This is a genomic window from Sphingomonas sp. (genome assembly GCF_003248515.1).
Lineage (GTDB): Bacteria > Pseudomonadota > Alphaproteobacteria > Sphingomonadales > Sphingomonadaceae > Sphingomonas_I.
In genome coordinates this window covers 284467-340818 of sequence record NZ_QFOB01000004.1, presented here as the reverse complement: position 1 = coordinate 340818, position 56352 = coordinate 284467, and the positions used below count along the sequence as shown (strand labels likewise).

Sequence of the window (56352 nt, the reverse complement as noted above, 5' to 3'; positions counted from 1 at the left end):
CGATCCGGGCCAGCGCCTTCGAGGATCAGATTGTGGAACTCGTAAAGCTCGATGCCCAGGAAGCAGGCGCCGAACACGCCGGTGATGGCGAGCCAGCCGAGCGTGGCGCTCTTCTTGTTCTCGTCCATCGCGATCACGGCGAAGCCGTAGGTGATGGAGGAGAAGAGCAGCATCGCGGTGTTGACCGCGACGAGCGGCAGTTCGAACAGCTCGGATGGCTTCGGGCCGCCCGCATAGCTGGATCCGAACACGCCGAACGCCGCGAACAGCATCGCGAAGATCAGGCAGTCGCTCATCAGATAGATCCAGAAGCCGAGGGCGGTGGAGCCGCCGGCCTCGTGATCATGTTCGTCGAGCTGGAAGAAGACGGGCTGACCGCTTGCGTCGGTCATCGTCGTGGTGCCGTGCTGGGCCATGGATCAGGCTCCCTGCGCCGCGAGGAGGCGGGTGCGCGCGGCCTCTGTGGTGGCCACCTCCTCGGCCGGGATGTGATATTCCCGGTCATAGTTGAAGGTGTGGAAGATCGCGGTGCCGATGAGCGCGACGAAGCTCAGCGCCGCCAGCCACCAGACATACCAGATCATCGCCACGCCGAAGACCATCGCCAGGCCCGCCAGGATGATGCCCGCGCCGGTATTGCGCGGCATCAGGATCGGGCGGAACGTGTCGAGCGGACGCTTGTAGTTGCGCGCCTTCATGTCGGCATAGGCATCCAGATCGTGGATGATCGGCGTGTAGGCGAAATTATAGGCCGGCGGCGGCGACGAGGTCGCCCACTCCAGCGTACGGCCACCCCACGGATCGCCCGTGAAATCCCGCAGGCGCGGATCGTTCCGGTCGCGGATGCTGACATAATATTGCATCAGCATGGCGCCGATGCCGGCCGCGATGATGACGGCGCCGATGGCGGCGATCACGAACCAGATCTGCAGGCTCGGATCGTCGAAGTGGCGCAGGCGGCGAGTGACGCCCATCAGGCCCAGCACATAGAGAGGCGTGAAGGCGACCCAGAAGCCCACGACCCACAGCCAGAAACTGATCTTGCCCCAGAAGGGATCGAGCTTGAAGCCGAAGGCCTTGGGCCACCAGTAGTTGATACCCGCGAACATGCCGAACAGCACGCCGCCGATGATCACATTGTGGAAATGCGCGACCAGGAACAGCGAGTTGTGGAGCACGAAATCGGCCGGGGGAACGGCGAGCATCACGCCGGTCATGCCGCCGATCACGAACGTCAGCATGAAGGCGACCGTCCACATCATCGGCAGCTCGAACCGGATGCGGCCATGATACATGGTGAACAGCCAGTTGAAGATCTTCGCGCCCGTTGGGATCGAGATGATCATCGTCGTGATGCCGAAGAAGCTGTTCACGCTCGCGCCGGAGCCCATCGTGAAGAAGTGATGGAGCCAGACGAGGTAGGACAGGATCGTGATGACGAGCGTCGCATAGACCATCGACGTGTAGCCGAAGAGCCGCTTGCCGCAGAAGGTGGAGGTGACTTCCGAGAAGATGCCGAAGGCCGGCAGGATCAGGATGTACACTTCCGGATGGCCCCAGATCCAGATCATGTTGGTGTACAGCATGTAATTGCCGCCCAACGTGTTCGTGAAGAAGTGGGTGCCGACGTAGCGATCGAGGCTGAGCAGCACGAGCACGGCCGTCAGCACCGGGAAGGCGGCGACGATCAGGATGTTCGTGCAGAGCGACGTCCAGGTGAAGACGGGCATCTTCATCAGCGTCATGCCGGGCGCGCGCATCTTCACGATGGTGCAGAGCAGGTTGATGCCGGACAGCAATGTGCCGACGCCCGCTATCTGCAGCGCCCATATGTAATAATCGACACCGACATCGGGCGAGTAATCAAGCTCCGAAAGCGGGGCCATGGCGAGCCAGCCGGTGCGGGCGAATTCACCCACGAACAGGCTCATCATCACCAGCACCGCGCCGGCCGTCGTCATCCAGAAGCTGAAATTGTTCAGGAACGGGAAGGAGACGTCGCGCGCGCCGATCTGCAGCGGCACCACGAAGTTCATGAGGCCGGTGACGAAGGGCATCGCCACGAAGAAGATCATGATCACGCCATGGGCGGTGAACACCTGATCGTAATGGTGGGCGGGCAGGAAGCCCTCGCTCGCCCCGAAGGACATGGATTGCTGCGCGCGCATCATGATCGCGTCGGCGAAGCCGCGCAGGAACATGATGAGGCCCAGCACCATGTACATCACGCCGATCTTCTTGTGATCGACGCTGGTGAACCACTCCTTCCAGAGATAGCCCCAGACACGGAAATAGGTGAGCGCAGCGAGCACCACCGCGCCGCCGACGGCGACGCCGGCGAAGGTGCCGATCAGGATCGGCTCATGGTACGGGATCGCGTCAAGCGTGAAGCGCCCGAAAATGGCTTTGGGAAGTTCGATGGACATGGCGCGGCTCAATTATGCGAATGGGGCATGGCGGGGGCGTCGGCGGCCTGCGATTCCGCATGCTCGCCGTGTGCGGGAAGGTGGCTCATGTCCATCTTCATCGTTTCGCTCATGCAGGTCTTGCCCGGCGCGACGCACATCTCGACGGCGCGGCGGAAGAGATCGGGATCGACGCTGCCGAAGCGCATGACCGGAACCTTTTCCGAAGGCTTTTCCAGCTCGAGATATTTGGAGCGATCCAGCGGCATGCCGGCCGATTTCTGCGCGGCGACCCAGCTGTCGAAGCCGGCCTGATCCATGCCGATCGTCTGGAAGTGCATGCCGGAGAAGCCGGCGCCGCTATAGTTGGCGGAAATGCCCTTGTAGGTGCCGGGCTTGTTCAGCACGGCGTGGAGCTTCGTCTCCATGGCCGGCATCGCATAGACCTGCCCGGCCAGCGCCGGCACGTAGAAGCTGTTCATCACCGAGCTGGCCGTCAGGCGGAAGCGCACCTCGCGATCCACCGGGAGCGCGAGCTCGTTGATCGTGGCGACACCCTGTTCAGGGTAGATGAACAGCCACTTCCAATCGAGCGCGACGACATCGATCTCCAGCGGCTTGGTCTCCGCCGCGATCGGCTTGCCCGGCGCGATCCGGTCCAGCCGGCGATAGGGATCCAGCGTGTGGGTGGTGATCCAGGTGATCGCGCCCAGCGCGATGATGATCAGCAGCGGCGCCGACCAGATCACCAGCTCCAGCGCGGTGGAATGATCCCAGTCGGGCGAATATTTCGCCTCCTTGTTCGACTGGCGATATCGCCAGGCGAACAGCACCGTCAGCGCCATCACCGGGATGATGATGAGCAGCATCAGCACCGTGGAGATGGCGAGGAGATGCGCCTCCTGCCGGGCGACATCGCCCGCCGGAAACAGCACCTCGAAATTGCAGGCGCCCAGCAGGAGCGGGGCGGGCAGGATGGCGGCGGCACGCAGGCGCCGCAGTTTGGGCAAGAAAGAAGCCATGCGCGGGCCCCTAGGCCATAAAATAGCAGTGGCGCGATAGGACATTTTGTCCCATTTTCCAACTCAGGTGGACCGGGCTACAGAGGCCGAATCGCTGCTCCTTGGGGAACTACGCGCATCCCGCGCGTTTGATCTCCGGAAAATGGTTCGAATCTCGGCTGTGAGATCCGCCTTGAAGGAGAGCGAGCTATGGCACTTTCGGCTACGGCCCCGGGGGGATCCCCGCCATATGAAACCGATCGGCGCACGGACAGTCATCACGATCTTCATCCCTCGGAGATCGCCATCGGCGTAATCATCGGCCGGACATCCGAATTCTTCGATTTCTTCGTCTATGCGATCGCATCGGTGATCGTGTTTCCGCAGGTGGTGTTCAGCCATCTCGATCGGCTGGAAGCGACGCTGTGGTCCTTCGCGATCTTCGCGCTGGCCTTCGTCGCGCGGCCGATCGGCTCCATGATCTTCCTGACGGTCGACAGGCTCTACGGGCGTGGCACGAAGCTCACGATCGCGCTGTTCCTGCTCGGCACGTCGACCTGCGCCATCGCCTTCCTGCCCGGCTATGCCAGCATCGGCGCGCTTTCCGCCATTCTGCTCGCGACGTTCCGGATCGGGCAGGGCGTGGCGCTGGGCGGCGCGTGGGATGGGCTCGCCTCGCTGCTCGCGCTCAACACGCCGCAGGAAAAGCGCGGCTGGTATGCGATGATCCCGCAGCTGGGCGCCCCGCTCGGCCTCATCATCGCCAGCGCGACCTTCGCCTATCTGCTGATGTCGATTTCGACGGCGGATTTCCTCGAATGGGGCTGGCGCTATCCGTTCTTCGTCGCCTTCGCGCTGAACGTGGTGGCGCTGTTCGCCCGGCTGCGCATCGTCGTCACGCCGGAATATGAAAAGCTGTTCGAGAGCCGCGATCTCCAGCCCTCGCGGGTGCGCGATACGGTGCGCTCGTCGGGCGTGCAGATCGTGATCGGCGCCTTCGCGCCGCTCGCCAGCTTCGCGTTGTTCCACATGGTCACGGTCTTCCCGCTCTCGTGGGTCGTGCTCTACACGCATCAGGATATCGCTCGCTTCCTGCTGGTGGAGATGGGCGGCGCCGCGATCTGCGTGCTGGCGCTGGTCGTCTCCGGCGTGCTTGCCGATCGCTATGGCCGGCGTTCGGTGCTGGGCGGATCGGCTGCGGCCATCGCCGTCTATAGCGGCTTCGCACCCCAGCTGCTGGATACCGGACCGGTCGGCGCTGCCGCCTTCATGGTCGCCGGCTTCGTCCTGCTCGGCATCGCCTTCGGCCAGTCGTCCGGCGCGGTGGCGTCGAGCTTCCCGACCAGCTCGCGCTATACCGGCTCTGCGCTCACGTCCGATCTGGCGTGGCTGTTCGGGGCGGGTTTCGCGCCGCTCGCGGCGCTGCTGCTCGCCACCCATTTCGGGCTGATCGCCGCCGGCCTCTATCTGCTGTCGGGTGCGATCGGCACGCTCGTGGCGCTGGGCGTGAACAAGAATCTCGCCCGCAAGACGGACTGACCGATAACCGGAGGGTCTCGCCGATCAGAAGCGCAACGAGCGCGATGACGGCGAGGCCCGCTGGATCAAGAGGGCCACGATCCCGACTCCCAGCAGCGAGGCCACGCCGCCGAACAGGAACGGGGCGGTAAAGCCCGCGCTTCCCGCGAGGATCCCGGCGGCCGGCCCCGTGATGCACAAAGCGATATCGGTGAACATCGAATAGGCGCCGATCGCGGCGCCCCGGTTCTGCGGCGGCACCAGATCCACCACGACCATGCCGAGGGCGGGAAAGATCAGCGCGAAGCCGAAGCCGGCGATCGCCGAACCCAGCGCCGCCACCGCCGGGATCCCGGCCAGCCAGATCATCATCAGCCCCATCGTTTCCACCGCGAGGAAGGCCAGGGCGACGGCCAGCCCGCCATGCCGGGCGATGCTGCCGACGAAGAGCAGGCGGGCAAGGACGAAGGCGACGCCGAAGCTGCTGATCGCGATCCAGGCGGCAGGCCAGCCATGATCCGAATAGTAAAGCGAGATGAAGGATCCGATCACGCCGAAGCCGATTCCACCGAGGCCCAGCGCCGCGCCATAAGGCAGCACCCGTGCGAAGACGGCGGCATAGGGCATGCGCTCCGCCTGGATCGTCCGCGTCGCGGGCTGCGGCCACACGAAGGCGACACCGGCGATCCCCGTTGCGGCCAGCGCGAGGCCAACCGCCGTCATGCCACCGAGATGGAACAGCAGCACGCCGGCAGGCGCGCCGGCGGCGATCGCGCCATAGGTGGCGATGCCGTTCCACGAGATGATTCTCGCCGTATGCTCCGATCCCGTCCGGCCGATGCCCCAGGCGATCGCGCCCGTACCCACCAGGCTTTCCCCGAAGCCCAGCGCGATCCGGCTCGCGAACAGGATCGTCAGCGCGAGTGAGGGAGTGGCTGCGAACCGGGATGCCGCCAGCAATATGGCGCCGCTTGCGGCCCCGCAGAGCAGGCCGATCAGGATCGCGCGTCGCGGCCCCGATGTATCGACCATCGGACCCACCATGCCGCGGCTCACGATCGTGGCGACATATTGCACCGATATGGCGAGGCCGGCCGTCGCCGCGCTGAAGCCCATGTCGGAACTCACCCATTGGGGAAGCACCGCCAGAGGCAGGCCGATCATGAAATAGGTGAGCGCCGTGCACAGCACGCTCAGCAGGATCTGCAGGCTGGGTCTGGACGGATTCATGTCGATCTCGGTGCCGCGTACGCAATCACTATTGTGCAGTGCACATAAGGGCGCGGGCGGCGAGCGGCAAATATCGGAAGATGCGAATTTTTCGCCTTGCGTTGCACCAGGTGCATCGCACGGACCGCCGGCCGCGCTCCTGAGCGGATCAGGAATTTGTGTTCTGAGCATCGCAAGGCCGCACGGCCGGATCCGCCATTCCGCGCCACGGCTCGATCCGGAGCATCGCCTTTTCGAACAGCGCCGCCGAGAGCTGCGTGTCGAGCCAGCGCCGAAGCGACGGCCAGGGCTGTCGATCGAACCAGTCCCGATCGGTTGCCGCATATTGGCGGACGAACGGCATCAGCGCCGCATCGGTGAGCGATCGCGCCGGCCCACACAGATAAGCGTGCCGCGACAGCCGATCGTCCAATGGAGCGAGCAGGGCCGCCGCCGCGGCGCGATGCTCCTCCGGATCGCTGCCGCGGCGGTGCGGATATTTGTAGCGATCGAGGTGATGTTTGAACGGGCCGTCATTGGCTTCGATCAGCGCTGGATCGTCGCCATCGAGCCAGGATTCGGGATCGTTGCGGCCCAGCGCCCAGCGCATGATATCCAGGCTTTGATCGATCACGCGCCCGTCCGGAAGCACCAGCACCGGCACGGTGCCCTTGGGCGAAAGCGCGATCATCTCCGGCGGCTTGGCCGAAAGCTTCACTTCGCGCAGTTCGAAGGCCGTTTCGCTCACCAGCAATGCCAGGCGCGCCCGCATCGCATAGGGGCAGCGTCGGAAGCTGTAGAGGATCGGATCAGCCACCGCGCTTCGGCGGGTGCGTCGCGCCGACATGCGCCGTGCCGCGGGCTTCCGCCAGGCGCGTCTGGCGATGGCGCTCCGCATAGCCGGCGCGCTGCTCCTCGCTGCGATCGCCATGGCAGGCGGGGCAACTGACGCCTTCGGCATAGAGGGGAGAGGCACGATCCTCCGCGCGGATGGGCGCCATGCAGGCGTGGCAGAGTTCGTGCGTGCCCAACGCCATGCCATGGCCCACGGCCACGCGCTGATCGAAGACGAAACACTCGCCCTGCCAGCGGCTTTCCTCCGGCCGGATGGTTTCCAGATAGGCCAGGATGCCGCCCTTGAGGTGATAGACCTCCTCCAGCCCCTCCGCCTTCACGAAGGCGGTGGCCTTTTCGCAGCGTATGCCGCCGGTGCAGAACATCGCGATCTTCGGTGCCTTGCCCTGTGCGATCATCTCCGCCTTGCGCGCGCGGAACCAGTCCGGAAAATCGCGGAAGGTACGCGTCTTGGGATCGATCGCGCCCTCGAACGTGCCGATCGCCACCTCATAATCGTTGCGCGTGTCGATCAGGATCGTGTCCGGCTGATCGATCAGCGCGTTCCAGTCGGCGGGCTGCACATAATGGCCGACATCCGCCAGTGGATCGATGTCAGGCTCGCCCATCGTCACGATCTCGCGCTTGATGCGCACCTTCATCCGATGGAAGGGCATGGCGCGGGCGCGGCTTTCCCGCACGTCGAGCGCGGCGCAGCCGGGCAGCGCGCGAATATGGGCAAGCACGCGATCGATCGCCTCGTCCGCTCCCGCAATCGTGCCGTTAATGCCTTCGTGGGCCAGCAGCAGCGTGCCCTTCACCCCTTCCGCGCAGCAGGCGAGGGCGAGCGGGCCGCGCAGCGCCTCGCAATCGGCGAAAGGCGTGAAGCGATAAAGCGCCACCACCCGGATCGGCAGATCCGTATCGGCGGCCGGATCGGGGTTCGCGGCGGGCAGGCTGGACATGGGGCGCCTCATAGTCCCGACGGGCCGTGAGGCGAAGCCCCAACGCCGCGCCGTCATTCCGGGCGGATTTTTGGCCTATCCCGGATCGATTTACACGATTTCGCGGAAGAGCGCGCTGATTTCATCGATCTGACACAGTAACGATCGGTGAACGATACAAGCATCTTGTTACGCCGCCAAATGCGATCATACTCGCAACATGGGCCGGGCGCCCGAAAGACTGGGGGAGCATCGGGATGACGAAGGCTTCGGATCTGTTCATCCAGTGCCTCGAGGAAGAAGGCTGCGAATATATCTTCGGCGTGCCGGGCGAGGAAAATCTCGACATGCTGGACAGCCTTTCCCGCTCCACGAAGATCCGGCTGATTCTCACCCGGCATGAGCAGGGCGCGGGATTCATGGCGGCCACCTATGGACGGCATACCGGGCGCACCGGCGTCTGCATGGCTACGCTGGGGCCGGGCGCCACCAATCTGGTGACGGCCGCGGCCTATGCGCAGCTCGGCGGCATGCCGATCCTGATGGTGACGGGCCAGAAGCCGATCAAGAAGAGCAAGCAGGGTCGCTTCCAGATCCTCGACGTGGTCGACATGATGCGGCCGATCACCAAATTCACGCACCAGCTGGCGTCGGCCGACAATATTCCCAGCCGCGTGCGTGAGGCCTATCGCCTTGCCGAGGAGGAGAAGCCCGGCGCGACCCATCTGGAATTCCCCGAGGACGTGGCGGACGAGCAGACCGACAGCACGCCGCTGAAGCCCAGCAGCGCGCGCCGCCCTTCCGCCGAGGCGAAGGCGGTGCGCGCCGCCGTGACGATGCTGGAACAGGCGAATTCCCCCATCCTCGTGATCGGGGCCGGCGCCAATCGCAAGATGACGGGGCGGATGCTGCTCCAGTTCGTCGAGAAGACCGGCATTCCCTTCCTGACGACGCAGCTGGGCAAGGGCGTGATCGACGAGACGCATCCGAAGTTCGTCGGCTGCGCCGCGCTTTCGGCGGGCGATTTCGTGCACCGGGCGATCGAGGCGGCGGACCTGATCGTGAATATCGGGCATGACGTGATCGAAAAGCCGCCTTTCTTCATGCGGAATGGCGGCTGCCCGGTGATCCACGTTTCCACCCGCACGGCCGAAGTGGATCCGGTCTATTTCCCCAATCTGGAAGTGATCGGGGACATCGCCAACGCCATCTGGCAGATCAAGGAGGATATCGTCCCCTCGGCCGGCTGGACGTTCGATCGGATGCTGGCCGCGCGCCGGGCGGAACTGGCCCATGCCGCCACGCTGGATGGCGATGCGCGTTTCCCGATCTTTCCGCCCTATCTCGTCCGCCAGGTGCGCGAGGCGATGCCGTCGGACGGGATCATCTGCCTCGACAATGGCGTCTACAAGATCTGGTTCGCGCGCAATTATCCGGCGCGCCGGCAGAATACGGTGCTGCTGGACAATGCGCTGGCCACGATGGGCGCGGGCCTGCCCTCCGCCATGGCCTCCGCGATGGTCTATCCGGATCGGAAGGTGATGGCGATCTGCGGCGATGGCGGCTTCATGATGAACAGCCAGGAGATGGAGACGGCGGTCCGCCTCGGCCTGAACATCACCGTGCTGATCCTGAACGACAGCAGCTATGGCATGATCCGCTGGAAGCAGGCGAATATGGGCTTCGCGGATTGGGGGCTCACCTACGGCAACCCCGATTTCGTGAAATATGCCGAAAGCTACGGTGCGATCGGGCATCGCGTGGACAGTGCCGAGCATCTGCCGGATGTGCTGCGACATACGCTGGCGACGCCGGGCGTTCATCTGGTGGATTGCCCCGTCGATTACAGCGAAAACGATCAGATCCTGAACAAGGAGATCAAGGCGCTTTCGGCGAAAATTTAGCCCGTGAGGCGTACCCGACCCTGCCCTGGCGTGCGTCTTTCCCGCGCCGGGCGGGGCGCCCGGATGCGTCGACGTGGCGGCACGGGCAGTGTGATATGCGGAGCGTGTTCAGGCGAGGGAGCCAGCCGGGATGAAACTCAAGGATATCTATCCGCTCTACCTCGCCAACGAGGCGCGGCAGCCGAACACCGATCTGGCGGTGACCGATAAATATACGGGCGAGGTGGCGACGCGCGTGGCGCTGGCCGATGCCGCCACGATTGATGCCGGCATCGCCGCCGCCGTCGAGGCGGCCGAGCCGATGCGCAAGATGGCCGCCTATGAAAGGCAGGCCGTGCTCCAGCATTGCGTCGATCGCTTCACCGAGCGGAAGGACGAACTGGCCTTCGCGCTCTGCGTGGAGGCGGGCAAGCCGATCAACGATTCGCGCGGCGAGGTGGGGCGCCTGATCGATACGTTCCGCATCGCCGCCGAGGAGAGCGTGCGGATGACGGGCGAGGTCCAGCCGCTGGACATATCTCCCCGCGCGAAGGGCTATCAGGGCATCTGGAAGCGCGTGCCGATCGGGCCATGCAGCTTCATCTCGCCCTTCAATTTTCCGCTGAACCTCGCCGCGCACAAGGTGGCGCCCGCCATCGCCGTGGGCTGCCCGTTCGTGATGAAGCCGGCCAGCCGCACCCCGCTGGGCGCGATCATCATGGGCGAGGTGCTGGCCGAGACGAATCTGCCCAGGGGCGCCTTCTCGATCCTGCCCGCCAGCCGCGACGGGGCGGATCTCTTCACGGAGGATGATCGGCTGAAGCTCCTTTCCTTTACCGGATCGCCCGGCGTCGGCTGGGATCTGAAGGCGAAGGCCGGCAAGAAGAAGGTGGTGCTGGAGCTGGGCGGCAATGCCGCCGTGGTGATCGATCGCGATGCCGATCTGGAAGATGCGGTGGCGCGCACCGTTTTCGGCGCCTTTTACCAATCCGGCCAGTCCTGCATCGGCGTGCAACGGATCGTGGTGCATGATGACGTCTATGATCGGTTCCGCGACATGCTCGTCGAAAAGACGAAGGCGCTCGTCGCCGGCAATCCGCATGACGAGAAAACGTTCGTCGGCCCGATGATCGACGTGAAGGAGGCCGAGCGGCTGGATCGCTGGATCCAGGAAGCGGTGGCGAAGGGCGCGCGCCTGCTGTGCGGCGGCCGGCGCGAAGGCGCGATGCTGGAGGCGACCCTGCTGGAAGAGGTGAATCCCGACACGAGCCTCAATCGCGAGGAGGCATTCGGCCCCGTCGCCTTCTTCCAGCGTTTCTCCACCTGGGAACAGGCGCTGGCGATCGTCAATGACAGCAGGTTCGGCCTGCAGGCCGGCATTTTCACGCGCGATATCTTCAAGATGCTCGATGCGTGGGACGAGCTGGACGTGGGCGGCGTGGTTGTGAACGACGTGCCCAGCTACCGGGTCGACAACATGCCTTATGGCGGCGTGAAGGATTCGGGGCTCGGCCGCGAGGGGGTGCGCTTCGCGATGGAGGATATGACGGAGATCCGCAATCTCGTGATCCGCCGCCGCCCGGCCTGAGCCGCGCGCCGCCGCCCGGCCAGCCCGCCGCGCCGATCTCTGGACGGATGCCATCGAAACCGGGATTGCTGGCATTTCGGTGGGAAATTTCCCATGGCCGCGCCCGTTGACCGCAACTATGGCCATACCGGCCACGGCGATTGCCGCCGGCACGGAATTTTTGGGCGGACGGGAGCGACGGATCGATGGCGGAAAAGGAATCGCTCGGGATCGTCGCGGATATTGGCGGTACCAATGCGCGCTTTGCCCGCGCGCTGCGGGACGCCGACGGGACGGTCTCGATCGCCGACGTGCAGAAATATCGCACGGCCGATTATCCGAGCTTCGAGGCCGCCTATCGTCATTATGTGGAAAGCGTCGATGCGCAGGCGAAGCACGGCCTGTTCGCGCTTGCCGGACCGGTCCAGCGCGATGAGGTGAGGCTCACCAACAGCCCGTGGGTGCTGCGGCCCACGGCGCTTCCCGACAGGCTCGGGCTTGAGACTGCGCGGCTCATCAACGATTTCGAGGCGGTGTCGATCGCCGTGAGCGCCTTCGGCCCGGAGGATTTCCGGCGGCTGGATGGCGAAAGGTTCGAAAATCCGAAGGACGGCGTGGTCTCCGTCGTCGGCCCCGGATCCGGCCTGGGCGTGGGATCGATCCATTGGAGCGGCGGCGAGGCGCGCGTCGTGCCCACCGAGGGCGGCCATATCGGCTTCGCGCCGGCGGACGACGTGGAAATCCACATGCTGCGCTTCCTGCTGGGCCGCTATCCGCGCGTCTCGGCCGAACGGCTCGTCTCCGGGCCGGGGCTCGTGCAGGTGCATATCGCGCTGGCCGATCTGGAAGGCCGCGCGATCGTGCCGCCGCAGCAGGTGCCGCTGTGGGAGGCCGCCCAGTCCGGCAGCGATATCCATGCCTTCGCCTCGATGGAGCGCTGGCTGATGCTGCTCGGCACGGTCGCGGGCGATATCGCGCTGGCGCAGGGCGCATGCGCGGTGGTGCTGGCGGGTGGCATCCTGCCCCGGATCGGGGACAAGCTGGATACGCAGTTGCTCCTGTCGCGCTTTCACGCGAAGGGCCGGTTCGAAACGATGATGCACGGCATAGCCGTCGCCATGATAAGCCATCCCGAGCCCGGGCTGTTCGGTGCCGCCACCGCGCTGGCCCAGGCGCATTGATTCACCTCGTCTGAAGGACGAAGCCATGACCCTCGACCCTCGCATCGCCGCCGTCACGGATCGCATCATCCAGCGATCGCGCGCGACCCGTGCCGCCTATCTGGGCTTGCTGGATGCGGAACGCGCCACCGGCGTGGATCGCCCGCGCCTTTCGTGCGGCAATCTGGCGCATGGCTTTGCGGCATCGGGCGAGGACAAGAAGGCGATCATCGCGCAGAAGGCGATGAATATCGGCATCGTCACCGCCTATAACGACATGCTTTCCGCGCATCAGCCCTATGGCCGCTATCCGGAGCAGATGAAGATCTTCGCGCGCGAAGTGGGCGCCACCGCGCAGGTGGCGGGCGGCGTGCCGGCGATGTGCGATGGCGTGACGCAGGGGCAGCCCGGCATGGAATTGTCGCTGTTCAGCCGCGACACGATCGCGCTTTCCACCGCGATCGGCCTCAGCCACGGCATGTTCGAGGGCGCGGCGCTGCTGGGCATCTGCGACAAGATCGTGCCCGGCCTGCTGATCGGCGCGCTGCGCTTCGGCCATCTGCCGATGATCCTGGTTCCCTCGGGTCCGATGGGCACCGGCCTGCCCAACAAGGAGAAGGCGCGGATCCGCCAGGACTATGCCGAGGGTAAGGTGGGCGAGGATGCCCTGCTGGAGGGCGAGAGCAAATCCTATCATTCGGCCGGCACCTGCACATTCTATGGCACGGCCAATTCCAATCAGATGATGATGGAGATGATGGGCCTGCACGTGCCCGCTTCCTCCTTCGTCCATCCGAGCACGAAGCTGCGGCAGGAACTGACCAGGGCCGCCGTCCATCGCCTCGTCGAGATCGGCTGGAATGGCGATGACTATCGCCCACTCGGCCGGTGCGTGGACGAGAAGGCGATCGTGAATGCGGCCATCGGCCTGCTGGCGACGGGCGGATCGACCAACCATGCGATCCACCTGCCGGCGATCGCCCGCGCCGCGGGCATCATCATCGACTGGGAGGATCTGGATCGCCTTTCGGCGGCGGTGCCGCTGATCGCCCGCGTCTATCCGAACGGCCCCGGCGACGTGAACGGCTATCACGAGGCGGGTGGCATCGCCTTCACCATCCACACGCTGCTGGAAGCGGGCCTGCTCCACGATGATATCCTCACCGTCTGGAAGGGCGGCATGGCGGCCTATGGGCGGGATCCGGTGCTGGAGGGCGAGACGCTTTCGTGGAAGCCCGTGATCGAGACGCGTGACGAGAAGATGCTGCGCCCGGCCTCCGCCCCATTCCAGCCGGATGGCGGCATGCGGCTCGTCTCCGGCAATCTCGGCCGCGCCACCTTCAAGGCGAGCGCCGTGGAGCCCGAGCGCTGGACGATCGAGGCACCGGCGCGCATTTTCGAGGATCAGGACGATGTGGTGCGCGCCTACAAGGCGGGCGAGCTGTTTCGCGATGTCGTGATCGTCGTCCGATTCCAGGGGCCGCGCGCCAACGGCATGCCGGAACTGCACAAGCTGACGCCACCGCTCAGTTCCATCCAGGACAAGGGCTTCAAGGTCGCGCTCGTGACCGACGGGCGCATGTCCGGTGCCTCGGGCAAAGTGCCGGCGGCGATCCACCTGACGCCCGAGGCGCTGGCCGACGGCCCGATCTGCAAGCTGCGCGACGGGGATATCGTGCGCGTTTCGGCCGATGACGGGCAGATCGACGTGCTGGTCGATCCGGCCGAATGGGCGATGCGGGCGGCCGTGGCGCGGCCCCGCCAGCGCCTGGGCACCGGACGGGAATTGTTCGCCTTCATGCGGGCCGGTGCCTCCAGCGCGGAAGAAGGCGGATCGGCCATGATCGCGACGATGGAGGCGATGCTGGACGATGCCGTCCAGCCCGAGCCGCCGCTCGTCGACAATGTCGAGGATCGCACGATCGACGCCTGACGGGGGCTCGTTTGAAGGGGGCGGGAATGATCGATCGGCGTGGGGCTCTGCAAGGGCTGGCGGCGGGTGCGGCACTGCTGGCGGCGCCCGCGCTCGCGGCGCCGCCGCCGGTGCGCAAGGGACCCCGCCTGAAGGCCGGGGACGTGGTGGGCCTGATCGAGCCGGCGGGTTTTTCGGACGATGTCTATCGGCTGGATTATGTGAGCGAGACGATCCGGGCGATGGGGCTCGTGCCCAGGCCGGCGGCGCATCTGGGCCAGAAATATGGCTATCTGGCCGGCGAGGACCGGGCCCGCGCCGCGGACGTCAACGCGATGTTCGCTGACCGGGAGGTGAAGGCGGTGTTCGCGGTGCGGGGCGGCTGGGGCTGCGCTCGCATCCTGCCCTGGCTGGATTTCGCGACGATCCGGGCGAACCCCAAGCTGCTGATCGGCTATAGCGATATCACCGCGTTGCACATGGCCTTCGCCGCCCGTGCCGGCTTTCCCACCATCCACGGGCCGAATGCGTCGAGCGCCTGGGGCAAATCCTCGTGGGAGCCGTTTCGCGCGATCGCCTTCGATGCGGCCACGCCCACCTATGCCAATCCGCCGAGCCTGGACGACCGGCTCGTCCCCCGCCAGTGGCGGACGCGCACCATCAAGGGCGGCAAGGCGCAGGGCCGCCTGCTGGGTGGCAATCTGACGGTGCTGACCGCGCTGATGGGCACGCCCTATCTTCCCGATTTCAGGGACGCGATCCTCTTCATCGAGGATACGAACGAAGCCGAATACCGGATTGACCGGATGCTGACCCAGCTTTCGTTGGGCGGCATCCTCGGCAAGCTGAAGGGCGTCGTGTTCGGCCAGTGCACCGAATGCGTGAATACGGGCGCGGGCTATGGCAATTTCACGCTTTCCGAAGTCCTGCAGCAGCATCTGGAGCCGCTGGGCATCCCGGCCTTCGAAGGCGCGATGTTCGGCCACATCGCCAACCAGTTCAGCCTGCCCGTCGGCGCGATGGCCGAACTGGATGCGGATGCGGCGACGATCCGCGTGCTGGAGCCGGCGGTGGCCTGAGACAATGCCGTGCTCCCGCCCATGCGGGAGCACGGCGGCCCATCACATCAGCGTATCGACCAGGCCGCCATCGACGCGGAGCGCCGCGCCGGTGGTGGCGGAAGCGAGCGGCGACGCGACATAGACGATGATGTTCGCCACTTCCTCGACCGTCGCCAGCCGCTTGATGAGCGAGCCGGGGCGGTGGGCGGCAATGAAATCCGCGCCCTTCTGCTCCACGCTCCTGCTGGTGTCGCCATCATCCAGCATCGCCGCCACGCCTTCGCTGAGCGTGGGACCGGGAAGCACGGAATTCACGGTGACGCCGGTGCCGGCCATCCGCTTGGCGAGGCCGCGCGCGACGGCGACATCGGCCGTCTTGCTCACGCCATAGTGGATCATCTCGACGGGAATGTTGAACGCGCTTTCGGAGGCGAGGAAGATCACGCGGCCCCAGCCGGCCTTTTCCATGCCGGGCAGATAGGCGCGCGACAGGCGCACGGCGGACATGACGTTCACCTGCCAGTGCAGATCCCAGGTGGCATCGTCCGTCTCGAAGAAATCGCCGGGCTGGAAGATGCCGGCATTGTTGACGAGGATGTCCACGGCGGGCTCGGCGGCGAACAGCGCCGCGCAGCCCTCGGCCGTGCCCAGATCGGCGGCGGCGGCGCGCACGCTGGCACCCGGAACGGCATCGCGCAGGCGCTGGGCGGCGGCTTCCGTTTTGGCGGGTGTGCGGCCGTTCACGATCACCGTGGCGCCGGCGGCGGCGAGGCCCCGCGCGGCGGCAAAGCCGATCCCTTCGGTCGATCCGGTGACGAGCGCGGTCTTGCCGCTGAGATCGATATTCATGCCTGACGTTCCTTGTCTCGATGCCCCGCCGGAGATCGGCGCGGGAAGGTTGCCGCGCGCCAGATGGTGGTGCCTCCCGCTTCTGAAAGAGGGGGGAGGGATATTATTTCGGGGGCGGTGAACCGCCCGTCCGCAGTGTCATGTCCGCTCATGGACATTTAAGGAAGTCCCACTATATACCGTTCGGTATGGAAACCGTTTGCGCCCCTCCGCCGACGAAAGGCCGCCCACGCGAGTTCGATGCCGATCTCGCTCTTGCAGCGGCGCTGCGCGTCTTCTGGAAACGCGGCTATGAAGGCGCGTCCATGGCGGAACTGACCGCCGAGATGGGCCTGACCAAGCCGAGCCTCTACGGCGCATTCGGAAACAAGGAATCGCTCTTCAAGAAGGCCCTCGATCTCTACGAGAAAGAGAAGATGGCCTATATGCGCACCGCGCTGGACGCGGAAACGTCGCGCGGGGTGGCCGAGCGGCTGTTGCAGGGCGCGCTGGAAATGCAGCAGAGCACCTGCGATCCCAAGGGGTGTCTCGGCGTGATCAGCACGGTGGCGTGCAGCCAGGAAGCCGAATCGATTCGCGAGGCCGTGATCGAGCGGCAGGCCGGCTCCAAGCAGGCGCTGATCGATCGGTTCGAGCGGGCAAAGACCGAGGGCGATCTGCCCGAACATATCGATCCCTGCGCGCTGGCGCGTTATCTGACCGCGGTGATGCAGGGCCTTGCCGTGCAGGCGGGCGCGGGCACGGGCTGCCCGGATCTGCGCAAGATCGTGGATACCACGCTGGCGGTATGGCCGGGGCGCTGACAGCCTCCTGATACCTTCGCCGCGCGGGCGGCGATGCGGGGCGGTGGACGGGCCGCCTTTGTTCAAAGTCACACGAAAACCGCACCTCTATAGGCACGCGCGCGCCACGCCTCCGCGCTCACCCGATCCCGCTCTGGTAGGGAAGGGAGCCAGATCGGATCGATGCCGCTCCGACCGAGGGCGGCGCTTCAGGCGAAACGCTCCGGCCGGAAGGTGGTGAGCAGATCGGCCTTGGGGCCGCCCAGCACCTCGATAGCGGCGAGTTGGCCGATCAGCGGGGCCATCGTCATGCCGCTGTGCATCGCCGCCACATAGGCATTGGCGCTGCCGGGCAGGTGGCCGACAATCGGGAAACTGTCCTTGGGCAGAACGCGGTGGCCGAGCGTCACGAAATCGAGCTTCGCGCCCCTGATCGCCGGCACATAGGAGGCGGCCTTGGCGAGCAGCGCCTCGCCCACCTCGCGCGTGGGCGGGGCCTTGCTCACGCCGAAATTCTCGCCGGTCACGAAGCCGCCATCGGCCGTCTGCTTGATATTGGCACCCGGGCCATAAGCGAGACGGCCGAGCGCGATCGGGCGGCTGACCGAATGGGCGAGGATGCCGGGCGTCGATTCCAGCGGAACCTTCGCACCCAGCATCGCAGCGAGCGGCTGGCAGCCCATGCCGCCTGCGATCACCACCGCATCGGCCGCGATCGCGCCCTTGTCCGTCAACACGCGCGACACACGCCCGTCCCCTGATTCGAAGCCCGTGACCTTCACCGGATATTCGATCTTCGCGCCCCGCGCGGCCGCCGCGCGGAGCAGGGCCTGCGTGGCGATGACGGGGTTCACCGTGCCCTCGGCATCGCTGAACGTGGCGCCAGCGATCGGGCCGGGTGTGATTCCTGGCAACAGGCGTGTCACTTCGTCCGCCTCGATCGAGCGGATCGGATAGCCCCAGCCCTGCTGCGCCAGAACGGAGGCGGCGGCGCGGCGCGCATCCGCCTCGTCGGATGCCCAGTCGACGCAGCCGCCCCACTGGACGGGAAGCGCCGTGGCGCCAAGCTCAGACTGGAGCCGATGCCAGCCCATCATGCCGAGCAGGTTGAGCATGTGATAGGGGCGCGGGCGCTTGTTGCCGGCATTGAGCCAGGCGAAGCTGTTCATCGTCGCCCCCGCCGCCGGCTTCTCCGCTTCCAGCACGGTTACCCGCGCGCCGGCCATCGCCAGATGATAAGCGATGGACGCGCCGATGATCCCCCCGCCGATGACGACAACCTGAGCGCCCGCCGCGGCGCGCAGCGGCGCCGCTGCCAGCACGGCGATGCCGAGGCCGGTGCGGGCGAGCAGGGCGCGACGCGAAAGAAGAGAGTTCATCGGCGGAGCCTTCCTGATGGGGGCGGAACGGGATTGGGCGCCGCCTTTTCCACCCCCTTCTTTATCCCCGTGATCGAGCGATGCCATGGAAGCTGCGATCATTCCCGGATTGTCGATGATAGGGAGCATCATTTGGTCGAATGGGAATGCAATCGCGTTTCACGAGGCGGATTTGCGCTGTTTTTCGATCCGGCCATCAGCGGGCCGTGCGTAACGGCTTGGTCGTAATTTTCCGGTAAGGTTCGACGGTCACAGCTCGGGGGACGTGACGCGTCGTTCAGGAGGGGGCATGATCAGGCTGATCCTTGCGATCTGCATCGGGGCGATGCGGAAATCAGTGCTGGATTGCGAGGCGCGGCGTGCCGCGCGGGCGCCGCGCGTGCGGCCGGATCTCGTCCGGGATTGAACGCCGGGGGCATCCCGTCTGGCCAGGCCAACGGGACGGCCGGCATGGTGGCGTGGCTGGGCGCGATGCCCGGCCGGTGCCATGCCTGATCCTCAGCCGGCGGGGGCGTAGCGCCGGCGCTGCGCGGCGGCGCGCTCGCGCGCCTGCTCCAGTTCCTCGACCTCGGTGATCCGCAGAAGCGCCTCCAGCACCCGGCCCAGATGCGCGCGCATCGCCGCGCGCGCGGCTTCGGGATCATGTGCGGCCAGCGCCGCGACGATCGCGCGATGCTCTTCCACGGTGGGCTTCACCCCGGCCTTGTGCGCCTTGCGCTTCAGAAGGCGGCTCTGGGGAGAGCGGCTGCGGGCCTTCCACAGCAGCTCCACCACGGCGGCCATCGCGCTGTTCCGGCTGGCGTCGGCAATCAGCAGGTGAAAGCGGTGATCGGCCTTTTCCGCGCGCGAAATATCGTCATGGAGATTGTCGTTCTCCATCTCGTCGAGCAGCTCGGTGAGCGCGGCGATCTCTCCGTCGGTGATGTGGAGCGCGGCCAGCGCACAGACCTCCGCCTCAATCGCGCGCCGGGCCTCCAGCAGTTCGAACGGGCCGATATCCGTCTCGCGCGCATGGCCGGCATCGGGCTGCCGGGCGGTGACATAGACGCCAGAGCCCTGGCGGACCTCCACCAGACCATCCACTTCCAGCGCGATCACCGCCTCGCGGATGGTGGGGCGGGATACGCCATAGGCCTGCGCCAGATCCCGTTCGGCCGGCAGGCGCGCGCCGATCGCGAATTCGCCCCGGGCGATCCGGGCGGCGAGATCGCCCGAAACCCGCGCATAGATGCGCACCTTGCCCGCCTGCGAAGCCATGGCCGCACGATAGGATCGATGCCGGGTCGGGGCAAGATTGTCGCACGAAATTGGTAAGGCCAATATCGCAGATCGGCGCGGTTCAGGCTTGACCAATTTGACGCACGGTTCCAGACCTCATTGCCATCCCATAGATGCAAGCGAAGGACGCCATGCCCAGGATCACCAGCGCCAAGGTCATCGTGACCTGCCCCGGCCGCAATTTCGTGACACTGAAGATCGAGACCGAGCACGGCGTCTACGGGCTGGGCGACGCGACGCTGAACGGGCGCGAGCTTTCCGTCGCCTCCTATCTCGAGGATCATGTGATACCCTGCCTGATCGGGCGCGATGCGCACCGGATCGAGGATATCTGGCAATATCTCTACAAGGGCGCCTACTGGCGGCGCGGCCCCGTGACGATGAGCGCGATCGCCGCCGTCGACACCGCCTTGTGGGACATCAAGGGCAAGATCGCCGGCCTGCCCCTCTATCAGCTGCTGGGCGGGGCGAGCCGCGAAGGCGTGATGGTCTATGGCCATGCCAACGGCACGACGATTGAGGATACGATCGAGGCGGCGCTGGATTATCAGCGGCAGGGCTACAAGGCGATCCGCATCCAGTGCGGCGTTCCGGGCATGCCTTCCACCTACGGCGTCAGCAAGGATCGCTATTTCTACGAGCCGGCCGATGCCGATCTGCCGACCGAAAATGTCTGGAATACCAGCAAATATCTCCGCATCGTGCCGGAATTGTTCAAGGCGGCGCGGGACGCGCTGGGCTGGGACGTGCATCTGCTGCACGACATCCACCACCGCCTGACACCGATCGAGGCGGGGCGGCTGGGCAAGGATCTGGAGCCGTATCGCCCCTTCTGGCTGGAGGATGCGACGCCGGCCGAAAATCAGGAAGCCTTCCGCCTGATCCGCGAGCATACGACGACGCCGCTGGCCGTGGGCGAGATCTTCAACACGATCTGGGACGCCAAGGATCTGATCCAGAACCAGCTGATCGATTATATCCGCGCCACCGTGGTGCATGCCGGCGGCATCACCCACCTGCGCCGGATCGCCGCGCTGGCGGATCTCTACCAGATCCGCACCGGCTGCCATGGCGCCACGGATCTCTCGCCCGTCTGCATGGCGGCGGCGCTGCATTTCGACCTGTCCGTGCCCAATTTCGGCGTGCAGGAATATATGCGCCACACGCCCGAGACGGACGCGGTCTTCCCCCATGCCTATACGTTCGATCGGGGCATGATGCATCCGGGCGACAGGCCGGGGCTGGGCGTGGACATCGATGAGGTGCTGGCGGCCGAACATTCCTACAAGCGCGCCTTCCTGCCCGTGAACCGCCTGGAAGACGGCACGATGTATAATTGGTGAGGCCTGATCGGTGAGGGCGCGCGCTCCCCTTTTGGGGGGCATGACGCGCCCTTTCCGAGGTGGATTGCCCGAAGGCGGGGAGGCTGACGGGTAGGGGCGGGCGGGCCGCCGCGCGGCCGGAACTGCGGCGACCCACCTTGGATCTATTGGCACGGCGTATCGCGGCGGCCTATGGGGCCGGCCCGAAGCGGGTGATCGCCCGCTTGTTGCAACAGATAGTGTATATCCTGCCCGACGATGCGCCGCGCGACACGCCCCCCGTCCATTACCCGCGCGGGCCAGCAGCGGGGTGCCGCATGACGAAGCCGGAAACAACGCTGGAGGCGCTCTATGGAGTCCACCGGCAGGAATTGCTGCGCTTTCTCGTCGCGCGCACGGGCGATCCGGCCGATGCGGAGGATATTCTCCAGGAGCTTTGGATAAAGGCGATGCAGCCGGGATCGGCGCCGATCGCGCATGGCCGGGCCTATCTCTACCGCATGGCGCAGAACCTGATCGTCGATCGGCTGCGCGAGACACAGCGGCGCATGCGCCGCGATCGCGCATGGTCCGACCAGAGCGTTGGCTTCGTGGCCGCCGGGCAGGAGCCGGCCGACGAGGCGATGGGCGCGGAGGACATCATGCTGGAACGCGAGGAGGCGGCCCGGTTGGCATCGGCGCTGGGCACGTTGCCGGATGGTGCGCGCCGCGCCTTCGAATTGCACAGGATCCAGGGGCTGAGCCACGGCGAGGTGGCGGCGCGGCTGGGAATATCGAAAAGCGGGGTCGAAAAGCATATGGCCGTGGCGATGAAATATCTGCGGCGGGCGATGCTGGACTGAGGCAGAAACAGGCCGGTGGCGTCCAAGCCCCGGAGATCAGGGAAGGAACAGGCGTTTCGCGATGAGCGCGCGGCCGGACATGGACGAGCGGATGCTGGACCAGGCGATCGCCTGGCACCAGGCGCTCGCGCGCGACGATGCGGACTGGGACGCCTATCTGGGCTGGCTGGAGGCCGATCCGCGCCATCGCGAGGCCTATGACGAGGTGGCGCTGCTCGACCGGATGGCGGACGATCATGCGCCGACGCTGAAGGGGCTGGGCTTCGGCGCCGAAGGGCCGCCGCCGGGAGAACGGGCGGAGCCGCGGGCGTGGCGGAGACGGGGCTGGCTGGTCGGCGGTCTCGCGGCGGCGATCGCCGTGGCCGTGGCCGTGCCCGTACTGAACCGGCAGGCGCCCGCCGATATCGTCTATGGCACGGGCGCCGGCGAGACCCGGCATGTGGCGCTGGGCGGCGGCACGGCGGTGGATCTGGCGCCGTCATCCCGTCTGGTGGCGCTGAATGGCGATCCAGCCCGTCTGGAGCTGGCGCGCGGCGAGGCGTATTTCGTCGTCGCGCACGATCCCGCGCGCACATTGTCGATCCGTTCCGGCGATTATCGGGTGACGGACATCGGCACCACCTTCAGCGTGAACACGATCCCCGATGGCGTGATGGTTTCCGTGGCCAAAGGGCATGTCGGCGTGGGGCGCGGCGATTCCGATCCGGTCGCGGTGGCTGCCGGGCGACGTTTCGTCGCCAGCGGGGGCGACGCCGAGCTACGCATGATCGCCGCCACCGATGTCGGCAGCTGGCGCAAGGGCCGGCTGGTTTATGATCGATCGCCGCTGAAGGTCGTCGCCGCCGATCTCTCGCGCTATTCAGGCAAGACCATCGTGGTGGCGCCTGACATTCGCGATCGACCATTTTCGGGGGTTCTTGTTGTTGGCGACGGTTCGAAGCTCCTCAAGGACCTGTCGGCGCTCATGGCTCTCTCGTACGAGACGCACGGCAACGAGATACGGCTTCGCGCTCGCCCTGATCGCTGAGGCGGCAGCGGCGCGTGCCGCGCCCGTGCCCGGCGATGCGACCTTCGCCTTCAATATCGGTGCCGGATCCGCAACCGCCACGCTGGCTACAGTGGCGGAGATTGCGGGCGTCTCGATCGCGTGGCCTTCCAGCTTTCCGCAGATGCGCCTGCGGGGGCTGCACGGGCGGATGCCGGCCGGCCGCGCGCTGGATAGGCTGCTCGCCGGAACCGGCTATCACGCCGTGCGCGTGGGGCCGACGGACTATCGTGTCGAGCCGCTTCCGCGCGGAGAGGCGGCGCCTGTGGAACCGAGTCTGGCGCTGTCGCGGCTTCCGCCGCCCGAGCCCGTCGCCGCCGACATATTGGTGACGGGGCAGAAGAGGCTGCAGAATCTGGCCGCGATTCCGGCCTCGATCGCGGTCGTCGATTTCCGGACGATACCGGTGAGCGCATCCCCCGCCGTGAGCCGCGACGTGGCCTCCGATGTGGAAGGTCTCGCGCTCACCAATCTCGGGCCGGGCCGCAACCGGCAGTTCATCCGCGGCGTCGCGGACAGCCCCTTCAACGGACCGAGCCAGTCCACCGTCGGCGTCCAGCTGGACGAGGCGCGCGTCACCTTCGACGCGCCCGATCCGGACATCCGCCTGATCGACGTGGAGAGGGTCGAGATCCTGAAGGGGCCGCAGGGGCCGCTCTACGGATCCGGCGCGCTGGGCGGCATCTATCATGTGGTGACGCGCAAGCCCGATCTCGATCAGCCGGGCGCCACGGCGACGCTCTCCGCCAGCGCGGTGCAGCACGGATCGCCGGGCGGCAGTGGCGAGGCGGTGCTGAACCTGCCGGTGATCGATGGCGCGCTGGGGGTGCGTGGTGTGGGCTATGTCGGCCGCGAGGGCGGCTGGATCGACAATGCCGGGCGAAACCACAATGCCAACAAGACGAACATGCGTGGCGGGCGACTGGCCCTGCGCTGGCAGGCGGATCCCGACTGGACCGTGGATCTTTCCGGCATCGTGCAGGACGTGAACGTCCGCGACAGCCAATATGTGACGGCCTCGCGCACGATCGATCGCACCGCCAGCATCGCCGAGCCGACCGACAATGATTTCAAGTCCGCGGCGCTGACCGTTCAAGGGCGCGCGGGCGGCGCGCGCCTGCTGGCGACGACCAGCTATGTCGATCATGGCGTGAGCAGCATCCTGGATTCGAGCAGTGCCTCCGCGGCGTTCGGCCTGACCGGGCAGAGCAGCTTCGCCGACGATCGCCATTACCGGATCTTCAATGGCGAGATCCGCCTTTCCGACGAGGGCGATCGGATCGGGTGGCTGGCGGGCCTTTCCTATCTCGATACGCACAGCCGCAACACCGGCACGATCAGCGCCGGCGGCATCACGATCGAGCCGGAGGCGCTGGATCGCAAGATTACCGAGGCGGCGGCATTCGGCGAACTCGGCTGGCATATCGATCCCGATGTGGAGGCGACGGTGGGCGTTCGCGTTTCGCGCTCCATCGCCGAAAACGAGGCGATCGAGCAGGAGGGGGGCGGCTCCGACCGGATTTCGAAATGGGTGGCCTCGCCCAGCGTGGCGCTGTCGTGGGCGCCATCGTCGCGCAGCCTGCTCTATCTGCGCTATGCGCGCGCGCTGCGGCCCGGCGGCCTCGCGCTGGCGGGGGAGACAACGGCGCGGCGTTATTCGTCCGACAGGCTCGGATCGCTGGAACTGAGCGTGCGCCACAGCATGGACGGTGGGCGCCTCGCGCTCAACGGCAGCCTTTTCCACACGAACTGGAGCCATATCCAGTCCGATTATCTGCGCGCCAACGGCCTGATCTCGACGCGCAATGCGGGCGACGGGCGGATCAATGGCGTGGAGGCGAGCGGGGACTGGAAGCCGGCGCGCGGTCTGACGGTCTCGGCCGGTTTCTCCTATGTCGACGCCCATCTCATCCGCACCGAAGACGGCACCCGGCTGGAGGATACGCGCCTGCCGGTGACGCCCGACGTGACGGCGCGCGCCTTGTTTCTCTACCAGTTCGCGCTGGGATCCTGGCGGGCGGGGGCGACCGCGCAGATCAATTATACCGGCCGCGCCCGATTGACCTTCGATCAGGTGCTCGATCGGACGATGGGCGATTATGCGACGGCTTCGGCCGGCGGATCGCTCTCGCGATCGGGCTTCACCCTGGTCGCCCGGATCGACAATCTGGCCGATGTGAAGGGCGACAGTTTCGCCTTCGGCAATCCCTTCTCGATCGCGGACGGGCGCCAATATACGCCGCTGCGGCCGCGCACCTTCACGCTGGCGGTCACGCGCGCCTGGTGAGGGCGGGCCGTATCGAAACCGGCGGAGCCTGAAAGGGCTCGGAACCCGCCTTATGCCGCCGCGCGGGGCATCCTGCCGCCTTCCGGCCGCCTCCCTTCGTCGCCCGCCCGAAAAATTGATCGCGCGCCGGACTGCGGTGCCGCGGCCGGCCGCCGTCTCGGCTGCGAGCGATGGCGAGGATTTATGCGCATCACCCTGTCCGGCATAGGGACGGCTTCCTGACAATGGCGGCGACACAGACGGAGCGGCGCCTGCTGCTTTCGATCCACGATGTCGGCCCCCGCTTCGAAGGGCAGGTCGATCGGCTGCGCGATCATCTCGGGCGGCACGCGCCCGTGGACCGGATCGCCCTTTTGGTGGTGCCCGATCATTGGGGCGAGGCGCGGATCGTGCCGGGTTCGCCTTTTGCGGCGCGGCTCCGGTGCTGGGCGGACGCGGGCGCCGAAATCTTTCTGCACGGCTGGCTTCATCGCGACGACGCGCCCCACCATTCCGCCGTGAACGCGATGCGGGCGCGCTACATGACGGCGGGCGAGGGCGAGTTTCTGGGCCTCGACCGGGTCGAGACGCGACGGCGGCTGATGGCGGGGCGGGCTTTGCTGGAAGATGTGACCGGCCGGCCCGTGCGCGGTTTCGTCGCCCCGGCCTGGCTGTATGGCGAGGGCACGCATGTGGCGCTGGCCGAGCTGGGCTTCGATCTCGCGGAGGATCATCTGCGCGTGTGGAATCCCGGCTCGGGCACGCGGCTCGCCTCCGGCCCTGTCCTGACCTGGGCGAGCCGCAGCCGAACCCGGATCGCCTCCTCGCTGCTGGCCGGAGCCTTGCTGCCGCCCCTTCTGTCGCGGCTGACGGTGGCACGGATCGGCGTGCATCCGGGCGATGTGGGCGTGCCTGCGCTGATGACGAGCATTGATCGCGCGATCGGCCGGGTCCGGCGCACGCATGCCCCGGCCCGATATGATCGGCTGCTGACGGCGCGGGCCGCCTGATGCGGATCCTTACCTATCTTCACAGCTACGAGCCCGGCGGGGTCGAGCGGATCGCGCTGCGCCTCGTTCGCCGCTGGCGCGCCTTGGGCATCGATGCGCCGCTCTTCATCGGCCGGACGGACGGCGAGCTGCGCGGCGATGTGGGGCGCGAGCTGGAGGCGATCATCCCGCAGGATCCGCCGCGCTGGATCGCGCGGCGCGAAACGCTCTGGATGATTGCGCAGTTGCCGCGCGTGATCCGCGCCGAGCGCCCGGACGTGCTGTTCTGCGCGGGCAATACCTATCTGGTCGTCGCGGTCGCGATGAAGCTGCTTCTGGGTCGCGGCTGTCCGCTGATCGCGGCGAAGATCAGCAACAATCTGGATCGCGCGGGAAGCAGCTGGTTCAGGCGCACCACGCATCGCCTCTGGCTGCGGATCGTGGGGCTCGTGGTGGATCATGTGGTGGGCATGGCCGCGCCGATGGCGGGCGAGATCGCCGAGCGGATGGGCGTGCCGGCGCGGCGTATCACGATCATCCCGGATCCTGCCCTGTCCGATGCGCTGATCGAGAAGATCCGGCGGGGCGGCCCGCGCCCGATCCTGCCCGATGGCGGGCGGCGCTTCCTGGCGGTGGGGCGTCTGGCGCCCCAGAAGAATATTGCGCTGATGCTGCGCGCCTTCGCGCGCGGCGCGGCGGCCACCGATCGGCTGACGATCATCGGCGAGGGCGGGGAACGGCAGAAGCTGGAGCAATTGACCCGCCGGCTCGGCCTTGGCGGGTGCGTCGAATTCCTGGGCTATGTCGCGGAGCCGGCGCTGCTGATGCGCCAATATGACGTGCTGCTGCTCTCCTCCGATTATGAGGGTGTGCCCGCCGTGGTGCTGGAGGCACTTGCGGCCGACATCGCCGTGATCGCCACGGATTGCAGCCGCAGCATGGCGGACCTGCTGGTGGGCGGGCAGCTGGGCGAGCTTGTCCGCGTGGGCGACGAGAGGGCCTTCGCCGGGGCCGTCGCCCGCGTGCGGACCGGGCGCACCGATGCGACGCTGACGCTGGAGCAGGCCCGGCGCTTCACGCTGGAGCGCGCGGCCGAAGCCTATCTGGCCTTGTTCCACGCGGTGGCCCTGTCCCGCGCGCCCCATGCGTCGCCGCGCATCGGCGAGGCAGCATCGCCCGCCGGCGCCACGATCGGCTGAAATCGGAGTGAAGATGGCGAGCGCGAACATCCTTCCCGCGGCCCGGAGCATCGATCCCCGGCCCCTGATTCCGGGCGGCAATCGCTGGGCCGCGCTGATGGGGCCGGCCATATCGCTGCTCGTGTTGGCAGCGGTGATCTATCAGCTGCGGACGATCGATCCGCGCCAGACGCTATCGATGGTGCCCGCGAGCGGCGCCTTCTGGCTGCTGTTCGCGCTTTATTATCTCGCGCAGCCTTTTTCCGAATGGCTGATCTATCGCCGGCTGTGGCGCCTTCCGGCGCGCGGCATCGGCGCCCTGCTGGCCAAGCTCGTGAGCAACGAGATCCTGCTCGGCTATCTGGGCGAGGTCTATTTCTACGGATGGGCACGCCGCCACGCGCATCTCGCGACGGCGCCGTTCGGGGCGATCAAGGATGTCGCGATCCTGAGCGCGGTCGTCGGCAATGTGCTCACGCTGGTGCTGGCCATCCTTGCCTGGCCGCTGCTGGGATCGCTGCCACTGGGGCTGGACAGCCTCGCGCTCAAGGCCTCGATCGCCTGCGTGCTGCTGAGCTCGATCGTGCCGATGCTGTTCCGGCGCAAGCTCTTCTCGCTGCCGCGCGCCGATCTGCTGATGGTGATGGGGCTGCACGCCGTGCGGGCCGTGGGCATGATCGTGCTGGCGGCGGCGATGTGGCACCTGCTGCTCCCTTCCGTGCCGCTCGCCTGGTGGGTGCTGCTCTGCGCGCTCCGCCAGATCCTGTCGCGATTGCCCTTCCTGCCGAACAAGGATCTGGTCTTCGCCGGCATTGCCGCCTTCCTGGCCGGCGCGCATGGCGGGATCGCGGAGGTCATGGCGCTGATGGCATCGCTGCTGCTGTGCGCGCATCTCTGCATGGGGGCCGTGCTGGGCGCGGCCGAGCTGGCGCGCGGCGGCTGGCGATGATGGCGATCGCCCTGCTGGCGGCGATGCTGGCCTCGTCCCCCGATCTCGGCAAGGCGGCCGGGCAATGCCGCGCGGACGAGGAGGGGCCGGCCTTCCTGGTGGACGTGGAGGGCCTGAAGGATCGCCGTGGCCGCCTGAAGCTGGAACTGTATCCGGCTGACGACAGGGATTTCCTGGCCGACGACAATCTGCTCGTCGCGGCGGGCAAGCCCTTTGCCCGGGTGGAACTGCCGGTGCCGGCGGCGGGGCCGGTTTCGCTCTGCATCCGCGCGCCGATGCCCGGCCCCTATGCGCTGAGCCTGCTCCACGATCGGGATTCCGACCGGAAGTTCAGCGTCTCCACCGACGGCATCGGCTTTTCGAACAATCCGCGCCTCGGCTGGTCCAAGCCCCGGGCGGCCGTTGTCGCGACCTATGTGGGGCCGCATCCGACCCGCCTGCGCATCATGCTCAACTATCGCCGGGGGCTCTTCTCCCTCGGCCCCATCGCGGGATGATCCCATGCGCATCGTCGACGTCTGCGCTTTCTATGCTCCCCAGGGCGGCGGGGTGCGCACCTATGTGGAGCGCAAGCTGGCGGCCGCATCCCTGGGCGATCATGAGATGATCGTGGTGGCGCCGGGCGCCAGCGACGGCACGATCCGGGAAATGCCGGGCGGCCGGATCGTGACGCTTTCGGCGCCCAGCTTCCCGCTCGACCGGCGCTATCGCTATTTCGACAACGAGCCGGCGCTGCACGATCTGCTGGATGAGCTGGCGCCCGATATCGTGGAGGCATCCTCGCCCTGGTCCAGCGCGTCGATGGTCGGGCGCTGGCGGGGGGCGGCGCTCCGCTCGCTCGTGATGCACGCCGATCCGCTGGCGGCCTATCCCTATCGCTGGTTCGGCTCGGTCGCCTCGCGCCGGGCGATCGATCGCGGCTTCGATTTCTTCTGGCGGCACCTGCGCCGGCTGGATGCCCGGTTCGACATGGTCGTCTCGGCCAGCGAGAGCCTGTCGTCGCGGCTGGTGGCGGGCGGCCTCTCCAAGGTCCGTACGATCCCGATGGGGGTGGATCCCGGCCTCTTTTCGCCGGCGCTGCGCGACGAGGCGCTCCGCGCGAAGCTGCTCGAGCGCTGCGGCCTCGGCCCCGATGCGACGCTGCTGCTGGGGCTGGGCCGCCACGCGCCCGAGAAACGATGGCCGATGGTGATCGATGCGGCCGTGGCGGCGGGCTATGGCCACCCGATCGGACTGCTGCTGATCGGCGACGGGCGGGATCGCGCCCGCGTGGTGCGTGCGGCCGGCCACAATCCCCACATCCATCTCGGCGCGCCCGTGACGGACCGGCGGGAACTGGCGGCGATCCTCGCGAGTGCGGATGCGCTCGTCCATGGCTGCGAGGCGGAGACATTCTGCATCACGGCGGCGGAAGCCCGCGCGAGCGGCTTGCCGCTGATCGTGCCGGACGAGGGCGGCGCATCCGATCAGGCGCGCGAAGGGCAGGGCTTTCGCTATCGATCGCGATCGGCGGCCTCGCTGACCGCCGCGATCCGCCGGTTCGTCACCGAGGATCGCGATGGCCATCGCGCGCGCGCCAAGCGGGAGGCGGGGCAGGTCCGCAGCATGGACAGCCATTTCCGGGATCTGATCGCCGCTTATGAAGGCGCCAGGGCGATCGCCGCGCCCCGCGCGGCATGATCCAGCCGGGGCGCCCCGATCCTCCCCCGGCGGCGCCCGCGCCGCACGCCCGCGATTGCGATGGCCTTCAGCGGGCGGGAAGCTGCCCGGGCTGGACCTTCCTGATCCGCTGCCTGCTGTGGGCCACGCGAAACAATCGTGGTGGCCCGTCATCATAAGTGGCAGGGGCTTGGCCAAGAAGCGGGGGCGCCGGGCCGTATCCGATGACGGCACGCTCCTCGCGGCGGATGAAAGACGAATTCTGATGCGGACCACTTCCGACAGCGATTCCGTGCGGCTCTACCATCTCGATGCCGACAGCGGTGCCGCGACGACCCTGCTCTACGGTACGATGGCCGAGGCGCTGCGCGCGGCCGAGGCGGAGCAGGAAGATGTGCAGGAAGGCCTGTTCCTGCAGACCAGCAACGATGTGATCGCCTATCTGGATTTCATCGGCGGATAAGATCCCGATTGCCCCGGGCGGGGCAAGGGACGGACGATGACTTGGCGTGGATCAGTAGATCTGCCCGTCCGGCGGGGGATCATCTTTCGGTCCCTCGTGGCCAACATATGGTTAATGTCCGCAAACCGTGTATATTCGGGTGGGGAGCCGAGTATCTGGCGGCCGGCCGAGTCCGGCGTGTTGCGGGGAGTTTCCAGATGGCACAGAAGACGCCCAAAACGGGCATCGTCCTGGCATGTTTACTGGCGATCGTCCTGATAGCTTTGGGTGCGGCCTATCTTTTCAGGCAGCCGGCGCCATCGGGCGCAACGGAGCGCGCCGCCGCCCGGATCGCCCGCGACTGCGCGGGCGGCAACCAGATCAGGAATGAAGGCGATGTCGCGGCGGGCCTGAGCGATCACCTGACCAAGCTTTCCGGCAAATCCAGCGTCAGTTCCAGCGATATCGGGCAGATCACCTCCGGCATATCGCAGGACGATATCGGCCTGAAATTCTACGCCGCCTACACGAAGTGCCTGAAACAGGGCACGGAGAACTGGCTTGCGCTTAACGGCGTGCCGGTCCGGGATGCGCCGGGCGAGATGGCCGCCCCGATGCCGGGAGCGGCCCCGGCGGCGGGCGGGGAGCCCAAGGCCGCGCCCTCCACCGCCACCGGCGACAACGGGATTGCGGTGATCGGATCGATCAACAATTCCAATCTGAGCGTCGATGGGACGCATCACTGATCCGCTGGCGCTGTTCTGCGCGGTGATGCTGGCCGGCGCGGCCGGCGCGCAGCAGCGCGCGGCGGGCAATGGCGGCGTCGCGATCGTGGGCAATGTTACCAACAGCAAGGTCACGGTCGGCTTTTCGGCGGCGCAGGTGAAGGAACTCGTCGCGGCGGCGAATGGCGGCCTGCTTTCGCAGAACAAGGCGCTTCAGCGCGACAAGGATGAACTGGGGCGGCAGCTCAGCCTGCGTGGTGGCGCGCTCGATACCTTCCTGAGGGAAATGGGCGTCCGCAAGGTGCCGGACGACAAGCTGCTCGAAACGCTGGCCGACATCGCGGCCCGCTTCCGGAGCCTGCAACAGGAGGTCGCCCGGACGGCCAGTTCCTCGCCCGAGGTCACAGCGTTGCGGGCGAAGGCGCAGGCGGCGCTGGACGCCGATCCGCCCCGCCTGGACGAGGCGGCGCAGCTTCTGGGCCAGGTGCAGGATATCCAGCGGCGCGAGGCGCGGCCGGTGCTGGCCCAACTGGAGACGACGGCGGCGCAGCAGGCGGATGTCGCCCGTACCCAGCTGAAATATCGCGAGGCGGCGGATCATTATGCCGAGGCGGGGCGCTTCGCGCCCGACGACAAGGCACGGGCCGGCTATGCGCGGGCGGGCGCCGAGGTGCTGTTTCGGCTGGGCTATGTGCCGCGAGACCGGCAGGCGCTGGAGGACGCGGTGGAGCTGCGGCGCGCGGTCGTGCGGTGGACGCCGCGCCGGCAGGACCCCCGTGGCTGGGCGACGGCGCAATATGAGTTGGCCGAGACGCTTTCGACGCTGGGCACCGATGCGGGCGTACCGGTCCTGCAGGAATCGGTGGAAGCCTATCGGCAGGCGCTGCTGGAGCAGCCTCAGGCGGCGATGCCGCTCGTCTGGGCGAAGACGCAGGCTGAAATGGGGCTCGCCATAGGCCGCCTTGCCCGTCGCGATCCCGCCGCCGCGAAGCTGGAGGATGCCGTTACGGCGCTGCGCGAGGCGCTGAAGGAAGTGACGGCGGCCAATGCGCCCGACGATTGGGCGCAGATGCAGTTCAATCTGGGCGGCATCCTCGCCGATCTGGGCAAGCGGGAGACGGGGACGGCGCATCTCGAGCAAGCCGTGACGGCCTATCGCCAGAGCCTGACCATCTGGACGGCCGAGAAGGATTCCTTCTTCTCCGCGATCGAGCAGAACAAGCTTGGCGATGCGCTGCTTTTGATCGGGCAGCGCGGCGGCCCGATCGAGCGCCTCACCGAAGCGAGCGCCGCCTACAGTGCGGCGCTGGAACTGTACAAGGCCTGGAACGTCCACGGGCAGGCGATGGAGGTGACACTGGACATGTGTCTGTCGGAAGCCCTGATCGCCGGCCGCAAGGGCGATCGCGCGGGGCTGGAGGAGATTGGCAGGATCGTGGCGGATGCGCGCGCCGCGCTGGACAAGAAGGGCGACGTGAAATCGACGCAGCGCGCCGATTCGGTGCTGGCGGAGATAGGCAGGATCCGGGCGGGCATGAAGCCCTGAGAACCCCGTTCCCGACGCCCACCGTTTCGGGCATGCCATCCGGGAATGCGCCACGAAGGCGCATTCCCGGACATTCCATCAGGCCGCGGCCTTTTCCCGTTCCCGCATTTCCTGGTTGAGCATTTCGGCCAGCAGGAAGGCCAGTTCGATGCTCTGCCCGGCATTGAGGCGCGGATCGCAATGCGTGTGATAGCGATCGGCCAGCCCCTGCTCGGTCACGGCGATGGCGCCACCCGTGCATTCGGTGACGTTCTGGCCGGTCATCTCCGCATGGATGCCGCCGCCATGCGTGCCCTCGGCACGATGCACGGCGAAGAAGCCGCGCACCTCGGCGAGGATGCGCTCGAACGGCCGCGTCTTGTAGCCATTGGCGGCCTTGACGACATTGCCGTGCATCGGATCGCACGACCAGACAACCGGGCGCCCCTCGCGCTTCACGGCGCGGACGAGCTTCGGCAGATGCTTTTCGATCTGATCGTGGCCGTAGCGGGTGATGAGCGTGATGCGGCCGGGCTCACGCGCCGGATCCAGCGTGTCCAGCATGCGCAGCAGCGCGTCCGGCTCCAGGCTGGGGCCGCACTTGAGGCCGATCGGATTGCCCACGCCACGCAGGAATTCGACATGCGCCGATCCCTCGAAACGGGTGCGATCGCCGATCCACACCATATGCGCCGACGTATCATACCAGTCGCCGGTCAGGCTGTCCTGACGGGTCAGCGCCTGCTCATATTGCAGCAGCAGCGCTTCGTGGCTGGTGTAGAAATTGGTGCCGGCCAGCTGGGGCACGGTCTGCGGATTGATGCCGCAGGCCGCCATGAAGGAAAGCGCATCACCGATGCGATCCGCCAGCTGCTGATATTGCGTGGCCCAGGGGCTGCGGCCCATGAAATCCAACGTCCAGCGATGCACCTGCTGGAGGTTCGCATAGCCGCCCTGCGCGAAGGCGCGCAGCAGATTGAGCGTGGCCGCCGATTGCGAATAGGCGCGTACCATCCGCTGCGGATCGGGAATCCGCGCCTCGGGCGTGAACGCGATATCGTTGACATTGTCGCCGCGATAGGAAGGCAGCTCCACGCCATCGATCGTCTCCGTATTCGCGGAGCGCGGCTTGGCGAACTGCCCCGCCATGCGGCCGACCTTCACGATCGGCATCTTCGAGGCATAGGTGAGGACCACCGCCATCTGGAGGATCACGCGGAACGTATCGCGGATATTGTCCGGATGGAATTCGGCGAAGCTTTCGGCGCAGTCTCCGCCCTGGAGCAGGAACGCCTTGCCCTGGGCCACCTGGGCCAGCTCCGCCTTCAGCGCGCGCGCCTCACCCGCAAAAACGAGCGGGGGCGACCGGCGCAATTCCTTCTCGGCAGCCTCCACGGCGCCCTGATCGGGATATTGGGGAAGCTGCCTAGCTTCGTAGTTGCGCCAGCTTTCGGGCGTCCAGTTCGTCGCCATGATCGGTCCTTTCGAGCGGGCGCCCTTAGGCCAATCGGCGTTAATGCTCAATGGAGAGGAGATTGGGCCGGCCAAGGGAAAAATTGGGGAGCGTGATCGATCCCTTCGATCGGTGCGCGCCTGCACACCGGCAGGCGCGCGTGGACGATGCTCAGCCAGCCCGTTCGGCGAGCATGGAGGCGATCATCGGCTGAAGCTTGTCCGTATAACGGGCGAGCGTGATGGGCGGGCAGCCGCCGAACAGCGTCGTCAGCCGGCCATCCTGCCAGCAATGGAGCGCGAAGCCGGGATCGCCATCCTCGATCAGCGGGCGATCGTCCGGCCGTGCGGCATCGATCGGCGTGAGAATCAGGCTCACTTCAGGTGCCGTGGACGGACAGATGATGAGCGGCAGGCCGGCCCAGCTGGTGTGGCTGGCGCGATGGACATGGCCGGAGACGAGGCCGATCACCTGATCGTGACCGGCGAGCGCCGCCCCGAGGCGCGCAATCCACGGTTCGGATGGAGAGGGATCCATCCAGGGTATCCCCACGCCCTGCGGCGGATGATGGACGAAGATCAGCGTGGGGCTCGCCGGTGCCTCCGCCAGGCGCGCCGCGAGCCATGCTGCGCGCACCTCGCAGAAGGCGCCGCCGTGGCGGCCTTCCTCCAGCGTATCGAGCAGGATCAGGCGCAAACCTTCACCCTCGATCACCTGCTGGAGAAAGCCTTCGTTCACCGGCGTTGCGGGGAAGACGTGGGCGAGAGGCTCGCGCAGATCGTGATTGCCCGCCATCAGATGCACGGGCATCGGGCACCGGGCCAGCGCATCCGCCAGCACGCGATAGCTTTCCTCGTCGCCATATTCGGTGAGATCGCCCGATGCGATCAGCAGATCGGGCAGGGGCGAAAGCGCGAGGATACGATCCAGCACGCGATGCAGGCGCTGCAGATTGGGCTCGTCCGGATGTGATCGCTCGAAGCCGATATGCAAATCGGAGATCTGCGCGATCAGCATCGGTCTTGGCCCCCCGGTCACCTTCTTACCCACTGTTCCTTACGGAAGCCGTAGCCGAAGGTTGCATGATTTTTCTTTTCTGCTCGCGCGAGGCCGCCGTCGCGCCGCGCCGATCATCCTTGTGATAGACGTGGCACATCGCGCAGCCCGAGGCGACCTTCGCCTTTTTCGCGATTCCGCCGCCATTCTCGCCGACATGGCAGGTGCGGCAATTGGCGATGCCGGGGATCAGCACGTCGCGCGCATCGGCCGATTTCGGGGCCGCATGGCAGCTCGCGCAATCCTCCTGCGTGTGGGCGCGATGATCGAACCAGCCATTGACGAAGAACTGATCGGGCAAGGTGACGGGAGCGACCTTGTAATCCACGGCGCCGGGCCGCGATGGGCCGGTGATGCGGTGGCAATCCGCGCAGGCGCCGTTCGGCGCGAAGAGCGCATGGATCGCCTGGGCCGCCGAGCCGGCCGGCGCGAGGCCGGCGATCTGGGCCGAGGCGAAATCGCCGGGCCGCCGCCGCATATAACCCGCCAGCGGCTGGACCGGGGTGCCGCCGCCCGCAGCATAGAAATCGCGGACCTGCGCGATCGCCTGATCCACCTCGCCATGGCGCAGCGTGCGTATCTGCCCTTCGCGCCGCCCGAAGGCGAGGCTGTGGCAGGACTGGCAATCCTTCTCCATCGTCACGGGCCGGAAGCCGGCGCCGTTGGGATCGGGGCGATGGCAGCCCGCGCAATCCAGCCCGCCCTTCTTCACCTGCCCCAGCGCCTGGGCCATGCGGGCGACGCCGTTGGTGGCGGAAAGGTGGATATCGTGCGGGAAGATCAGGCCGGTTTCCTGCCGGGGATGTGCATCCAGCGAGGTGCGCCGGAAGACCGGCCTGTCGCCGGGCTGCACAAGGATGGCGGGCTGGAATTCGGGATGATTGGTGCCGAAATCCTTCGTATCGCCCAGCTTCGTTTCGGGCAGCTTTTCCTTCAGCGCGCCATGGCAATCCGCGCAGAATTTCTGGTTGGGCGCGGCGATCTGCATCGATCCGCCCTTATGCTCCGTGTGGCAATCCACGCAGCGGCCCGCCGGCCGATTGAAAGCGTGGGCCACGGCGAGGCTGAGCTTGCCCCCGATCGTATCGGGCGCGAGCGCCACGCGCAGCTTTTCCGGATCGGCATGATCGTGAACGGTGGTGTGGCAGGTCTTGCAGGCATCGTCGCGCACGGAGACGAACGCCTTGGCGTGGCAGGCGGTGCAATTGTTCGTCAGATTGGCGTGCGCGGTGGAAAGCGGGCCGGCGGACCAGCTGCGATCGCCATGGAAGCCGGAGGCGCCGGCCTCCATCTGCTGGGCGGTGAGCTTCTTCCCGCTCGCGCCGAGATAGGAGGCGACCGGCCAGGCGAGGAACAGGAGCAAGACGAGCAGCGCGCCGCCCCAGGCGAGCAGCCGGCGCGAGGGCGCCACGCCCGCCAGCGTGAACAATTGCCGTTCATCGCGAACATCGCTGGAGGCGGCAAGCAGGCCATAGCGCTCAACGGTGACGGTGATCGCCTGTTCCGCCTCGTCCCAGGCGATCTCCATCCGGAAGCCACCGATACGGACTTCCGCACCGGACCGGGCATCGACCTCGCTCTCCACGGTCGATCGCCCGTCGATCGAGAAGGGCAGGCCGGTGAGCGAGCGGACGACCATCCGGTGCGTGCCGGTGCGCACGATCACGGCATGCTGGAGCGTGACCTCCAGATCGGCGAGCACGATATCCGAGCCGGGATCGCGCCCGATGGTGAGGCGATCGGCCTCGATCCTGCGGCTGCGGCGGATTTCACGGCCGGTGGCGGAGGCCGAGACGGCATGGATCAGGAACGCCATCCCGCCCTCACCAGTAGAAGAAAACGGAGACGACATGCGCGACCAGCGCGGCGATCAGGGCGATCGTCGCCGGGACATGCACATACAGCCAGATTTCGAGGATGGCGCGCAGCCGCAGATGGCGGCGCAGTTGCGCGACCAGGCCATGCTTCTGCCCCAGCAGGGCGCGGAGACGCTCCATCGCATCGGGCGGCACATCGCCCGCCATCTTGCGCAGTTCGTTTTCGGCATGCGTCGTGGCATTTTCCAGCGCGCCAGAACGAAGCCGGGCGCGCAGGCCGCCGCCGAACGCATCCTCTTCCAGCGATGCTTGGATCAGGGCCGCAGCGCGGGGGCCGAGCGGTTGCGCCGCCGAATGGAGCTGGCGATCGATCGAGCGCAGCCCTTCCAGCATCTGCGTCTCGGTCAGTTCGCCGCGATTTTCGGAAAGCTTGGAGGGCAGCGCCGCATAGACGCCGATGCCGAACAGGCCGGAGAAGATCACCAGCATCATCAGCGCATAAGCGAACGTGTGGATATTCCACCCGAAATGGAAGCCGGTGTGGAGCGTGCCGATGACGATGAGCGAAAGGCCCAGCCACACGTGGGCCGAAGTCCACGCCTTGAGCGACCAGACGCCCGGCGACATGCGCCGCTTTCGGATGCCCAGCGCCGTCAGCCACAGGATCAGCGCGAATCCGATCGTGCCGAGCGTATAGCCATAGACGGTATCGCCTTCGGGGCGCGGCAGCGGCCGATCGATCGCGTAGATCAGGATCAGCACGAGACAGAGCAGGCTCGCGAATTTCGCCCAGCGCCAGTTGCGGTGGCGCAGGAAGCTTTCGTGCAGCACGGCCGACGAGCGGCGCACCTGACGGCGGGGGGACGAGGGCGCGGCCATCAGCGGCGGCCGATCCTGCCCGGATTCACCGCCGAAGAGGCGGATGGCACGCGGCGCCGCGCGTGGCGCGCGCTCATCGCTCCGCTCCCAGCCGGGCGACGGTCAGAAACTCCTCGGGCGCGACGCGGATGGCAGCGCCAGTGGGGCAGGCGCGCACACAGGCCGGGCCGCCATCTATGCCGGAGCACATGTCGCATTTGATCGCTTTCTTGGGCTTTTCGATGCCCGCCGGCGTATTCTTGTAGGCCCATTCCTTGCTGGGCTCGCCGGGGCCGGGGCCACGGCCGAAGAGCAGCCAGGAAAGCAGGCCGGGCTTCTTCGGCGGCACCTTGTCCATGCGGATCACGCCATAGGGGCAGTTGCGCTGGCAATTGCCGCAGCCGATGCAGCTATCGTCGATGAAAACCTCGCCATCCGGCCCGCGATGGATCGCGTTGGGCGGGCAATCGGCCATGCAGTGCGGATGCTCGCAATGGCGACAGGAGGTGGGAACGTGCAGATGGGCATACGTCTTGCCCGCCTCGCGATCGAGGCGGGAGAGGCCCTCATGGCTATCCGCGCAGGCCTTCTCGCAATTGTCGCAGCCGACACAGAGCTTCTCGTCGATCAGCAGCACGTCGGTCGCCTCGCCGATCCCGTTTTCGACGAGGAAATTGGCGACGGAGGAATAGAGATCGACGGCGCCGCCGAAATCCTCCTTCCTGTTTTCGATGAAGCCGTTGACCTGGCGGCGGGCGGCCATGTCCGTGCGCGCGCGCTCCAGCAGCTTGGGATGCTTTTCCAGCAGCGCCGCGAACGCATCACCATCGATGCGCAGCACTTCGGACCGGATCGCCGCGCGCACGGTGGCGGTGCGCGTGCCGCCCTCGATCAGCGCCATCTCGCCCACATAGGATCCGGCCGGCAGATAGGAGAGGAAGATCGGCTTCCCGCCGACCTTCTTTTCCACGACCATCGATCCGGAACGGATCACATAGATATCGCGGCCCTCGTCGCCTTCCGTCAGGATCGCCTCGCCGGCCCTGATCTGCCGGATCTCCGAATGATCCATCACGTTCGAAAGATCGGCCGGCGTAAGCCCCGATCCGAACATCTGGAGCAATTGCCGCTCGGTGGAGATGCGCGTGATCGCGCGCTTCACGGCGGGAACCTGGCTCATCAGCTTCAGCGTGGCCGAACGCGGAATTTCCAGAAGCACGCAGGGCTTGGCCGCGCGCACCGTGGAGCCGCGCCGCCGCCCGGAAATCAGGCCCACCTCGCCGAAGATCGAGCTTTCGCCGATCATCACGTCCGTGCCCGGCGCGACTTCCACCGCCACCGCGCCGGCGGCGATCGCGAACAGGGAGGAGCCGGGCTCGTTGCGGCGGAAGATGGTCTCGCCCGCCGCATAGGCCGCGATCTCGCTGTCGAGCATGAACTCGCGCATCTGCAGCGGCGAGAGATCGTGCAGGATCGAGACGTGCCCGCGCAGATAATCCAGCCAGCCGGCGACGCTGTTGTCCGACACGATGCCGGGCGGAAGACCGGAGAATTTGCGCTCCAGGATCGGCTCGTCGGCGGGCTTCAGGCCGGTATTGCCGGCGATGAACTCGACGACGTCATAGCCCTGGTTCATGCAGTGCTTGATGAGCGGATAGCCGGCCAGCGCGCCGATCACATAGATGCCCGGCACGGTCGATTCGAACGTGGGTGAAAGCTTGGGATAGGAGACGCGATCCGCGCTCGTGAATTCCACGCCGGTGCCGGGCACGATCGCCTTGCGTCCGTCCTTCTCCTCGAAGCTGGCGCAGCAGGCTTCCACGAAGGCGCGCGGCGGCGCCGATCCCATGCGGGCGATCGTGCGGTTGCAGGGCACGGTGACGGTGCCGTCGCGCGCATCGAAGGTGATCGTGTCGATCCCGATATCGGCCACGTTCGTTTCGCGCATGATCGTGATGCGGCCTTCATTCTCGGCCGCCAGCAGCGCCTTGACGTTCGCATCCTTGGCGGTCGGGAAATCGGCCGATCGATTGACGAGCGTCAGTGTGTTGCGCTGCTCCGGATCCGCGATCAGGCCCAGCGCATTTTCGATGCCGGCATCGCCGCCGCCGATCACGGTGATGTGTTCGTCAATATATTCGGCGGGGTCGTCCAGCGTGTACTGGACGTTCGCGCCTTCCGCGACGGGATTGCGGACGAGGTTCGGATTGCCCTGCGTGCCGATGGCGAGGATGATCGTCTCGGCCCGGACATCGGGCTTGCCCTTGATGACGATGGTGAAGTCACCGGCCTTGCCGGTGACGGCGGTCACTTCCGCCTCCATCAGCACGTTCACCTTGTGGGCGGAGGTGCCTTCGTTCCAGCCGCCGAGAATCGTCTCGCGCTTGCCGGCCTCGAATTGCAGATCCGAGCGCAGCACGAGCTGGCTCGGCGTGGCCATCACATGCTTGCCCTTCTGATATTTGTAGATCGTATCGGAGAGATGATCGGTCTTTTCGATCAGCACATGATCGAGCCCAAGGGCGGCGGCATGCGCGGCGGCGCTCAGGCCTGCCGGCCCCGATCCGATAATGGCGACGCGATGCATCGTCATGGAACACCCCCAATCCCCATCGTTGCTCTAGCATCCCTGACGCGGGAGGCTAGAGGGGGAAAGTTCTGAGGGAGTAACGAATTTGGCGAGCGGGGGCGGAATCGGGGCCGGCCGGGTCGGGCTCTATGCCCTGGTTCTCGCGGGCGTGGCGGCGATCGTCGTCCTCGGCCTGCGCTATCGCGAGGGCGGCGGGCAGGGTGCCGCGCCCACGGCCGTCGCGCCGCAGCCGGCGCCACAGGGCGACGTCAACCAGATGGTGCAGGCGCTGGAGGCGAAGCTGAAGGCCAATCCCAAGGATGCCGAGGGCTGGCGCATGCTCGGCTGGTCCTACTTCAATCTCAATCGCTTCGCCGATGCGGCCCGCGCTTATGCGCGCGGCGCGGAACAGGCGCCGGGCGATGCCGGCCTGTGGTCCGCGCTGGGCGAGACACTGGTCTATGCGCACAAGAAAGGCGTGGACGAGGATGCCGCGCACGCCTTCACCCGCGCGATCCAGATCGATCCGAAGGATGCGCGGGCGCGCTACTTCCTGGCGGTGCGCAGGGATCTGGCCGGCGACCACAAGGGCGCGATCGACGACTGGATCGCCGTGCTGCGCGATGCGCCCGCCGATGCGCCCTATACGCAATCGATTCGCGATCTCGTCGAGCAGGTCTCCAAGCGCGAGAAGATCGACATTGCCGGGCGTATCCCCACGGCGGCGCCACCACGCACCGTGGCGAGCGACGCCATTCCGGGGCCGACGGCGGGCCAGATGCAGGATGCGGCGCGGATGAGCCCGTCCGAACAGGACGCGATGGCGCGCGGCATGGTCGACAGGCTCGCCTCCCGCCTCGCCCAGCAGCCTCGCGACGAGGAAGGCTGGATCCGGCTGATGCGCGCGCGGCTGGTGCTGGGCGACAAGGCGGCGGCGAAGGCCGCGCATGCGAAAGCGCGCGAGGCTCTTGCGGGCGACACGGCCGCGATCGGGCGGATCGACGCGGCGGCCAGGGAACTGGGCGCGGATTGAGCCGCCGGGCCCGATCCGGGGCGATAGGCGTTGGATCGTCCTGCGCCTATGATCCTGCCGGGGTGGTGTTGCGCCCGCGCACGATCGGGCGGCGGGCTGGAATGATGGAGTGAGGCAGGGATGATGAAGAAAATGACCGTCGCGCTGCTGGCGTCGCTGTCGCTGGCGGGCGCAGCGTCCGCGCAGTTTCCGGCAGGGCTGGGGAGCAGCCTGCTGCCCAACATCTCCTCGACCAGCACCGGCAACGCCGCCGGCCTGCTGTCCTTCTGCGTGAAGAACAAGCTGCTGGGCGGGCAGAATGCCACGGCGGTGCTCGGCAAGCTGACCGGCCAGAGTGGCGTCACCGGATCCAAGGATTATGCGGCGGGCCAGTCCGGGCTGGTGCAGACCGGGCAGGGATCGGGTTTCTCGCTCGCCAATGCCAAGGGCCAGATCAAGTCCAAGCTGTGCGATATGGTGCTGAAGCACGGCACCTCCCTCGCCGGGCTGTAGAGCCGGCCGGCCCGCGGAGGAGCGGCGCGCGGGGCGAACATGCGGCCCGGTTGCGCCGCTTCACTGTGCAGGGCGAGGCCAGGAGCGGCAGGCCGGGCGCGGCGGGCTGGGCGCGGCGGGCTGGGCGCGGCGGGCTGGGCGCGGCGGGCTGGGCGCGGCAGGGCTGGGCAATGGCGTGTGCTTTTTGAGGCGCCGTCGGCGTGGTGGCCGGTAACGCATCGGCCGGTTGCCCATCGGTCCGTCGATATCTGTACCGATCGGTTCTGGAAATTCTTGCGCCGAGCGACTAAGTGCGCCCGCAGGGAGTTATGCACAAGATGAAGCGGGAAGTGATCCGATATCTGGATTCCGTGAAGGCGCGCGATCCCGCGCCGCGTTCGCGGTGGGAGATCCTGCTCTATCCGGGTGTGTGGGCGCTGGCCTTCCATCGCGCGGCGCATTGGCTGTTCGAGGCGGAACTGTGGTTCCTCGCCCGCTTCGTCAACCATATCGGCCGCTTCCTGAGCGCGATCGATATCCATCCCGGCGCCAGGATCGGCGAGAATTTCTTCATCGATCATGGCTTTACCGTGATTGGCGAAACCGCTGTCATCGGCAATAACGTCACCATATATCAGTGTGTTACGCTGGGCGGCACCAATCCCGCCAATGGCGTTGCCGGCAAGCGTCATCCCACGATCGAGGATGATGTGATCATCGGATCGGGCGCGCAGGTGCTGGGGCCGATCACGGTGGGCAAAGGCGCGCGGATCGGCGCCAATGCGGTCGTGACGCGCGATGTTCCCCCCGGCGCCACCATGACGGGAATTCCCGCACGGCCCACCTTGGTGGATGCGCAGAATTATAATAGCTTCGTTCCCTATGGCACGCCGTGCAGCGAACGCTTCGATCCGCAGACCCAGCAGCTGGAACTGCTGAAGTGCGAGGTGGAAACCCTGCGCGCCAAGCTGTCCCAGCTGATCGAGCAGCGCGATCGCGAGGCGCCGCAGCGGGATCGCGATTGCGCCTGATTGGGGCGCAAGCCCGATGAGGGCCGCCGCCTGATGGGTGTGGTGACGCCATTCCCCACGCCGGCCCCGGCACAGCAGGTCACGTTCGTCCGCGCCGAATTGCAGCGCATCCTGGATCTTTACGGGCGGATGGTGGCGGCCGGCCACTGGCGCGATTATGCGATCCATTTCGGGCGCGACGCGGCCTCCTTCGCCTGTTTTCGCCGATCGGCCGAGCGGCCGGAATATCGGATCGAGAAAAGGCCGGCGCTACGCAGCCGGCAGGGCGAATGGGCGCTGATCGGCGAAGGCGGCGCGGTGCTGAAGCGCGGGCACGAGCTTGGCCCCGTCCTCGCGCCGGTGGAGCGCAAGCTGATGAAGCTGGTGGAGGAGTGAGGACGCGGCCCACATTCTCCTTGAGGCGTGACAAGATCCGATCCGTTGCGCTCCCGATCCGCGATGCCTATCTGAGCGAACGACCGCTACGGGAGCTGACATGACGGATTTCTCTGATCGCGAACGCGCCTTCGAAGGCAAATTCGCGCGCGATGAGGAAATGGCCTTCCGCATCACCGCCCGCCGCAACCGGCTGGTGGGTACATGGGCGGCCGGGCTGATGGGCCTCACCCCCGAGGAGACCGACGCCTATGCGAAGGCCGTGGTGCAGGCCGATTTCGAGGAAGCGGGCGACGAGGACGTGATCCGCAAGCTGCTGGGCGATCTGGTCGGCGCGAGCGTGGACGTGGATGAGGCGCGCGTGCGCACCGCGCTGCACGACGCGACCGTCGAGGCGCGCCGCCAGCTGATCGAGAGCCAGTGAGGCCGCGCTGATGCCGATGCAGGCCGAAGAAATCGAGACGATGATCCGGGCCGCGATCCCGGATGCGCATGTCGAGATCACCGATCTCGCCGGCGACGGCGATCATTATGCGGCGCGCGTCGTCGCCGAAAGTTTTCGCGGCATGCCCCGCGTCCGCCAGCATCAGCGCGTCTATGATGCGCTGGGCGGCCGGATGGGCGGCGTGCTCCACGCGCTTCAGCTCACCACAGCCCTTCCTTCCTGAGTTTCGAGGAAAAACGCCATGACCACCGCCACCCAGGACGCGCAGGCCCGCATCGACGCCGCCGTGAAAGGCAATGATGTGCTGCTGTTCATGAAGGGCACGCCGCTCTTCCCCCAGTGCGGCTTTTCCAGCCGCGCGGTCGCGATCCTCGAACATCTCGGCGTCGAGTTTCAGTCGGTGGACGTGTTGCAGGATCAGGCGGTGCGCCAGGGCATCAAGGATTATTCCAACTGGCCGACGATCCCGCAGCTCTACGTGAAGGGCGAGTTCGTCGGCGGATCGGATATCATGATGGAAATGTATGAGAGCGGCGAACTGGCCGAACTCATGCAGGAAAAGGGCGTCCCGGCCGCCGAATAAGGCAGGCTTCTCCCCGCCTCCCTTCCGGGCGGGGTGCGGCAACGATCCGTTTCGATCCGGCGCCGCGGCGGGTTTGCGCGGCGGCGCGGGGGTACGATGGGCCTCGTGGATCGATAGCGTCATGCACAGGCCGGGCGGGATCCGGCATGACGGGGAGGGCAATCGCCTTCCCCGAATTTCGTTGTGTCGCCGCTGCTCAATGCCCGTGCCGCCGTCATCTCCCGTTCAGCATCGCAGCGTCATTTCGCGTTGACGACTACAGTTGTGGTCGATATGACTACATGTGTAATCGGAGAGGGTGGATGGCCGAGCGGATCAGCGAGGGCGAGCATGTGCTGATGGAGGTGCTGTGGGCGGAATCCCCGCTCACGGCGGCCGAGGTGGCGGAGCGTGTCGATCCGGCGCGCGACTGGAGCGACCGCACCGTGAAGACGATGCTGGGCCGGCTCCTCGCCAAGGGCGCGCTGGCGCATGAAGAGGATGGCCGCCGCTATCTCTATCGCCCGGCCGTGGCGCGCGAGGATTATGTGGCGCGCGAATCGAGCCGCCTCGTCGATCGCCTGTTCGGCGGCCGCGCGGCCCCGCTCGTGGCCCATCTCGCCGAACGCCAGGCTCTCAGCGACACCGATATCGCCGAACTGGAAGCCCTGCTGAAGGAGCTCAAGCCATGACCGACTGGATCGTCGAGACTTTGGTTTCCTCCGCCCTGCTGATGCTGCTCGTGCTGGCCGTGCGCCGGCCGGTGAGCGCATGGTTTGGCGCGCGCGTCGCCTATGCGCTGTGGGCGCTGCCGCTGGTGCGCATGGTGCTGCCGCCGTTGCCGGGGCACCAGATGCTCCTGAAGCCCTTCCTGTCCGCCACGACGACGACGGGCACGACGGTGAAGCTCGGCCTCGCCTCGCCGGGCGAGATCGCCGATCCGCTCATGCTGCCGGCGGATGTGCAGGCCGCCTTCGATGCCGGCCCGGTGGCGCAGGGCTGGAGCTGGCCGGCCCTGTTGATCGCGGCATGGCTGATCGGCGCTGCGCTCTTCTTCGGCTGGCAGATGATCCGCTATCGCCTGTTCGTGGCGAGGGCATTGGACGGCGCCACGCATCTCGTGACCGAGGCGAGCGTCGACATTTTCGTGAGCGACACGGTCGACGGGCCGATCGCGTCCGGCGTGCTGCGCCGGCGCATCTTCCTGCCGCGCGACTTCCTCGATCGTTATTCCTCGGGCGAACGGCGCCAGGCGCTGCTGCACGAGGGGGCGCATCATGATCGCAAGGATCTGCTCGCCAATGTGGCGGCGATCGCGATCGTCTCGCTCCACTGGTGGAACCCGGTCGCACATATCGCGTATCGCTGCTTCCGCGCCGATCAGGAGCTGGCCTGCGATGCGACGGTGCTGGCCGATGCCGCGCCCGAACAGCTTTATGCCTATGGCAGCGCGCTCGTGAAATCGACGGTGGGCCGCGCGCCGGCCGCCGCCTGCGCCTTCAATCGCACCGACGAGATCAAGCGGAGGCTGAAGATGATCAAGCGTGGCAAGCTGGGCCTCGGCCGGCGCGCGGCGGGCGTGGGCTTGGCGGTGATCGCAACGGTCGCGGGGCTGGCGGCGACGGCATCGGGCAGCAATGCGACGGTGCAGATCGTGCCGGCCGCCGCACCGGAGCCGCTGGTGGCCGGTGCTCCGGTTCCGGTTCCCGCGCCCCTCGCCCAGCCGGCGCCGCCACCGGTCCCCCCGCTCGCCGTGCGCGAACAGCATCGGATCCGGACGGTGACGGTCACGGGTCCGGGGGGCTTCGTCTCGCCGCCGTCGCCGCCCGCATCGCCGCAATCCGCCGTGCCGCCCGTGCCGCCGGTTCCCCCGGTGCCGCCTGCCACGATCCGATCGACCCGCCTCTCCATGGGCGCGGACGCCCGCGAGGCGGCGCAGGAAGCACGGATGGAGGCCCGGCAGGCGCGCGAGGAGGCTCGCCGTGAAGCTGACGCCGCCCGCGTCGAGGCCAATGCCGCCCGCGAGGAAGCCAGGGGCGCCGCGCGCGAACAGGCCCGCGCTGGCCATGACAAGGCGCAGGTGCAGCGGATGGTGGCCGTATCGCTCAATCAGGCGCGCGCGCAGATGGTGCAGAGCTGCGCTGCGCGTGGCTATCGCATATCGGCGGACGAGCGCGACTGGGGCAAGCTCGCCTTGTGCGACAAGGCCGCCTTCCATGCGCGCGTGATCCGATCGATGGAGCAGGCGCGCGCGGACCTGCGCCGCGAGCGCGACCTGAGGGGAGAGGATCTGGATCGCGCCCTGAGCGCGCTCGACAGCGCGATCGCGCGGATGAAGGCGAAGGGCATAAGCTGAAACGCACGCCTTTCGCGCATCGGCCGCCCTTCACATGGATCGGGCGCGATGCCACATCCGGATCCATGTCCGAACAGGTTTCCGGCGTCGTCCAGACGCTTCATCCGCTGATCCGGCGCCTGCTTGCGCCCAATCCCTCGCCCTTTACCTACAAGGGCACGCAGACCTACATCATCGGGCAGGGCGAGGTGGCGGTGATCGATCCCGGCCCGGACGATCCCGATCATGTCGCGGCGATCCTCAAGGCGGTGGAAGGAGAGCGGGTGGCCGCGATCGTCTGCACGCATACGCATCGCGACCATAGCCCCGCGAGCCGCGCATTGAAGGAGGCGACGGGCGCGCCGATCGTGGGTTGTCCTCCCCTGGCGCTGGCCGACGAGGGCCCGCGATCGGATGCCGCCTTCGATACCGCCTATGCGCCCGATCGGGTTCTGGCCGATGGCGAAACGATCGCGGGGCCGGGCTGGACGCTGGAGGCGGTGGCGACGCCGGGCCACACTTCCAACCATCTCTGCTTCGCGCTGGGCGAGGCGGGTGCGCTCTTCACCGGCGATCATGTGATGGGCTGGTCGACCAGCGTCGTCGCGCCGCCCGATGGCGACATGGCCGCCTATATGGCCAGCCTCGACAAGCTGATGCGGCGCGACGACCGCATCTATTATCCCGCGCATGGCGATGGCGTGGAACAGCCGCAGCGCTTCGTTCGTCATCTCGCCGGGCACCGCAAGAGCAGGGAGAATCAGATCTTGAAGCTGCTGGGCGATGGGCCGCAGACCATCCCGGATATGGTGGCGCGCATGTATGTCGGCCTCGACAGCCGGCTGGTCGGCGCGGCGGGGCGATCGGTGCAGGCGCATCTGCTGGATCTGGAATCGCGCGATCTGGTGTGGCGCGATGGCGATCACTGGCTGATCGTTTCCTGATGCGCCCCGCTCTTCGCGCCGCCGGGGGCGCTATCCTCATCGCCGTGATCGTGGCGCTGCTCTATGTCGGCGTCGGCTATCGGATGCGCCACATGTTCGATGGCGATCCCTCCACCGTGGCGCGTGCCAGCCTTCAGGCGGTGCGCCAGCAGAATCGGCTGGTGCCGTTCGCGGCCCGCTTCGTGGCGGTGGTGACGGCGGAGGAGAGCCGCTTCGGCTTCTCGGCCCGCAAGACGCTCATCATGCCCGGGCTCGTTCGCTATTCGCTGGATCTGGGCAAGCTGCGCGACCGCGACCTGAAATGGGATGCGGCCGCCCGCACGCTGACCGTGACGCTGCCGCCGATCGAACTGGAGGGGCCGGAAGTGGATCTGACGGCGGTGCGCGAATATGGCGAGGGCGGCGTGCTGATGATGCTCACCGATGCCGAAAAGGAGCTGGACGCGGCCAATCGCAAGGCCGGCCAGGCCGAACTGGTCGCGCAGGCGCACGATGCGCTGCCGATGCGGCTGGCCACCGATGCGGCACGATCCGCGATCGAGCGCAGCTTTGCCATGCCGCTGAGGGCCGCGGGCATCGACGCGACGGTGGTGGCCCGGTTCAGGGACGAGCCGAAATAGGGAAGGGCGGCCCCGCCCGGAGCGGGCGGCGCCGCTGCCCGGGCACAGGCTTTCCAAATGCGCGAACCCCCGACGCGGCAGGCCGCATCGGGGGCTGGCATTACGACTGCTGACGGATCAGCGGTAGAAGACGTGATCGCCGACGGCGGCCAGCCGCTGGCGGCTGCGGAAGAAACTTGTCGGCGGCGCATAGGCGGCGCGGAAGAAAATCGCGCCCGGGACGACCTGATCCTCATCGCCGTTCAGCGTATCGCGGGCGACATCGACCGCCGCTTCCCACGTATCGTCCTTCTGCGGGCGATAGGAGGCGGTCTTGAAATACTGGCCGGGCTGGTTGGCGACTTCGCAGATCGTGCTGCCGAAGCGGCCGCCGGCCTTCAGGCGATTCATCAACGTCTGCGCGACGGCGACCTTGCCCGTGCGGCTCTGGTTCCCGGCCTCATGATGCACAACCTTTGCCATGCACGTCACGGAAGCCTCGTCCAGCCTGGCGACGGGCTCGGCAGCCTCGGTCTGCACGGCGGCGATCTGGGCGGGAGCGGCGGCTTCGGCGGGCGTGCTCTGCACGGCGGCCGGCGCGAAACCGGTGAAATCGTAGCTCAGCATCGGGGTGCGCTCGGCAGCAAGGCCCGTGCTGGCAGGCAAAATAACGACCGCGGCAGCGATGAGCGCGCCTGCGGAAACAACAAGAGTACGCCGAATGGCGGGCATTGAAGGCTCTTACGGATGCGCGAAACCGCCCACGCCGCCGGAACCTTGGCTGCGCTCGCGAATTTTACGTCTTGTTCAGGATACCGAAAAACGCCCGTCACCTGACCGGATAGATCGCAGATCGTTAACCTCTGGCGATTCGTCAAACGATCCACGATGAATTGTGACGTTCGCGGGACGAGCTGAGCCTGCCCAGACGGATCTTTTTTAGCATAAGTTGTCGGCTGATCCGGCTTAGCCGCTTATTTCTATCGAAATTTTCCGCTGGTCGCGCTAGCCCGGTCGCAAGGGGATAGACGGTGGAAAACGGCGGCGGATCGACGCTCCTGCAACTGGTGAAGACGGCGCTCGCGTCCCGCGAGTCGGAATCGCTGCGGCGGGATCGCCTGCTCGCGGCGATCGCCCTGTTCCTCGGGCTGGGCTTTCTTCTGGCGCTGCCCTTCGCCTTGCAGGCGGGCGCGGCCTTCTTCCTGCCGATCACCGCCGCGCTGGTGATCGCCATCGCTCTGGTGCCGATGCTGGAATGGCTGGAGCGCCGGGGCATCCCTTCCGGGCTGGCCGCTTTCCTGTGCATCGCGACCTTTCTGGTCGTCGCCAATGCCGCGATCGCCGCGATCGTGGTGCCGGCCGCGGGCTGGTTCGCGGTGCTGCCCGAGCGGATCGGGCGCGTCCGCCACAATCTGCGCCCGATCCTCGATCTCTATGCGAGCCTCGATCGCTTCATCAGCGATACGTCGCAGACGTTCATGCGCAGTTCGTCGGGCGGGCGCACGGTCACGGTGGCGGCGCCCAATTCGCTGCTCGACATCGTGGCGACCTCCGCGCCTGTCGCGATCATCGAGGGCTTCTTCGCGATCCTCGTCGTCTATTTCTTCCTGTCGGGCTGGACCCGTCTGCGCCGCCAGACGATTACGAGTCGGGGCAGCTTTTCCAGCGCGATGGCGACGGCGCGCGTGATCCAGGAGATGGTGGACCGCACCTCCGCCTATCTTTCGACGATCACGATCATCAACGTGTCGCTGGGCCTGCTCGTGGCGCTGGGCCTTTGGATCATCGGCCTGCCGACGCCGCTGATGTGGGGCGGGATCGTCGCCCTGTTCAATTACATGCCCTATCTGGGCCCGATCGCGGCGGCGCTGCTGCTCGCGCTGGGCGCGCTGATGAGCTTCAAGGATGCCTGGTATGCAGCCTTCCCGCCGCTGATCTTCGTGGTCTGCCATATGATCGAGGCGAACATGATCACACCGACGCTGGTGGGGCGCCGGCTGACGATCAATCCGCTGCTCATTCTCGTCGCGCTCAGTTTCTGGGGCTGGGTGTGGGGGGCGGCCGGGGCGCTGCTGGCGGTGCCCCTGCTCATCATCACCAAGACGGTGATGGCCTCCGCGGGCAAGCCCGATATTGCCGGTTTCCTGTTTGAGGAAGGCACGCTGACCAATCCTCAGCCCGAGCCGCCAACAAACTCCTAGAAGGCCGTTGACAGCGGATCGGGGGCCGCCTAGTGGCCGCGCTCCGCCGACACGGACATCGGGTTTGCGGGTGTAGCTCAGTTGGTTAGAGCGCCGGCCTGTCACGCCGGAGGTCGCGGGTTCGAGCCCCGTCACTCGCGCCATTCCTCCTTCGGAATGGCACAGGCCGCCTTTCCTGGCGCTGGTTTCGCGGAACATTCTTCCTGATGATTAGGGCACGCGCTCAGGCGTCGCCATCGCGCGTCGGCTGGACCGCCGTGATTGCGCGCGGGACTCGTTCCGGAAACGCAAAATCTGTTGCGTGCCCCGGCCTCCCGCGCGACACTCCTTCACGTGAGCGAGTCTGCCTACAAGCCGGCTGAAGCCTATGAGGATGAACTGGACCAGCTGGCCCATTCCATCCGCATCGAACTGCGCCAGATCGGCTTCGCCCCCGCTTTCGATCCGCTGCCCGAGGAATTGGCGCGAATCCGCGAAATGGAGCGCAGGCAGCGCAAGCGGCGGGAGATGATCCGGCGGCTGCTGGTGAGCTATGTAGCCCCGGCTCTGGTGGTGGTCGCTGTCGGAATCGCGCTGCGGATGCTCGTTCCGGGAATCTGATCCGGCCGAATCGATCCTTTCCCTGATCCGCGCCCCGGCCATAGGGACGGGCGGCACTGGGTGATTCGAGGTCTGGCCCGCTCTTCCGGCGGCGGAATCAGTCGTTCCCGTCGAGGATGAAGCGGGCGACCAGATCCGGCTGTGTCACGGGCAACATGTGCCCGCCCTCCACCAGTTTCAGTCGGGCATGCGGGATCGCGGCCGCCGTGCGCTCCCCGTGGATGGCGGGATCCAGCACCTGATCCCCGCGCCCGAACAGGATCGAAACCGGCAGATCGATTTCGGGATAGCGCGGCGCCATTTCCGCCAGCCGGGCGGCGGCGGTGGAAATTTCCTCGAAGCCGGCGGCCAGCGTCGCAGGGCGAAGCACGAGCACGCCGCCGCACGCCTCGTCAAAATCAGCGGGAACGGCCTCGGGCGCGAAGGTGGCATGATGGACACGATGGCGGATCGCGGCGCCCAGCGGCACCGCGGCGGTGGCGCAGGCCGCCTCGCGCAGCCACAGGGGCGAGGCGAGGAAGGCCTTGAACGGCTGCTGGACGACCATGTCCGGCTGGCTGAGCGGCGCGATCAGCGCGAGGCGGCCCACCACCTGCGGGTGATCGAGCGCGAGTGCCAGGGCGACGGCGCCGCCGAAGGAATGCCCGACGATGATCGGCCGGTTGAGCCCGATCTCCTCGATGAAGCGCGCGACCAGCGCCGCATGCTGGGCAAGCCCATAGCCGGGGATGCGGGGCGAATGCCCGGCGCCGGGGCGATCGATCAGGACGACGCGGTTCGTGCGCGCCAGCCTTTCCAGAAGCGCATAGGCGAAGTGGCGCAGTTGGCCGCCCAGCCCGTGGATCAGCAGGATCGGCGGGCCTTCTCCCGCCTCGACATAATGAAGCCGCGCGCCATCGACGGTGATGAACTTTCCGATCGGCGGCGCGCGCCGTTCCGAACGATTGCGCGTCAGGGTCGAGAACAGAAAGCCGGATCCCACGATCGATCCGATGGCGAGCGCGGCGCCGGCGGCAAGCCGGGCGGCTTTCACGGTGGGGGTGAGCGGATCAGCGGGAAGAGGAGGCGAAGGGCGTTCTTTGGGATCAGACATCGCCATCCCTGTTGGCATGTCGCGCTCCGCACATCCAGTAACCTTCCGTCTCTTGCCGGGAGGGAGGAGACATGGGGCAGCGCGCGCCTGTCAGGAGGCGCGCTTGCGCTTGCGACGGCTGCTGCTCTTGCAGACGTGGGTGAGTCGCATCCGATCGATCAGATTGAAGCTGCCCGGCGCGCGGGAATAACCGAGCTTGAAAAGCGCGAAAATCACGGCTCGCGCGTCTTCATACTCGCCGGTTTCAGCCATCTGACGGGCATGATCGCGCAGGTTCATACAGCAACGATAAAGAAACCGCCGAAAGAATCCATATGCGACTTTGCGTTTCGGAAACGGGGTGGACCGTTCAGCGCCAGCGGCCCAGTTCCATCCATCTGAGGAGGGGCTTGAGCGGCAGGATCCAGACGATGCCGAGGATCAGATAGATCGGCCCCTGAACCAGAGCGGGCAGGCGGCCGAGCGGAACGGACAGGCTGGCGACTCCCACGCACCAGACAAGGATCAGCGCCAGGATCAGGGCGATGCCCACCGGCTTTCGCCACGAAGGGGTCATGCGCCGATCTCCGGCATCGGGATCCATTCGCGTTCGGTGGCCACCGCATGGAGCGGCATATCCCAGGGATCGTGGGGCAGCCGGCCCGGCACCTTCTGTACGCTCCAGGCAAAGCCGATCCGGTGCGCGCCGGGATAACGGACCAGCGCCCGATCATAATGGCTCTTGCCCTGACCGATCCGGCCGCCATGGCGATCGAAACCCACCAGCGGCGTGACGATCAGATCGGGCGTGACGAAGGGGGCATGGGCCGGGGGCTGGCGCAGTCGAAAGGGGCCACGATCCAGCGGCTCGCCCGGTATCCAGCGGCGGAAATCCATCGTCGTGGCATCGTGGAGGGCGGGTAGGGCGAGCTGCTGGCCGCGCGCATCCAGCAGCGCGACCAGCGGATCGGGATCGATTTCCTGCTGGATGGCCAGATAGAGGGCGACGATCGCGCCATGCGGGATATGCGGCAGGATCAGCCGCGCCGCGGCTGCGGCGGCGGCGCGCCTCCCCTCTTCCCCCAGGCGTGCGACATGATCTGCGCGCATGGTTCTCAGCGCCTCGCGCAGCGCGGGCTTATCCGCATGCGCGGCGATTTCAGCGGGGGCGGGGAAGGGTGGTGGAACCGCCATGACCGTTTTCCGGAATATCCTCTGACGCCGTAAACGTCAGGTGGGGACCATGTAGTTCGGGCCAGAGCCCGGCCAGGGACAGCCCCCTAGGAAGATGAATCGCCTCAGGGATGTTCGCAGCGGATCGTATCGGGCAGTTCCACCGCATACCTATCTAGGTGTCCGACACGCTCTTCTCAAGCTTGAGCGCGAGCTTTTCGAGCCGATCGGCCAGCAGATCGATCTGCCGCGCGATCGCGCCACTATCCTCTCCCGCCGGAGAGGCGGCGGCGGACGGCGGCGGCGGGGCGGCTTGCCGTGTGCCGATCTCGTCGGCCAGCAGCAGCGCCGCCATCAGCAGCTGGCGCGATTCGTTGATCGTGCCGATCGCCCCGCTCACGGCGCGGACCTTTTCATCGACGATCGCGGCGAGATTGCGGAAATGGTTTTCCTGCCCGTCACGCACCGTGAGCTCATGGCGGCGGCCGGCAATATCGAGCGTGATCTGCGCCATCAGCCTTCGGCCGCTTCCTGCTCGATCAGCGCATCCAGCCGCTCGATCGTTTCCTGGATGCGCAGCCGCAGCAGGCCGTGGCGTTCATCCAGCTCGGCATAGGCGTGGGCGAGTCCCGGCGCGACCGGCGCGGGGCGCTCGATCGGATCGATCCGTTCGATCCGCGCGACAGCGCGATCGAGTCGCGCCAGTGCGGCGGAGAGGGGGCTATCGCTCATATTTACAAGAGATAGCAGGACCATCGCCGCCGACAAGCGAGCCGCGGGCGGCGATCATGCTGCACTGCGGTTGACGCTCCCGCCCGGCAAGGCCAAAGAGCGCCCGTTCCGCGCCCATGCGGGGCACGGATGGCGGGGGCATCCGGTTTTCACGAGACCCGCTGACGCGGGCGAAAAGAGCGCCGGCCCGTGGCGCGACAAGGACCATGATGACGCAGTCCAGCCGACACCTCGCAAACGCTATCCGGGCGCTTTCGATGGATGGGGTGCAGGCGGCCAATAGCGGCCACCCCGGCATGCCGATGGGCATGGCCGATGCGGCAACGGTGCTCTTCCAGAAATTCCTGAAGTTCGATCCGTCCGCGCCGAAATGGCCCGATCGCGATCGCTTCGTGTTGTCCGCCGGCCACGGATCGATGCTGATCTATTCGCTCCTGCACCTGACCGGCTATGCGCGCCCCACGATCGATGATCTGCGCAGCTTCCGCCAGCTCGATTCGGTGTGCGCGGGCCATCCCGAGAATTTCGAGCTGGAAGGCGTGGAGGCGACGACCGGCCCGCTGGGGCAGGGGCTGGCGATGGCGGTGGGCATGGCCATCGCCGAGCGCCATCTGAACGCCAGCTTCGGCGATGATCTGGTGGATCATCGCACCTGGGTGATCGCCGGCGACGGCTGCCTGATGGAAGGCATCAACCATGAGGCGATTGGCCTGGCCGGCCACCTGAAGCTCGGCCGCCTGAACGTGCTGTGGGACGACAACAAGATCACGATCGACGGCGACATCTCGCTTTCGAGCAGCGAGGATGTGAAGGCTCGCTATCGCGCGACCGGCTGGCATGTCGTGGAGTGCGACGGGCTGGATGGCGCGGATGTGGCGCGCGCGCTGGGCGAGGCGGTGGCGGATGAACGCCCCTCCCTGATCGCCTGCCGCACGGTGATCGGCTACGGATCGCCCAACAAGGCGGGCACGCATTCGGTGCACGGATCGCCGCTGGGCGCGGACGAGGTGGCCGCCGCGCGCGAGACGCTGGGCTGGACGAGCCCGGCGTTCGAGCTGCCCGGCGAGATCGTCGCCGGCTGGACGGAGATCGGCAAGCGGGGTGCATCGGTGCGCCACGCCTGGGAAGAGCGGCTGGCGGCGGCCGGCGCGCAGGGGCTGGAGCTTGCGCGGCGGATGGCGGGCGATCTGCCCGAGGGATTCAGCCTGCAGGCGCATATCGATGGCCTGATCGCCAGCCCGCAGAAGGTGGCGACACGGGTCGCCTCGCAGCTTGCGCTGACCGCGATCAATGCCGATCTGCCCGAAACGATTGGCGGATCGGCCGATCTCACGCCTTCGAACAATACGGCGACCAAGGGGCTCGCCTCGCTGACGGCCGAAAATTATGCGGGTCGCTACCTGCATTACGGCATCCGCGAATTCGGGATGAGCGCGGCCATGAACGGGCTGGCGCTGCATGGCGGCGTGATCCCGTATGGCGGCACCTTTCTGGTCTTTTCCGATTATGCGCGCGGCGCGATCCGCCTCTCGGCATTGCAGCGGGCGCGGGTCGTCTATGTGATGACGCACGATTCGATCGGTCTGGGCGAGGATGGCCCGACCCACCAGCCGATCGAGCATGTGATGAGCCTGCGCCTGATCCCGAACCTGCAGGTGTTCCGCCCCGCCGATACGGTGGAGACGGCCGAATGCTGGCAGCTGGCGCTGGAAAAGTCGGACGGCCCCTCGCTGCTCGCGCTTTCGCGCCAGAATCTGCGGCAGTTGCGGACCGAGGCGACGGGCGAGAGCCTTTCGGCCAAGGGCGCCTATCGCCTCGTTTCCGCTACGGCGGCGCGCAAGGTGGTGCTGATGGCGACGGGCTCCGAAGTGGAAATCGCGGCGGATGTCGCGGCGGCGCTGGAGGCGCAGGGCGTAGGCGCCGATGTCGTCTCGATGCCGAGCTGGGAATTGTTCGATGCGCAGGACGATGCGTATCGGGCCGATATCCTGCCCGAGGACGTGCTGCGCGTCTCGATCGAGGCCGGCACGACGATCGGCTGGGAACGTTATACCGGCCTCAAGGGGCTGCGCTTCGGCATCGACCGGTTCGGCGCTTCCGGCCCGGCGGGCGATCTCTACAGGAAATTCGGGCTGACGGCGGATCAGATCGCGCCGAAGGTCTTGGCGGCCGTGCGCGGCGTTTGAAGGAGTAGGACGAATATGGCGAAGGTGGCGATCAACGGTTTCGGGCGGATCGGCCGCCTTGTGGCGCGCGCGATCCTTTCCCGCCCCGATAGCGGGCTGGAACTGGTGGCGATCAA

General features: G+C 66.9%; 55 protein-coding genes, 1 tRNA gene and 1 other RNA gene (2 of these 57 cut by a window edge). 35 read left to right on the top strand and 22 right to left on the bottom strand.

The window, feature by feature from the left end; genetic code table 11:
- The 3 genes in view from cyoC to cyoA are tightly spaced (at most 8 nt apart) and all read right to left on the bottom strand, a layout consistent with a single transcriptional unit that may run on beyond the window.
- Positions 1 to 416 carry the 5' portion of a cytochrome o ubiquinol oxidase subunit III gene (cyoC, locus tag DI605_RS09120; protein WP_293972265.1) on the bottom strand. 223 nt of this gene lie to the left of the window's left edge, so the window shows 416 of its 639 coding nt (coding positions 1-416); it begins with the start codon at positions 414 to 416; its stop codon lies off the left edge, out of view.
- Between the two features lie 3 nt (positions 417 to 419).
- Positions 420 to 2426: a cytochrome o ubiquinol oxidase subunit I gene (gene cyoB, locus DI605_RS09115; protein ID WP_293972262.1), complete on the bottom strand. Its 2007-nt coding sequence runs from the start codon at positions 2424 to 2426 to the stop codon at positions 420 to 422.
- A gap of 8 nt (positions 2427 to 2434) precedes the next feature.
- Positions 2435 to 3427, bottom strand: a complete 993-nt coding sequence (cyoA, locus tag DI605_RS09110; RefSeq protein WP_293972259.1) for a ubiquinol oxidase subunit II — start codon at positions 3425 to 3427, stop codon at positions 2435 to 2437.
- Between the two features lie 189 nt (positions 3428 to 3616).
- Here cyoA and DI605_RS09105 point away from each other — a divergent pair, with 189 nt between their 5' ends.
- Complete coding sequence (locus DI605_RS09105; RefSeq protein ID WP_293972257.1) at positions 3617 to 4945, top strand: MFS transporter; 1329 nt, start codon at positions 3617 to 3619, stop codon at positions 4943 to 4945.
- Between the two features lie 24 nt (positions 4946 to 4969).
- Here the strand turns inward: DI605_RS09105 and DI605_RS09100 are convergent, their stop codons facing one another.
- The 3 genes from DI605_RS09100 to DI605_RS09090 form a co-directional block, all read right to left on the bottom strand.
- Positions 4970 to 6154: an MFS transporter gene (locus DI605_RS09100; RefSeq protein ID WP_293972254.1), complete on the bottom strand. Its 1185-nt coding sequence runs from the start codon at positions 6152 to 6154 to the stop codon at positions 4970 to 4972.
- Positions 6155 to 6302: 148 nt separating this feature from the next.
- Complete coding sequence (locus tag DI605_RS09095) at positions 6303 to 6950, bottom strand: glutathione S-transferase (protein ID WP_293972251.1); 648 nt, start codon at positions 6948 to 6950, stop codon at positions 6303 to 6305.
- A complete protein-coding gene (locus tag DI605_RS09090; RefSeq protein WP_293972248.1) occupies positions 6943 to 7932 on the bottom strand; it encodes a rhodanese-related sulfurtransferase in 990 nt (329 codons plus the stop codon). Before DI605_RS09090 ends, DI605_RS09095 begins: the two co-directional genes overlap by 8 nt.
- A gap of 236 nt (positions 7933 to 8168) precedes the next feature.
- Here DI605_RS09090 and DI605_RS09085 point away from each other — a divergent pair, with 236 nt between their 5' ends.
- The 5 genes from DI605_RS09085 to DI605_RS09065 all read left to right on the top strand — a co-directional run bounded on the left by DI605_RS09085 (position 8169) and on the right by DI605_RS09065 (position 15512).
- Entirely contained in the window at positions 8169 to 9815 is a 1647-nt protein-coding gene (locus DI605_RS09085; RefSeq protein WP_293972245.1) for an acetolactate synthase large subunit, read from the top strand.
- Between the two features lie 130 nt (positions 9816 to 9945).
- Complete coding sequence (locus DI605_RS09080) at positions 9946 to 11382, top strand: aldehyde dehydrogenase family protein (RefSeq protein ID WP_293972242.1); 1437 nt, start codon at positions 9946 to 9948, stop codon at positions 11380 to 11382.
- Positions 11383 to 11567: 185 nt separating this feature from the next.
- Positions 11568 to 12542 (top strand): glucokinase, encoded by a 975-nt coding sequence (locus DI605_RS09075; protein ID WP_293972238.1) that lies wholly within the window; start codon positions 11568 to 11570, stop codon positions 12540 to 12542.
- Positions 12543 to 12567: 25 nt separating this feature from the next.
- Positions 12568 to 14454 (top strand): phosphogluconate dehydratase, encoded by a 1887-nt coding sequence (gene edd / locus DI605_RS09070; RefSeq protein WP_293972235.1) that lies wholly within the window; start codon positions 12568 to 12570, stop codon positions 14452 to 14454.
- Between the two features lie 26 nt (positions 14455 to 14480).
- Entirely contained in the window at positions 14481 to 15512 is a 1032-nt protein-coding gene (locus DI605_RS09065; RefSeq protein ID WP_293972232.1) for an LD-carboxypeptidase, read from the top strand.
- Between the two features lie 42 nt (positions 15513 to 15554).
- On the opposite strand, the gene DI605_RS09060 is transcribed toward DI605_RS09065, so the two are convergent.
- Positions 15555 to 16343, bottom strand: a complete 789-nt coding sequence (locus DI605_RS09060) for an SDR family NAD(P)-dependent oxidoreductase (protein WP_293972229.1) — start codon at positions 16341 to 16343, stop codon at positions 15555 to 15557.
- A gap of 188 nt (positions 16344 to 16531) precedes the next feature.
- On the opposite strand from DI605_RS09060, the gene DI605_RS09055 reads away from it, so the two are divergent.
- Positions 16532 to 17146 (top strand): TetR/AcrR family transcriptional regulator, encoded by a 615-nt coding sequence (locus DI605_RS09055; protein ID WP_293972226.1) that lies wholly within the window; start codon positions 16532 to 16534, stop codon positions 17144 to 17146.
- A 188-nt stretch (positions 17147 to 17334) separates the two neighbouring features.
- Here the strand turns inward: DI605_RS09055 and DI605_RS09050 are convergent, their stop codons facing one another.
- Positions 17335 to 18504, bottom strand: coding sequence for an FAD-binding oxidoreductase (locus tag DI605_RS09050; RefSeq protein ID WP_293972223.1), 1170 nt, complete (start codon positions 18502 to 18504; stop codon positions 17335 to 17337).
- A gap of 498 nt (positions 18505 to 19002) precedes the next feature.
- On the bottom strand, positions 19003 to 19761 hold the full coding sequence (locus tag DI605_RS09045) for a FadR/GntR family transcriptional regulator (protein WP_293972220.1): 759 nt from the start codon (positions 19759 to 19761) through the stop codon (positions 19003 to 19005).
- 152 nt (positions 19762 to 19913) lie between these two features.
- Between DI605_RS09045 and manD the strand changes: the two genes are divergently transcribed.
- From manD to DI605_RS08985, 12 genes are all read left to right on the top strand, one after another.
- The gene (gene manD / locus DI605_RS09040; protein WP_293972217.1) at positions 19914 to 21125 is read left to right on the top strand and encodes a D-mannonate dehydratase ManD; all 1212 of its coding nucleotides are present in this window, start codon (positions 19914 to 19916) and stop codon (positions 21123 to 21125) included.
- A gap of 296 nt (positions 21126 to 21421) precedes the next feature.
- The gene (locus DI605_RS09035) at positions 21422 to 21946 is read left to right on the top strand and encodes an RNA polymerase sigma factor (RefSeq protein WP_293972214.1); all 525 of its coding nucleotides are present in this window, start codon (positions 21422 to 21424) and stop codon (positions 21944 to 21946) included.
- 61 nt (positions 21947 to 22007) lie between these two features.
- The gene (locus DI605_RS09030) at positions 22008 to 22973 is read left to right on the top strand and encodes a FecR domain-containing protein (protein WP_293972211.1); all 966 of its coding nucleotides are present in this window, start codon (positions 22008 to 22010) and stop codon (positions 22971 to 22973) included.
- 25 nt (positions 22974 to 22998) lie between these two features.
- On the top strand, positions 22999 to 25278 hold the full coding sequence (locus tag DI605_RS09025) for a TonB-dependent receptor (protein WP_293972208.1): 2280 nt from the start codon (positions 22999 to 23001) through the stop codon (positions 25276 to 25278).
- A 170-nt stretch (positions 25279 to 25448) separates the two neighbouring features.
- Positions 25449 to 26267 carry a polysaccharide deacetylase family protein gene (locus DI605_RS09020; protein WP_293972205.1) on the top strand — a complete coding sequence of 273 codons (819 nt, stop codon included), beginning with the start codon at positions 25449 to 25451 and terminating at the stop codon, positions 26265 to 26267.
- A complete protein-coding gene (locus DI605_RS09015; protein ID WP_293972202.1) occupies positions 26267 to 27445 on the top strand; it encodes a glycosyltransferase in 1179 nt (392 codons plus the stop codon). Before DI605_RS09020 ends, DI605_RS09015 begins: the two co-directional genes overlap by 1 nt.
- A gap of 13 nt (positions 27446 to 27458) precedes the next feature.
- Positions 27459 to 28373: a hypothetical protein gene (locus DI605_RS09010; RefSeq protein ID WP_293972199.1), complete on the top strand. Its 915-nt coding sequence runs from the start codon at positions 27459 to 27461 to the stop codon at positions 28371 to 28373.
- The gene (locus DI605_RS09005) at positions 28373 to 28870 is read left to right on the top strand and encodes a DUF2141 domain-containing protein (RefSeq protein WP_293972591.1); all 498 of its coding nucleotides are present in this window, start codon (positions 28373 to 28375) and stop codon (positions 28868 to 28870) included. Before DI605_RS09010 ends, DI605_RS09005 begins: the two co-directional genes overlap by 1 nt.
- Positions 28871 to 28874: 4 nt before the next feature.
- Positions 28875 to 30053: a glycosyltransferase gene (locus DI605_RS09000; protein WP_293972196.1), complete on the top strand. Its 1179-nt coding sequence runs from the start codon at positions 28875 to 28877 to the stop codon at positions 30051 to 30053.
- A gap of 244 nt (positions 30054 to 30297) precedes the next feature.
- On the top strand, positions 30298 to 30495 hold the full coding sequence (locus DI605_RS08995) for a hypothetical protein (protein WP_293972193.1): 198 nt from the start codon (positions 30298 to 30300) through the stop codon (positions 30493 to 30495).
- Between the two features lie 197 nt (positions 30496 to 30692).
- Positions 30693 to 31220: a hypothetical protein gene (locus tag DI605_RS08990; protein ID WP_293972190.1), complete on the top strand. Its 528-nt coding sequence runs from the start codon at positions 30693 to 30695 to the stop codon at positions 31218 to 31220.
- Positions 31204 to 32745 (top strand): hypothetical protein, encoded by a 1542-nt coding sequence (locus DI605_RS08985; protein ID WP_293972187.1) that lies wholly within the window; start codon positions 31204 to 31206, stop codon positions 32743 to 32745. The genes DI605_RS08990 and DI605_RS08985 overlap by 17 nt, the downstream gene beginning before the upstream one ends.
- A 78-nt stretch (positions 32746 to 32823) precedes the next feature.
- On the opposite strand, the gene DI605_RS08980 is transcribed toward DI605_RS08985, so the two are convergent.
- The 5 genes from DI605_RS08980 to DI605_RS08960 form a co-directional block, all read right to left on the bottom strand.
- On the bottom strand, positions 32824 to 34197 hold the full coding sequence (locus tag DI605_RS08980; RefSeq protein WP_293972184.1) for a class II 3-deoxy-7-phosphoheptulonate synthase: 1374 nt from the start codon (positions 34195 to 34197) through the stop codon (positions 32824 to 32826).
- A gap of 151 nt (positions 34198 to 34348) precedes the next feature.
- On the bottom strand, positions 34349 to 35194 hold the full coding sequence (locus tag DI605_RS08975) for a metallophosphoesterase (RefSeq protein ID WP_293972181.1): 846 nt from the start codon (positions 35192 to 35194) through the stop codon (positions 34349 to 34351).
- A gap of 25 nt (positions 35195 to 35219) precedes the next feature.
- On the bottom strand, positions 35220 to 37049 hold the full coding sequence (locus DI605_RS08970; RefSeq protein ID WP_293972178.1) for a cytochrome c3 family protein: 1830 nt from the start codon (positions 37047 to 37049) through the stop codon (positions 35220 to 35222).
- 7 nt (positions 37050 to 37056) lie between these two features.
- Positions 37057 to 37929 (bottom strand): hypothetical protein, encoded by an 873-nt coding sequence (locus DI605_RS08965; protein ID WP_293972175.1) that lies wholly within the window; start codon positions 37927 to 37929, stop codon positions 37057 to 37059.
- 73 nt (positions 37930 to 38002) lie between these two features.
- The gene (locus DI605_RS08960) at positions 38003 to 40501 is read right to left on the bottom strand and encodes a cyclic nucleotide-binding domain-containing protein (RefSeq protein ID WP_293972172.1); all 2499 of its coding nucleotides are present in this window, start codon (positions 40499 to 40501) and stop codon (positions 38003 to 38005) included.
- A gap of 82 nt (positions 40502 to 40583) precedes the next feature.
- Between DI605_RS08960 and DI605_RS08955 the strand changes: the two genes are divergently transcribed.
- The 11 genes from DI605_RS08955 (at position 40584) to DI605_RS08905 (ending at position 48293) form a co-directional block, all read left to right on the top strand.
- Positions 40584 to 41510, top strand: coding sequence for a tetratricopeptide repeat protein (locus tag DI605_RS08955; protein ID WP_293972169.1), 927 nt, complete (start codon positions 40584 to 40586; stop codon positions 41508 to 41510).
- Positions 41511 to 41633: 123 nt separating this feature from the next.
- Positions 41634 to 42002, top strand: coding sequence for a DUF2501 domain-containing protein (locus DI605_RS08950; RefSeq protein WP_293972166.1), 369 nt, complete (start codon positions 41634 to 41636; stop codon positions 42000 to 42002).
- 317 nt (positions 42003 to 42319) lie between these two features.
- Positions 42320 to 43012: a serine O-acetyltransferase EpsC gene (gene epsC / locus DI605_RS08945; protein ID WP_293972163.1), complete on the top strand. Its 693-nt coding sequence runs from the start codon at positions 42320 to 42322 to the stop codon at positions 43010 to 43012.
- A 33-nt stretch (positions 43013 to 43045) separates the two neighbouring features.
- A complete protein-coding gene (locus DI605_RS08940; RefSeq protein ID WP_293972588.1) occupies positions 43046 to 43387 on the top strand; it encodes a DUF2794 domain-containing protein in 342 nt (113 codons plus the stop codon).
- Between the two features lie 100 nt (positions 43388 to 43487).
- Complete coding sequence (locus DI605_RS08935) at positions 43488 to 43811, top strand: DUF1476 domain-containing protein (protein WP_293972160.1); 324 nt, start codon at positions 43488 to 43490, stop codon at positions 43809 to 43811.
- Between the two features lie 10 nt (positions 43812 to 43821).
- The gene (locus DI605_RS08930; RefSeq protein ID WP_293972157.1) at positions 43822 to 44055 is read left to right on the top strand and encodes a BolA family protein; all 234 of its coding nucleotides are present in this window, start codon (positions 43822 to 43824) and stop codon (positions 44053 to 44055) included.
- Between the two features lie 18 nt (positions 44056 to 44073).
- A complete protein-coding gene (gene grxD, locus DI605_RS08925) occupies positions 44074 to 44415 on the top strand; it encodes a Grx4 family monothiol glutaredoxin (protein ID WP_293972154.1) in 342 nt (113 codons plus the stop codon).
- A 302-nt stretch (positions 44416 to 44717) separates the two neighbouring features.
- On the top strand, positions 44718 to 45086 hold the full coding sequence (locus DI605_RS08920) for a BlaI/MecI/CopY family transcriptional regulator (RefSeq protein WP_293972150.1): 369 nt from the start codon (positions 44718 to 44720) through the stop codon (positions 45084 to 45086).
- On the top strand, positions 45083 to 46750 hold the full coding sequence (locus tag DI605_RS08915; RefSeq protein ID WP_293972147.1) for a M56 family metallopeptidase: 1668 nt from the start codon (positions 45083 to 45085) through the stop codon (positions 46748 to 46750). The genes DI605_RS08920 and DI605_RS08915 overlap by 4 nt, the downstream gene beginning before the upstream one ends.
- A gap of 65 nt (positions 46751 to 46815) precedes the next feature.
- Positions 46816 to 47673, top strand: a complete 858-nt coding sequence (locus DI605_RS08910; protein ID WP_293972144.1) for an MBL fold metallo-hydrolase — start codon at positions 46816 to 46818, stop codon at positions 47671 to 47673.
- Positions 47673 to 48293: a DUF4230 domain-containing protein gene (locus tag DI605_RS08905; RefSeq protein ID WP_293972141.1), complete on the top strand. Its 621-nt coding sequence runs from the start codon at positions 47673 to 47675 to the stop codon at positions 48291 to 48293. The genes DI605_RS08910 and DI605_RS08905 overlap by 1 nt, the downstream gene beginning before the upstream one ends.
- Positions 48294 to 48410: 117 nt before the next feature.
- Here DI605_RS08905 and DI605_RS08900 read toward each other — a convergent pair whose 3' ends face one another.
- Positions 48411 to 49004, bottom strand: a complete 594-nt coding sequence (locus tag DI605_RS08900) for a cell wall hydrolase (RefSeq protein ID WP_293972139.1) — start codon at positions 49002 to 49004, stop codon at positions 48411 to 48413.
- Between the two features lie 326 nt (positions 49005 to 49330).
- Here DI605_RS08900 and DI605_RS08895 point away from each other — a divergent pair, with 326 nt between their 5' ends.
- The 3 genes from DI605_RS08895 (at position 49331) to DI605_RS08885 (ending at position 51073) form a co-directional block, all read left to right on the top strand.
- Positions 49331 to 50473 (top strand): AI-2E family transporter, encoded by a 1143-nt coding sequence (locus tag DI605_RS08895; RefSeq protein ID WP_293972585.1) that lies wholly within the window; start codon positions 49331 to 49333, stop codon positions 50471 to 50473.
- 66 nt (positions 50474 to 50539) lie between these two features.
- A tRNA-Asp gene (locus DI605_RS08890) sits at positions 50540 to 50616 on the top strand.
- Between the two features lie 190 nt (positions 50617 to 50806).
- Positions 50807 to 51073: a hypothetical protein gene (locus tag DI605_RS08885; RefSeq protein ID WP_293972137.1), complete on the top strand. Its 267-nt coding sequence runs from the start codon at positions 50807 to 50809 to the stop codon at positions 51071 to 51073.
- A gap of 97 nt (positions 51074 to 51170) precedes the next feature.
- Here the strand turns inward: DI605_RS08885 and DI605_RS08880 are convergent, their stop codons facing one another.
- The 7 genes from DI605_RS08880 to DI605_RS08850 all read right to left on the bottom strand — a co-directional run bounded on the left by DI605_RS08880 (position 51171) and on the right by DI605_RS08850 (position 54050).
- Entirely contained in the window at positions 51171 to 52166 is a 996-nt protein-coding gene (locus DI605_RS08880) for an alpha/beta hydrolase (RefSeq protein ID WP_293972135.1), read from the bottom strand.
- Positions 52167 to 52256: 90 nt separating this feature from the next.
- On the bottom strand, positions 52257 to 52382 hold the full coding sequence (locus tag DI605_RS08875; protein WP_293972133.1) for a hypothetical protein: 126 nt from the start codon (positions 52380 to 52382) through the stop codon (positions 52257 to 52259).
- Positions 52383 to 52515: 133 nt separating this feature from the next.
- A complete protein-coding gene (locus DI605_RS08870; RefSeq protein WP_293972131.1) occupies positions 52516 to 52722 on the bottom strand; it encodes a DUF2842 domain-containing protein in 207 nt (68 codons plus the stop codon).
- Positions 52719 to 53339, bottom strand: coding sequence for a 5-formyltetrahydrofolate cyclo-ligase (locus DI605_RS08865; RefSeq protein WP_293972129.1), 621 nt, complete (start codon positions 53337 to 53339; stop codon positions 52719 to 52721). Before DI605_RS08865 ends, DI605_RS08870 begins: the two co-directional genes overlap by 4 nt.
- Positions 53326 to 53482: non-coding RNA, 6S RNA (gene ssrS / locus DI605_RS08860), on the bottom strand. Before ssrS ends, DI605_RS08865 begins: the two co-directional genes overlap by 14 nt.
- An 11-nt stretch (positions 53483 to 53493) precedes the next feature.
- Complete coding sequence (zapA, locus tag DI605_RS08855) at positions 53494 to 53832, bottom strand: cell division protein ZapA (RefSeq protein WP_293972127.1); 339 nt, start codon at positions 53830 to 53832, stop codon at positions 53494 to 53496.
- The gene (locus DI605_RS08850; RefSeq protein ID WP_293972125.1) at positions 53832 to 54050 is read right to left on the bottom strand and encodes a hypothetical protein; all 219 of its coding nucleotides are present in this window, start codon (positions 54048 to 54050) and stop codon (positions 53832 to 53834) included. Before DI605_RS08850 ends, zapA begins: the two co-directional genes overlap by 1 nt.
- A 209-nt stretch (positions 54051 to 54259) precedes the next feature.
- Between DI605_RS08850 and tkt the strand changes: the two genes are divergently transcribed.
- Positions 54260 to 56236, top strand: coding sequence for a transketolase (tkt, locus tag DI605_RS08845; protein WP_293972123.1), 1977 nt, complete (start codon positions 54260 to 54262; stop codon positions 56234 to 56236).
- A gap of 15 nt (positions 56237 to 56251) precedes the next feature.
- Positions 56252 to 56352, top strand: the 5' portion of a protein-coding gene (gap, locus tag DI605_RS08840) for a type I glyceraldehyde-3-phosphate dehydrogenase (RefSeq protein WP_293972122.1). It continues 907 nt past the right edge of the window; the window shows 101 of its 1008 coding nt (coding positions 1-101); its start codon is at positions 56252 to 56254; its stop codon lies off the right edge, out of view.

Coding starts and splice junctions, on each gene's coding strand:
- DI605_RS08910 (WP_293972144.1), top strand. CDS start 46,816: ATGTCCGAACAGGTTTCCGGCGTCGTCCAGACGCTTCATCCGCTGATC.
- DI605_RS08900 (WP_293972139.1), bottom strand. CDS start 49,004: ATGCCCGCCATTCGGCGTACTCTTGTTGTTTCCGCAGGCGCGCTCATC.
- DI605_RS09010 (WP_293972199.1), top strand. CDS start 27,459: ATGGCGAGCGCGAACATCCTTCCCGCGGCCCGGAGCATCGATCCCCGG.
- epsC (WP_293972163.1), top strand. CDS start 42,320: ATGAAGCGGGAAGTGATCCGATATCTGGATTCCGTGAAGGCGCGCGAT.
- DI605_RS09085 (WP_293972245.1), top strand. CDS start 8,169: ATGACGAAGGCTTCGGATCTGTTCATCCAGTGCCTCGAGGAAGAAGGC.
- DI605_RS08935 (WP_293972160.1), top strand. CDS start 43,488: ATGACGGATTTCTCTGATCGCGAACGCGCCTTCGAAGGCAAATTCGCG.
- cyoA (WP_293972259.1), bottom strand. CDS start 3,427: ATGGCTTCTTTCTTGCCCAAACTGCGGCGCCTGCGTGCCGCCGCCATC.
- DI605_RS09105 (WP_293972257.1), top strand. CDS start 3,617: ATGGCACTTTCGGCTACGGCCCCGGGGGGATCCCCGCCATATGAAACC.
- DI605_RS08975 (WP_293972181.1), bottom strand. CDS start 35,194: ATGCTGATCGCGCAGATCTCCGATTTGCATATCGGCTTCGAGCGATCA.
- tkt (WP_293972123.1), top strand. CDS start 54,260: ATGACGCAGTCCAGCCGACACCTCGCAAACGCTATCCGGGCGCTTTCG.
- DI605_RS08940 (WP_293972588.1), top strand. CDS start 43,046: ATGGGTGTGGTGACGCCATTCCCCACGCCGGCCCCGGCACAGCAGGTC.
- DI605_RS09075 (WP_293972238.1), top strand. CDS start 11,568: ATGGCGGAAAAGGAATCGCTCGGGATCGTCGCGGATATTGGCGGTACC.
- DI605_RS09030 (WP_293972211.1), top strand. CDS start 22,008: ATGAGCGCGCGGCCGGACATGGACGAGCGGATGCTGGACCAGGCGATC.
- DI605_RS09090 (WP_293972248.1), bottom strand. CDS start 7,932: ATGTCCAGCCTGCCCGCCGCGAACCCCGATCCGGCCGCCGATACGGAT.
- DI605_RS09050 (WP_293972223.1), bottom strand. CDS start 18,504: ATGAACTCTCTTCTTTCGCGTCGCGCCCTGCTCGCCCGCACCGGCCTC.
- DI605_RS08965 (WP_293972175.1), bottom strand. CDS start 37,929: ATGGCCGCGCCCTCGTCCCCCCGCCGTCAGGTGCGCCGCTCGTCGGCC.
- DI605_RS08980 (WP_293972184.1), bottom strand. CDS start 34,197: ATGGCGACGAACTGGACGCCCGAAAGCTGGCGCAACTACGAAGCTAGG.
- DI605_RS08905 (WP_293972141.1), top strand. CDS start 47,673: ATGCGCCCCGCTCTTCGCGCCGCCGGGGGCGCTATCCTCATCGCCGTG.
- grxD (WP_293972154.1), top strand. CDS start 44,074: ATGACCACCGCCACCCAGGACGCGCAGGCCCGCATCGACGCCGCCGTG.
- DI605_RS09100 (WP_293972254.1), bottom strand. CDS start 6,154: ATGAATCCGTCCAGACCCAGCCTGCAGATCCTGCTGAGCGTGCTGTGC.
- DI605_RS08915 (WP_293972147.1), top strand. CDS start 45,083: ATGACCGACTGGATCGTCGAGACTTTGGTTTCCTCCGCCCTGCTGATG.
- DI605_RS08865 (WP_293972129.1), bottom strand. CDS start 53,339: ATGGCGGTTCCACCACCCTTCCCCGCCCCCGCTGAAATCGCCGCGCAT.
- cyoB (WP_293972262.1), bottom strand. CDS start 2,426: ATGTCCATCGAACTTCCCAAAGCCATTTTCGGGCGCTTCACGCTTGAC.
- DI605_RS08990 (WP_293972190.1), top strand. CDS start 30,693: ATGGCACAGAAGACGCCCAAAACGGGCATCGTCCTGGCATGTTTACTG.
- DI605_RS08985 (WP_293972187.1), top strand. CDS start 31,204: ATGGGACGCATCACTGATCCGCTGGCGCTGTTCTGCGCGGTGATGCTG.
- DI605_RS08880 (WP_293972135.1), bottom strand. CDS start 52,166: ATGTCTGATCCCAAAGAACGCCCTTCGCCTCCTCTTCCCGCTGATCCG.
- manD (WP_293972217.1), top strand. CDS start 19,914: ATGCCCAGGATCACCAGCGCCAAGGTCATCGTGACCTGCCCCGGCCGC.
- DI605_RS09005 (WP_293972591.1), top strand. CDS start 28,373: ATGGCGATCGCCCTGCTGGCGGCGATGCTGGCCTCGTCCCCCGATCTC.
- DI605_RS09000 (WP_293972196.1), top strand. CDS start 28,875: ATGCGCATCGTCGACGTCTGCGCTTTCTATGCTCCCCAGGGCGGCGGG.
- DI605_RS08995 (WP_293972193.1), top strand. CDS start 30,298: ATGCGGACCACTTCCGACAGCGATTCCGTGCGGCTCTACCATCTCGAT.
- DI605_RS08870 (WP_293972131.1), bottom strand. CDS start 52,722: ATGACCCCTTCGTGGCGAAAGCCGGTGGGCATCGCCCTGATCCTGGCG.
- zapA (WP_293972127.1), bottom strand. CDS start 53,832: ATGGCGCAGATCACGCTCGATATTGCCGGCCGCCGCCATGAGCTCACG.
- DI605_RS08930 (WP_293972157.1), top strand. CDS start 43,822: ATGCCGATGCAGGCCGAAGAAATCGAGACGATGATCCGGGCCGCGATC.
- DI605_RS09060 (WP_293972229.1), bottom strand. CDS start 16,343: ATGAATATCGATCTCAGCGGCAAGACCGCGCTCGTCACCGGATCGACC.
- DI605_RS09045 (WP_293972220.1), bottom strand. CDS start 19,761: ATGGCTTCGCAGGCGGGCAAGGTGCGCATCTATGCGCGGGTTTCGGGC.
- DI605_RS08970 (WP_293972178.1), bottom strand. CDS start 37,049: ATGGCGTTCCTGATCCATGCCGTCTCGGCCTCCGCCACCGGCCGTGAA.
- DI605_RS08850 (WP_293972125.1), bottom strand. CDS start 54,050: ATGAGCGATAGCCCCCTCTCCGCCGCACTGGCGCGACTCGATCGCGCT.
- DI605_RS09035 (WP_293972214.1), top strand. CDS start 21,422: ATGACGAAGCCGGAAACAACGCTGGAGGCGCTCTATGGAGTCCACCGG.
- DI605_RS09080 (WP_293972242.1), top strand. CDS start 9,946: ATGAAACTCAAGGATATCTATCCGCTCTACCTCGCCAACGAGGCGCGG.
- DI605_RS09065 (WP_293972232.1), top strand. CDS start 14,481: ATGATCGATCGGCGTGGGGCTCTGCAAGGGCTGGCGGCGGGTGCGGCA.
- DI605_RS09015 (WP_293972202.1), top strand. CDS start 26,267: ATGCGGATCCTTACCTATCTTCACAGCTACGAGCCCGGCGGGGTCGAG.
- edd (WP_293972235.1), top strand. CDS start 12,568: ATGACCCTCGACCCTCGCATCGCCGCCGTCACGGATCGCATCATCCAG.
- DI605_RS08960 (WP_293972172.1), bottom strand. CDS start 40,501: ATGACGATGCATCGCGTCGCCATTATCGGATCGGGGCCGGCAGGCCTG.
- DI605_RS08920 (WP_293972150.1), top strand. CDS start 44,718: ATGGCCGAGCGGATCAGCGAGGGCGAGCATGTGCTGATGGAGGTGCTG.
- DI605_RS08950 (WP_293972166.1), top strand. CDS start 41,634: ATGAAGAAAATGACCGTCGCGCTGCTGGCGTCGCTGTCGCTGGCGGGC.
- DI605_RS09055 (WP_293972226.1), top strand. CDS start 16,532: ATGGAAACCGTTTGCGCCCCTCCGCCGACGAAAGGCCGCCCACGCGAG.
- DI605_RS09020 (WP_293972205.1), top strand. CDS start 25,449: ATGGCGAGGATTTATGCGCATCACCCTGTCCGGCATAGGGACGGCTTC.